Raw genomic sequence first — 55,556 nt, forward strand, 5'->3', positions numbered from 1 at the left:
AGTCGAAATCATTCTCCGGCCGGCCGTGTTTTGCGCTGTCTCGCCGAACGGTGGATTTTTTTCGTCCTGCCCGCCGCCAGCACCTCCGGGAGGAGGTCGGGATGCTGGTCGAGCAACTTCAACAGCAGGACGGTCGATTTGGCCGGTTGCCTGACGCCGCGCTCGTATTCGGAAAAGGCATTGACCCCGCCGCCAATCATTTCGAAATGTGGACCTGCAGCTTCATACCACAGGCCTCGGCGTATTTCCGTAGCGTGGCAATGGATGGAGAGTGTTTGGCACTCGACACCCCGGAGAGCATGCGCGACAACGCCGGTGGCTTGGTTCCCATGCGTCGGGCAATCTCGGCCTGTGACAAGCCGGAGGCCTCGCGAGCGCGGAGAAGTTCATCAAGCAGCAAAAATTCCGGCTCAAGTTGATCATACTCTTTTTTTACTTCCGGATCGGAAAGGAGTTTTTTCTTAAAATCTTCATGGCTTAACATGGCACACCTCTTTCATTCGACGCTCGGCGACGGCAAGTTCCGCACTCGGCGTTCGGTTGGTCTTTTTGACAAAACTATGCAATATGACAACGCGATGTCCCGCTGCTGTACAGTAAAAAACTCTTGCTATTCCCTCTGCGCCCATAAGGCGCAGTTCAAACAAGCCGCCTTTCATGGCTCGGCTGTGTGGCATTCCCAAGTCAGGACCGAAGACCATCATTCGCTCGGCAAGTCTGAGGTAGCGGGCAACCAAGGTTTTCGGCATCTTGGCTATTTCTTCCTGTACCTTTTCGCTATAATATTCGATCTCGTATCCCATGCGCATACGTTAACAAATAAGTTAACGATTGTCAAATTCCCTTTACCCTTTGCCGGCGCCCATAACCGGAGATGATGTTCCGTTTTGAAAATTGAGAGATAATTCCCGGTAGGGTGAAGGCCATGATATTGCCCCCTCAGTCATTTTTTTTCTGTGATTTCGAGCTTTCCTGCTGTCATTTCGTTTTTTCCTTTGTCATTTCGAAGCGAAGCGAGAAATCTTATAATTCCCGTTAGGGCCAAGTCCACGCTCCCACCCCCGCAGTCATTCCGAGCGCAGCGAGAATTCTCACCCTTCCCGATAGGACAACGAGGAACCAAGCATCGGCGCTACCATCCGCCGGATCCGGGAACTGTACCCGGATTTCGAGATCCTGGTAGTCGACGACGGCTCGACCGACACCACCCTGCAGAAGGCGATGGAGGCCGGCGCCAATGTCTGGCCCCATCCCTACAATATCGGCAACGGGGCGGCGATCAAGTCGGGATTGCGGGCGGCCCAGGGCGAATGGGTGGTGATGATGGATGCCGATGGCCAGCACGCCCCGGAGGATATCGCCCGCCTCCTCGAGCAGAAGGACAGGTTCGACATGGTGGTGGGGGCGCGGAGCAGCACCTCCGAGACGGCGATGCACCGCGATATCGCCAACACCGTCTACAACTGGTTCGCCTCCTACGTGACAAAATTCAAGGCGGAGGACCTGACCTCGGGTTTCAGGCTGGTCCGGCTGTCGACGGCCCGCCAGTTCATTTCACTGCCTAAGTTCGTAGCAGCATGTATGAGTGGTTGATTTTCAACCACCAGATGGTTAATATCCAACCATGTTCCCAAGAAATATCACCCTGAAAATTATTGAAGCTCTTGCCGACACCCCTGTCGTCATGCTCAACGGAGCACGGCAGACCGGCAAGAGCACATTGGCCGAATCCTTGATAAGCGAAAGTCATATCGAACGATATGTCACTCTGGATGATGCCACTGTCCTTGCTGCGGCAAAACACGATCCTGTAGGATTCATTTCAGGCCTGGGTGGGTCAACGGTAATTGATGAGATTCAACGTGCTCCAGATCTTTTTTTAGCTATCAAGGCAGATGTGGATCGAAATCGCAAGCCAGGTCGCTATCTGCTTACCGGTTCTGCAAATGTACTTCTCCTGCCACGTCTTTCCGAGTCATTGGCAGGTAGAATGGAAATTTTCACATTATGGCCCCTCTCTCAAGGCGAGTTTGCCGGGACCAAGGAGCGATTCATTGAAATTCTATTCTCTGAAAATTTCTCTCCCAAGGCCACAACAACTGTTGACACTGGAAAAACCGTTCTAGAAAGAGCAATTAGGGGAGGATACCCGGAGGCTGCTGCAAGAGGTTCCGAATCAAGGCGTCGCGCCTGGTTCGGTTCGTATATCACCACTATTTTGCAGCGTGATGTGCGTGATATAGCCAATATTGATGGTCTTACTGCAATGCCCCGCCTCCTTTCCATGCTTGCCACCAGATCCCCATCGCTACTCAATTATTCGGAACTTTCCCGAACAACAGGCCTCCCCCAAAGTACCTTGAAGCGATACATGGCGCTTTTTGAGACGATATTTCTGATTGATCACCTCCCTGCCTGGTATTCAAACCTTGGGAAAAGGCTCGTCAAGACTGCCAAATTGGTGATGAATGATACCGGGCTAATGGCGACACTCCTTGCTGTTGATGCTGCACGGCTTGAAAATACGCCATTATGCGGCGCGGTTATTGAAAATTTTGTCATAACAGAGCTTAAAAAACAGATTTCCTGGAGCGATATTAAACCGGCCATGCTCCATTACCGGACGCAGACAGGCCAGGAGGTGGATGTGGTTTTGGAAGATACCGCCGGCCGGATAGTAGGAATTGAGATAAAATCGGCCAAAAGCGTTGGCGGGCAGGATTTTCGCGGGCTACAATCTCTTGCGGAGGCTTCGGGAAATAGTTTCAGCAAAGGTGTTGTTCTTTACGGAGGCAATGATATCGTCTCTTTTGGTAACAATCTCTTCGCGATGCCCATAGATTCTTTATGGAATCTGGACTATTCGGCATGGGCTCCAGAGACGGAGTCATCGACACCTACACCCTGATGGACAGAAACTCTTGCTGTTCCCGTTAGGGCCAAACCCATACTCCCACCCCCGCTGTCATTCCGAGCGAAGCGAGAAATCTCATCATTCCCGATAGGGCCAAGCCCACACTCCCGCCCCCACTGTCATTTCGAAGCGAAGCGAGAAATCTTGCTTTTCCCACCTCAAATTCCATCTCAACCACCGAAATCAAACAACACCCCAACATAAATTTTGCAAAAGCCTCCCCAATATGTTTATCCTTCGTGAATCGTTACAAAAGTTGTATAAGACCACAATCTCGGATACATTTCCCGGAGCACGCCAACCGGGAACAAAACGCAGTAAAGAAAATCCTGTAAGGAGAGGGAAAAAAGAGTGGACGAGAAGAAAAAGAAAGTCCCAGTCACCATCCTGCTACCTGCATACAACGAAGAACTCAGCATCGGCACCACCGTCCGCCGGATACGGGAACTATACCCAAATTTCGAGATCCTGGTAGTCGACGACGGCTCGACCGACACCACCCTGCAGAAGGCAATGGAGGCCGGCGCCAATGTCTGGCCCCATCCCTACAATATCGGCAACGGGGCGGCGATCAAGTCAGGCTTGCGGGCGGCCCAGGGCGAATGGGTGGTGATGATGGATGCCGATGGCCAGCACGCCCCGGAGGATATCGCCCGCCTCCTCGACCACAAAGACACCTTCGACATGGTAGTGGGGGCGCGGAGCAGCAACTCCGAGACGGCGATGCACCGCGATATCGCCAACACCGTCTACAACTGGTTCGCCTCCTATGTGACCAAATTCAAGGTGGAGGACCTGACCTCGGGATTCAGGCTGGTCCGGCTGTCCACGGCCCGGCAGTTCATCTACCTGCTGCCCAACACCTTTTCCTACCCGTCCACCCTGACGATGGCCTACCTGCGCAGCGGTCGCAGCGTCAAATACGTGCCGATCGAAACGAAATACCGCATCGGCAAGAGTAAAATAAAACTGTTCCAGGATGGCACCCGGTTTTTCCTCATCATCACCAAGATCGCGACCCTGTTCTCGCCGCTACGGGTGTTTCTGCCGATAAGTGCCGCTTTTTTTGCATTTGCACTCGCTTACTATTTATATACGTTTGTGACGATGGGAAGATTTACCAATATGTCGGCTATGCTGTTTAACAGTTCGATCATCATTTTCATGATTGGGTTGGTGGCGGAACAGATCAGCCAGATGCGGTATGACAGGGTGGAGTAAGAGTGAAAAGTGGTTTAAAGGTTAAACTCTAAAATCACTATGGGAAATGTTAGATGAATTGAAGCAGTATGCTATTTCTTCTGAAGATGGTTTTTTTCTAAATCAGGATGAGACGTTATGCAATAGGATGAGGTGGTTGTTTTCTCATTAATGCAAGAATCAATGCATTCAATGGAGTTAATTTTCTGTATCGGATGGAGCGAGTTAAAGCCCGCAATGGCAGGCTGATCGCTCGTCCTAAAAGCAGTATAACCCGATCCAAAGGTCCTCTAGCCAATTTGTGCGCCAACAGTATATGACCCCTGGCTACGTGATATTCATAGAATAGGCTCCCGTGACGAGATGTGGCGTTACCTGCATGTTCATATTTAACGTCGGAATTCAACAGCGCTACCCCAGATTGAGCTAGTCTCCAGGATAACTCTACATCTTCTCCATACATGAAGAAATCGGGATCAAAAAGGAATGGTTGTACTAAAGTTGTTGGCACTAAAAGACAAGCACCCGTCAAATATGGAAATGAACCTGGAATAGGTCGAGTGAGTAGTAAGGCGAATAAACGGTGATACCAGAGCATCGATGGCATTGCACCTTCAGTTGTTTCACGGGGTGCGATTAATGATGCTTTCCCATACTTGTTCATTTCTGAGACCATTTGATCAACCATTCCGGCGCTGGCTATCGCATCATTGTTTATGAGAAGTATCAACTTATGTTCGTCGTTTGATAAAGCATGATCTATCCCAACCTGTACGCCTTTGGCAAATCCTAGATTTTCCCCTGAATTAAGAATTTCCACATTAAATCCTTGTTGTACAGCAGGGAGGGTGGCTATATTTTCAGCAAGTACCTTGCTTTGGTTTTCGTCTTGCGAATTATCGACGACCCATATTCGTGTAACTTGATCAACCAAGCTTTCTATGCAGCGTGCGGTTAATTCTCCACGGCGATAATTAAGGATGATTGCTTCAATGTTTTTCTTATTTTCCATAGAAATAATTCTCTGGCATTTTTCCTAATTGATCCATTTCTCCGTCAAGGATGGCACGTTTTATCAAACAAAAACGTTTAAAACGGTTATATCGAATAGCGACTATCCAAGATGTTAATAAATACGCAGATCGATTTAAAAAATAGACGATGCGGTTCCCTGGAAAATAATGGCGTGCGATCCATGTCCGGTTTCGCACCTCATAATAAACTCTAAATGCTTCCAGATCACTTATGCGTCGGCGAAGATTAGACCCTTTACTTCCTGTCATATTCCAACTGGGAAAAAGATCGACAATTTCTGCATCAGGACAGGGGATGATCCGACCGCCACTAATTATAATCCTTCTGGTCCATTCGAGATCATCTCCATAAAGAAAAAAATCTGATCTTGGCAATCCGATCTGTCTGACAAGCAAAGTTGGTATCAAAAGACCCCCATAGACAGACCATGGTAGACATGTTGGCGAATTGTTATCTTTAATTATCCTTAATGAAATTAGGTTGAGTATATGAAAACCAATACAAGTTCCGTTTATCGGCAATCCTCCAACCCAACCATCGAGAGGGTCTTCGTGTTCTAGAAGTGTCTTTCTGCGTGTGGCGACTGCTGTGTTTGGATCGGAGGAATTGTTATGCCAACATTCTAATAATGTGTCCAGCGTTTCTTCATTTGGGCAATTGTCATCATCGAGAAGCCATAGAAGATCGCATTCAGTAAAATTGAGAGCTGATTCAATACCGATTGCATATCCCCCGGCTGATCCTACATTTATTGTTGAGAATACAATTGAATATTTACCGTTGAAGGTTGCAGTTCGACGTTCAATCTCATCTCTGACCCTTAAAGAAACAGCATTGCCGACGAGAATGATTCGTCCAGGGTTATTGTTTTCAATGGAATCAAGTGTCTTGATTAAACATTCTAGCCTGTCGCCATAACAAAGAACAACTACACTAACGTTGCTTTGGATTATATTTGTCATTTTGTTTTATTAGCGATCACTACCAAATCACTGCTTTGTCTTGGGTACATCCAAGACCAGAGTTCAAACAGAAAATTACGAAGCGGATGACGCATTAAGTTTTTATGGATTGCGATATTTTTTTGCCCAACATATCCATGCCGCAACGTATCTGATTCAGAGACTATGTGCGTTTCATAATAGCCTCTACTCAGAAGACTGCCGGTCAGGCCGTAGTCGCTCATAAGTCTCAATAAGGCTTTTGGCGATAATATTGTGAGATGTTGAGGCGGATGCAAGCCTATCCAATGTATCCCAAAAAATTTTCTAGACATACTGTTGATATTCGGGGTTCCTAACCAAAGACGGCCGTCAGGTTTTAGCCAAGATGCCAATTGTGCTATGAATGCATGGACATCGTGAACATGTTCGATAACTTGGTGGCATGTGATAACGTCGAATGAGTTTTTCCCAAATGGGTCGTTCCTATAATCACCAACCCATACATCAATTCCTTGTGAACTTGCCAATGAGGCTGCTTGCATATCGAACTCTAGGCCTTGGGCTTGCCAACCGAGTTGTCTCGCTCGGATTAGAAATGAACCATTACCGCATCCGACATCCAAGAGTTTGTTTCTATCTGCTAATGGGGCGGGCAGATGTCTTGCGTAATGATCCCATTCATAACGCAGTGGAGGCGGAAGCATATACATGGCAATATTCCCCCAAAACGCAGATGGTTCAAAACGGTAACCGTATTTATGATTCAGGTAGCTATTGCGCATTATGACTCGTATGCGCTTAATCATGTTAGCGTTATTTATATTTGTAAGCTTTTCCGGTTCGTGAGTAATGTAATTTTCATACGCCAGAGAAATTGTTTTTTCATTAGGCCGTGGATCAAGATAACCACTTTGACATCCTCTACAGCGATACATAGTCCATCGCCCTGGTGCGCCGAAAAGGCGGTCCGTGAGATTATCATAAAGAAGATCGCGACTTGTTTCTCCGCAAACAGGACAACAACCAAGGGTTTCGAGCCCGTCTTTGGGCCAATCATTTTGGGTCATAATATCGATTTTAATTGAAGTGAGTGTAGGTAGTGTTTGTTAAGATATTCTTTGTAATTATTTGTAATTCTAGCGTCTTTGAGCAAGATAAAGCAAAAACAAGGCCATCGCCATTTCGGCGGCGTAGGTCGAAATAATCGCCCCCCGCCAGTTCATCGATGGAATCAAGAGAAAATTGAGCATAATATTAAAAACTGATCCGGAGAATAGGATTACGACTACTGCGCGCTGAAGATTTCCTGTGATGAGTTTGGTTTGTAGAAAAAGGCGAGGTAAAGAAACAAGTGGCAGCCAGGCAAGCCATTGAATGGCGGAAACGGCTGATTCAAAACTATTTCCAAGAACGACAGGCAACAACTCCGCAGTAAAATAGAGAAATAGACCAACAAAAACAGTATAGCAAATTGGTGCTGGTAGCAGTTTCCATGGGATAAGAGAAGTTGTTTGCTCATCCTGTCCACTGCTTCGAAAAAAACGTGGCAGACTGGTGGTAAGGAGGGCAATGATGGGGATGGAAGCCATCTCCATTACCCTGTATGCGGCAGAATAAAGGCCCGCAGCCTCTAGGTTGGCAAGGCGTGCGAGCATGGTTTTATCAATATCGGCGTAAAGTTTGAGTGCAGCACCCCCAAAGGCAAAGATTAAGCCTTCGCGCAAGCCGATGAAAATCTTTTTTAAATCAGGCCATCGGGGCAAACCTAGATCGTGATTTACCCGGTAAATCGAATAAAAAGCGGCGAGAATGGATGTCAAAATGTAAAGCACTGCCCACGATTCTAAAGGAGGGGTTTGTGGTAACAGTCTTATGATTGCAATCAGTGCCGAGGCGCCTGCCAACTTGGAGAGAACTGGAGTCAGCACTAGCCATGCCGCATCCCCCATTTCTTCGTGGCCTTGATAGGCGTTGACCCCAGCCAGAGCCATTGGTGTAAAAACGATTTCGGCCAACCCGATACAGGTAACCACACCCCAGGATATGCCGGAAGGCAGGATCGCCCAGGTAGTCAACAGGTACAATCCTATCAATACAGGCGAACTAATGCATATAACCGCCAGGGTATGTCCCCATGCCGAAGCGAAACAGGCCGGGGCGCGGGAAACATCACGGAGCATTATGGTTTGAATGCCGAGCCCTCCGAAGCAACCTAGCGTTCCTGCCAGAGCCAGAACAGCGGTGTAAGCTCCGTAAGCTTCAACGCCAAGGATCCGGGCTACAATTATAAAAACAGCTGCTTGCCCTACCGTTCGAAGTCCAATGCCTAATGTCATCACCAAGGTGCCTCTGGCGAGTTTACCTGGCTGCCAGGAAAATAAAGCACGTATCTGTCGGCGGTGATCGGCGTTAATCATGTTGCGGAGGATATGCAGCATATTCCGCTTAAACACTCAGGTTTCGATATATCTGCATATATGTATTTATTGATTCGTCTTCGTTGAACTTAGATTGAACCTGCAGACTAGCAGCCTGGCACATTGAACGCCATAAGTTAATATTGTTGCTTAACTTTCGAGCCGCGTTTGCGAAAGCCTCAACGTCATCTTGCGGACAAAGCAGGCCGGTTACGCCATTTTGCACGACCTCAGGCAAGGATGACCCGTTGGTGGCAATCACCGGAATACCGCAAGATTGTGCTTCTAAAGCTACAAGCCCAAAACCCTCCAGCCTTGACGGAAACAGAAGGGCATCGCTTGTTCGATACGTGTCGGCAAGTTCTTGTACGGTGTCCATACGCCCTAAAGCGATGACATTGGGGATATGAGCAAGCCGGTGGGGGAGTGCTTTCCGGTCACAGACGCACCTGAGTTCGTAATCGGAACCAAGCGATATCATAATCTGGTCTAACAAATCAGATCCTTTCCTTGTATTCATGCTCCCGACGAACAAAAGACGGAATGGAGAATGAGGATGCTTTGATTCACGAGGAGAGAAAACGTTTGGATCAACCCAATTATAAATCGGGAGAATTTTTGGACAGGAAAAAGTAAACTCTGCCATTCGACTTGTGTAATGGCTTACAGTTGTTAGAACATCGGCACGGTGGATTGCCGTTGACTCGCATCTCCATACCCAAAATTTGTGGTAAAGTCTTTGCGCGGAGCTTTTGAATGTATTTAAGGCTGGGTCATGGATGCAATGGTGAATGGTCACGACCAATGGCATATGACTGGGAATAAATCGCTCCGGCATCCATGAGTTTATGTGAACTACTGTTGCCCATTCTGGTGGATTAGGGATCGGCACAATCCAAGGAAGATATTCGGCATGGTGCGGGAGCCATGTAATCTGAGTTCGGATTCCCCTCTCAGCGAGGGCCTCGGAAAGGCGTACCGTGAAAACATCAGATCCTGTAGAAGTCCGGATTGTCGGGAACCAGACGCCAATTCTATCATTTGACGATAACATGATTTCTTGCGGTATCGTCATTAAACCTTAGAAACCATTTTGGGTTTCATCAGGAATATGTGGGTTGGGATTAATCCGCGCATTTTATAAAGGATATTATCAGGTACTGCTGCAAACAGACAATTAAGCGCCGAATCTTTCGAGTATTCTAATTCCAGGGTTAAACGTAGTGCTTGAACGCCTTTGTTTTCAAAATCAAAACCTGACAGTGAAATCATACGTTGCAGTTCTTGAAGGGATAGAGGTGTGCAGTCATAATGTTTAATCCCGCGTCGCCATCGTAAATAGCTTGAGCGTATATTTGGAGGAAGCCAACTCAGTAGTAAGAGTTGATAATGAGGTTCTTTCAACATCCAACGATTTGGAGTGGCAAGGTAAACAACTCCATTCGGTTTCAAAACACGACGTAATTCAGATAGGTGGTGAATTTGTTCGATCTTATCACCGACATGCTCTATGACATGATTGCTTATAACAATATCGAAGCTGGCATCGGAAAATGGTAGGACACAATCTTGAACCAGGTGAAAATTAAAACCGTCATGGAGTTTGAGATTATCACAAACATCGACAGTATGAACTTCAAACTGCAGATAGTTGTGATGCGCAAAATAGTGTGAGATTCCATCACTTCCTGTTCCTACATCCAACAATCGGCCGCGAATAATGCCAATCTCGTCAAAACCAATCAATCGTTCAATTTTCTTCGCTTTAAGCTTACGAGTAACAATGTTTTTATCAGCATGCGAATGACGAGTTGTTGATTGATCCATAAGATCGTTCATTTTGCTGAATTGATAGCCTTGGCTGACAATAGCGATTTGATCATTCCGGCATATTGTGCAGAAACGTTATGCCAGGAAAATTTTTCACTTATTTGTTTTCTGATTTGCTCAGTCTTTACCTTTGCAAGTTGGTGGTTGTTTAATACCGATAGAACTGCTGATGCAAGTTGTTTCTTATCCCGAGCAGCAACAACCCATCCAGAATCAGGAGAGAGCAGGTCGTGAACTGCTGGCACATCGCCTACGACAACAGGGCAACAGCATCCTAGGGCCTCAACAACTACCAAGCCCAACCCCTCGACATCACCGCTTTGCGCGGGGACAAAAGGAGCGACCAGTACCGCAGCCCGTCGATAAAGAGCCGGCAGTTGTGCTTGTCCGACAGCACCGAGAAAGCAGACCTTGTCCTGGAGGTTCAATTTTTGAACCTGATTTTTCAATGTCGTTTCTTCAGGTCCAAATCCAGCGATATTGAGATATGTTGAGGGATGGGCAGAAAGGATTTCCGGCATAGCGTCCAGCAGATAAGTCAAACCTTTCTTTTCAACCAGTCGTCCGACAAATAAAATTTCGTCATTGGAGCGAAATGCCAAAGGATCAGGTATAAATCGTTTGTGCAGATCGACTCCCATTGGTTGCACCTGGATTTTTTTTTCATCGACTCCCAACCGAAGGAGTTCCTTGCTCATAGCCTGACTGACCACGGTAAGAGCGGCGGCCCGACGGACCACAAAGCGTTTTAAAATCTGGAAAGGAAATGCATGAAGTGCGAATAAATCAGCGCCATGTGAGGTGACCAGAAAGGGAGGGGTTCGATTATCGAGCAGACTTAACAGTGCTGCGATCAGACCTTGAGGTATCAACCAATGCGCATGAATTATGTCTGGTCGGAACCTGCGAATCAGTTTCCTGGTTTCCCAGAATTGAGCCAAAAGAAAACCTGGCAAGAGTAACCATTTCCAAGGATTTTTTCGGAGATTGGTTGTAATGCCGCCATGGTTAACGAGTGTTTCCAGTAACTGAGGGGCATAGTGATAACGCAATATCTGCACTCCATCAAACGATTCTTTTTTTAATGCTCCTGGGGCATGTGGGCAAAGAACTGTGACATCAAATACATCTGCCAGTCGTTTTGACAATTCATGGACAAAGCCTGGTTCAGGATCACATTCCCAACGTGGATAGGTCGAGGCTAATACCAGAAGTTTTATACGCTTCACAGGCAGTGTCGTTAATCCCGAGGGGTTAGACTGGTTAAACACGATATAGCGAGAACGATTATTTCTATCGTAATTAATTGTTTTTGTATCAGATCCGAAAGAGTGTGTGCCCTTTTAGTTTGAACATCGGTTGTGTTAAATTTTGAAAAATGGGGGAAATGAATGTTTTTTGCTGCGGTGTCAATAGATTAAACCACGTACCGGTTAAATCATCGCGCAACAGTATGTGAGTTATGCCTTTTTTTGATATTAATTTCAATATGTCCTTTTTTTGATCATTCAGTCTGAGAAAAGTTGAGAATATGCCGGATGAATCATACGGCTGCTCGAAAACAGGTTGGAAATTCATGTAATATCCTCTGTTTCCCAAGTAGATGCAGAGTACCTTGGCATCGGGCGGAAGCAACGAATTGGCATACTGGATGGCCGGATATTCAGGCCGATAGGCGGTGATATATTGTTCCCTGGTAATTTCTCCCCGCAAGTAAGAAAGCGGTGCGACTGTAGCGAACTGCTTGAGGAGGTAATGCATGTTGTACCCCAACATCAGGCATGAGATGCCGGTCACTATCACCGCCGCAGTTGGTGTCTTTACGTTCTTCCCTCCTGTCCGCCTGCCGAGTACATCTTTCAATCCCCGCAACCCATACATTGACAGAATAACCAGGGGTGGGACAATCGGGACGATATAGCGTATGCGCAACGCTTGCTGGAAGAAGGTGAGGAAAAAGTAGAGCAGGGCGAAGGAAAGCAGGATTTTTTTCTCGAGGCCTTCCTGCGGTGATGACGGTCTGAACATAAAGGCCAAGATCGACAGGACAAGTAGAAACGGGGTCAGTTTGCCGTCAAAAAATCGCGGGTTGTCATCCTGGCCTTCGATGAAAAACCGCACCGGAAGCAAAAGTGCCTGCCACCATGTCTCATGGTAGAGAATTTTTCTCGAGGGAAACGCGCCGCTTCCTTCACCGGTTAGCTGCTGTAAGGTGTTTGGTGCCTCACCTGCGGTCGATTGGCTATCTGCCACTGTCGGCTTTTGGTCTTTCTGGAAAAGCGAATTGTGTAGCGGATAGATGGGGTTGCCGGTCCAGACATAATTTCTGATCAGCCATGGAGAAAAGGCAACGAAAGTAGCTACCGCAAAAACCAATCCGTAAAGCAGCGCCCTGCCGTTGCTTTGTCGATCTTTTCCGGTACTCCGTTGGAAGATAATGGGGACAAAGAGGGTGAGGACAAAGATGGAGATCAGGCCGTTGTATTTTGTCCCGGCGGCAAGGCCGCAGCACAGGCCGGCAAGAAGGAGATAGCGTAATCGAAAACCTTTTTCCGCCCAGTGCAGCATTAGGAGCAAGGATGCGGTGGTAAAGAACACCAGGCCGAGATCGACGTAGACGGTGATGGACAGTTTGACGATGATCGGGATCGAGAGAAAGAAGATCGCCCCGAGAAGCCCGTAAGCGGACCCGAGACGTTTATTGAGATAGCGGTGGATGAGCCATGCCGTCAGCAGGGCAAAAAGGTAGTGGATATATTTGGGAACGATATCGTTGCCGAAATAGAGCGGGATCGTATACAGCAGGTCGAGATTCATCGGGTAATACGAGAACGGGATCTCCGGGATCTCGTAGATGCCGCCATGCTGGAGCCAGAGTTTGGGGACGAACAGGTGGTGGGTCAGGGCGTCTCGATCGACGGGCGGCACAGAGGCGAGGAACACCGTTGCCGCCACCAGCAGTGCCAGGATGGCGATCAGTCCCCAGATGATGTATTTATCGGTAACGCCCGATGAACTTTTTCCCGAATCTGTCGGGTTCATTGCATGATCTTCCGTAAAATTTCACTGGGGATCGAGCCTGCATACACCTTGCCGTCGACCACATAGCTCGGGGTGCCGGTAATCCCGAGTTTCATTCCCTGGCGGATATCGTACGCCAGAAACTCCCGGATCTGTGGATGTCTGGTAGCGGCAGCCAACTCGCCGCCGGAAAATCCGGTTTTTTCTGCCAGCGTCCGGGTGTTGAACGGTTGTTTGTCCCGCCCCATCTGATACAGCGCATCGTTCATTTCCCAGAACTTCCCCTTCGACGCGGCATAAATCGCGATCATCGACATTTTCCCCGAACCCACATGAAAAGGTTCGGGGACAACAATGGTGTTGAATTCATGGTCCATCGGGTAGTGATGGTGGATCAGTTTGATCTTGCCGGGGTGTTCGGCGATCAGGCGGCGGAGGAGAAGATGCATTTTGCTGCACTGGAAGCATTGGTAGTCGGCATATTCATGAATGGTTATCTCCCCATCCTCTGCGCCGATCCAGGGGTTCCCCTCTGCGGTCAGGCCATGGGCGACCGTCGTCGATGGCGGTGGAAGGGTGTACTCCCAGTAGCGGGGAAGATTTGCCTTGAGAAAGAGGAGGATGGCGACAAGGCACAGGATGCTTCCGGTAAGGAACCAGGAACTGAAGAGGTAGGCCATACCTTTTTTGGTTCCGCGCAAGAGGGAATCTCCGCAGAATCGGCACCGGATGATCCAGGCATAGAAACACAGGGCAAAACTGATGCCGTAACTGGCAAGGCAGAGAAGACAGTAAGCCTTGACCTTCGTCGCCGACACATAGCCGAACCAGATCGAGGTGATGGTGTAGACCAGGCCCAGCAGGAAAAGGAGATGCCACAGCGTTTCCGCCCCTTTTCTCCGGCGCGAGGCAGCCAGAAAAATCATGAGGTAGAGCAAGTAGGAAAAAAGGCCCCAGATCGCCAGCGGGAGACCGAAAAGAATCGACCAGGGGCTCTGGGAGACGGTATCGCAATTGATCGCCTTGGTCAGGGCGCAAAAACTGCTGAACGATATATCGGTGTAGTTGCGGTAGTGCGAATAGATCAGGTAGCCGGTGTCGGCGAGGCCGAGAAGCAGCAGGGTGAAAACCGGGATGGCATAATAGCGGTATGGCATGGGCTTGTCGTTTCCCTGGTGACTTATTGGATTCATTGCGGAAAGTGTAGACGTGGAAGAGGTCTGAGCTTCGTTACTATAAACTGGTTCCCAGCCCTCTCATCAACGAAGAATGACGTTTTAGCCGTCATACAAACGGGTTGATGATTCGCAAGCGACCTTCGATCAACTGGCCGTTCTGCATGTCTTCCGAGTAGAGGGTATCGCAACCGGCTTCCAGTGCTGTGGCGACGATAAGGCTGTCATACCACGAGAAACCGTATCGCTCCAGGATATCGAGGGCGATATGGATGGTGAGCATCGAGATGATTTCAACCCGACACATCGATGCCAACGTGGTAATGAGCTTACGGATTTCCACCGCCGGAAGCGCCAGTCGTTTCGATGCGACATTGGAGGTTTCGGAAAGCACTTGCGTGGAGATGGATGGTGATCCGACAAACAGTGGGGCGGCGAGGTGCGCCTTGGCGGAGGTCTGACCGAGCGCGTAAATAATGATATTGGTATCGATAAAGCTCTTACCTGGCATTGGCGTCATCTCGGTTGAATCGATACCCTCTTGTGTCCACATCAAAGCTTCGGAAGAAGGTTTCGACTTCACCGGCAGTTTTGGGGTGAGTGGGGGCTGCCGCTATCTCGGTTTGTACCCGCCTCGTTTTCAGGAAAGCTATGAAATCCAAGATTTCAACCTGTTTGTCAACGGGCAGGGTTTCAGCTTCATGTGCAATGATATCGGAGTATCCCATGTGCGTGTCTCCTGTTGCTGTCGTGATTACAAGTCGGTCCTGTCTGTGGTCTTTTATCTGATTGCCACACCGATTCACCTGCTACATTACACCAGATATCCCTGAGGGCGAACTAAGTAGAGAATGTATTGTAAATATAACATCACATGGCCGAGAGTTCCAGTTTGGTGCAAAGATGCGGCCTGTGCGATTCATTCGGGCGGTGTTTTCCTGTCGAGATTGGTAACAGTCTCTTTCGCCGTTGCAATCATGATGGGTGATATCAGCGCAATATCGATCGGGACAGATGTATAATCGGTTGCAAGGTGCTGCAGATCGGCACGCACGGCGGTGATGCTGTGCCGATCGAGAATCTGGCGGGAATACTTCCTGGCGGAGTCGGCATCACCTGCCAGGAGTCGGTTTTCGGTGAGACTGTAGAGTATCTTCCGATCATCGGGGGTGCCCTTCAGGGCCTGGCGGAGAAACCACATCCCCTGGTCATAATGACCGGCACGGGTCAGTCCTACTCCGATATTGTAAAAGTATCTCTGCTTGTTGACCAATGTTTTGTGCAGCGCCAACTGGTTGGCGGCCACGGCCTCATCCGGCCGTCCCATCCACAATAGGATCATCCCTTTCAGGTTAAAAAACCGGCTCTGCTGGTCATTCTTGTCAATGACCACATTGATCTCTTTCAGAGCCTGCTCGAATTTCCTCTGTAACGCCAGGGTTTCTGCAAGATCCAATCTGGAGTTGATAAAATTGGGGTTCAGCTCCAACGACTTGTTGAAATAGACGACTGCCTCATCCAGCATGCCATAATTTCTGTACACCTTGCCGATATTGCCGACGATGGCCGGTTTGAACGAGGTGCGCGGGCTTTCTCTTTCCAGCGCCTTGTGCAGGAGGGCGACCGCGGTCTGCAGATTTTCCGGCGATTTCTCTTTCTGCCAGCCGTAGATTTCGCCGAGTTTGGCAAAGGGTCTGGCGTTATCGGGGGCCTTGGCCAAGGCATCGGCCCACAGGCTTTCTTCGGTTGCCCAGACGGCATTGCGACTGTACGTGCCCAGGCCGATCATGATCAGTAGGAGTGTCAGGGAGGTGATGGTGACACCGTACAAAAGGCGGCTGGATTGGCGGAAACGGTTGAGCAGGGTTTCTGCCCCTGCCGCCAGCGGCAGAAAGAGGAAAAACGAGGGCAGATAATTCCGGTGCTCAAAGATCATCTCCAGCGGGATGATGGTCGATTCCACCAGATGATTGACGAAGAAAAAGAGGATGGCAAAACTGAGAAGCGGCAGTTTTTTTCGTTGCCAGAGGGCAAAAACAATCACTGCCAGCACGGCAACAATGGCCGGCAAGGTCGTCCATGGGTGGAGCAGGGAGGTGGACAAGGTAAAGCTGTGGTCGATCGACAGCCGTTCAGGCGATGGATAGAGCAGTAGCGACAGGTAGAACAGGAGGATCGAAGGTTGGGTCAGCAGCCGTTCCATCAGGGAGAATGGCCGACTGCCGATAGGTGTAAAGAGCGACGCCAGGTAATTCTGGTCGAAAATATAATACAGGGCGGCGGCCAGAAGGCAGATATTGGCAAGGATCAGCGTCAAGCGCCATGGTCTGGCTGGCTGGCCCGTAGTGTTTGCGAGAAAAAATACCTCAACCAGCAACAGGCTGGGGATCAGGGTGACGGCATTTTCTTTGCAGCCAAGGGCGAGGAGAAAGAAGACGAGTGTCAGCAGATAGTGTGGCAAGCCCTGGCGGAAAGAACCGGCCTGGCGGGCGCGAATGTAGGTGTACGTGGCAAAAATAAAAAACATCGCCGCCATCGAGGCCATGCGCTGGACGATATAGGTGACCGCTTGGGTCTGGATCGGGTTGATGGCCCAGAGGATGGCACTAAAGACGGCAATAAAGAGAATGTCTCGATCAGTCCTGAGTCTTTCGGAGAAGGAATGTTGCAGCAGTAACAGGCTGGTCTTCAGCAGAAAGAATGCGGTCAGAATATGGATGACCAGGTTGACGAGGTGATAGCCGAAGGGGTTTTCCTGGACGAAATACCAGTTTAGGGCAAACGAGAGATTGGCGATTGGGCGGTAGAGTTGCCCTTCAGCAAAAGGTTTCGCGAAGAGAGTGGACCAGAGGGTTTCGGGGAGGAGGTTGTTTATCAGGAGGGGGTAATTTTCAGTGATATTGGGCGGGTCGTCGAGGTGCCAAGGAATGTTAAATGTATTGCAATAACAAAAAATAATCAGCAACGCATAAAATATAATTGTATTTTTTTTTGGAAATATCAATTGAAAAATTCAGATATTTTTCCACGTTGCGGTGAATGAGACATGCTCATTGGAAAGCATTCAATGAGCATGTCTCCCTAAATTAGTTTTTTAAAATATTTTTTTACTGTCTCATAATCTTATGATAAATATTAGATGTTCCAAGCCATCCGTCTTTATACGGAGCTATAGTTACCTTCTGATTTCCCAATTGATAGTCATCTGGACAACGATCTGATCCATCGGTTACTGATATGGTGATTCCAAGATTTGGATCTCCGGTACCAAGCTTACCTGTGTTTTGATCAGTCAATGTGACGTCTAGTTGTCCGGCACTAGTGCCTATAACCGGAGTGTTTTTATGACCTGGAATTGCAAAATAATCGGCAACTGCTGCTGCAATAGCATTCGCATCAGATTCCGCGGCCGAACAATATGATTTATTCCTGTAGGCAATAAAGTTCGGGATGGCGATCGCAGCCAAAATACCAATGATGGCGATAACGATCATGAGCTCGATCAGGGTGAAACCTTTCTGGTTCCGGTTCAGTTTCTTCAATGTCATGTTCTTTCCTCCTGTAAGGATTTATAAGGTACTGCTGATGTTAGCCAACTTCCTTGCAAACTCAGGGGGTATATAGCAATGTTGATGCCAAAAGCCAAGGACCAATTCATTTTGTTGAGTTATATTTGATTTATCATGGTTTATATAGTTTGCAGGTGGTCCTGGATGGTTCTTTTCACTGGTGAAAGCAACGGCAGGGTTATCGTATATATTACTTCTGATTTCATAAATAATGTAAATTCAATAAGATGAACTGTTTTGTTGATGATTTCTCTGCGAGCACGTTGCGGAAAACCATATCGTTACCTCACCGCTTTCATTGATTCTCAGGCGTTTCTTTTGATTCATCCAAGTGCAGAAAGTGTGTGTGCTGGTTGTGTGTCGGTGACGAATTTTGTACAATGGTGACATAAAATGTCACTTCGTGGGGTGGTTGGATGATATCCGGCCACTCAAGTTCCTGCTTGAAAATAGTTCCTTCCGTCTAACCTCCTGATTTATCTTGTCCGAAGACATCCATCTATGCCACAATGAGCCTTGATTTTCGTGCAAGGGAGTGGTTTCTGGCGGGGAAAAGCAAGATTTCTCGCTTTGCTTCGAAATGACAAAGGGGGGGGCGGAATGACGGCGGGGGTGGGTGTCTTGGCCTTTGCCCTACCGGGGACGATGAGATTTCTCGCTTCGCTTCGAAATGACAGCGGGGGAGGGCGTCTTGGCTCTTGCCCTATCGGGGACAATGAGATTTCTCGCTGGCGCTTCGAAATGACAGCGGGGGGGGCGGAATGACAGCGGGGGTGGGTTCATGGCCTTTGCCCTGCCGGGAACAACGAGATTTCTCGCTTCGCTTCGAAATGACAAAAGGGGGCTCGGAATGACAGCGGGGGAGGGCGTCTTGGCCTTTGCCCTGCCGGGGACAACGAGATTTCTCGCTTCGCTTCGAAATGACAGCGGGGGTGGGGGGCTTGGCCTTTGCCCTACCGGGAATAATGAGATTTCTCGCTTCGCTTCGAAATGACAGAGGGGAAGGACGAGATTTCTCACATGATTTATAGCTCACGGTGATCCGGATGCGTTCCTCGGGGCTCAAACTCAATATATCCGCGACGATGTTCCTGTTGCTGGCATGCGCAACGGTACTCGGCGATATCGTCATCGTCCTGTTGTGGCAGCGGCAGATCGTCACCGCCGAGGTCCGCCATGCCCAGGTCGTTATCGGCCAATGGGAGAGCCTGGTCGCCGGGGGGAAAGCGCCGGTGGCGATCGAGGCGGCAGATCTGCAGCAGCTGTGCCGCGCCGTCGGTCCCTCCTGTCGCGAGGCGGCCTATGTTGGCGATCGTACGGTCGTCTACGCCGGGATGACGGCGGCACCGCCGCAACTGGCGGAGGTCATCGGCGAGGTGGTGCAGGCCAACCGCCATATCGTCCGCTTTGCCGGTGCCACCGTCGGCGGCATCTTTTTCGGTAACAAGCAGCTGCTGATCGCCTCCCCGGTGAAGGCGCAGGGGGCAGCGGCCGCGGGGCTGGGGCTGATCATCGATATCACCACCGCCTCCCACCTCGTCTTCCAGCACGGCAAGATCATCTTCGCCTGGATCCTGATCAATGTGCTGTTGCTGACGATCATCGGCCTGTCCCGGCTCGACCGTCTCATCGTCCGTCCGCTCGAGCGCCTGGTCAAGACCTCGGAATCCTATGATTATGGTGATGGCGTATCGTTCATCGGCGGCGAGGCCGGGAGTGAGTTCGGGCAGCTGTCGTTTGCCCTGAACCGGATGCTGGCCCGGATCGAAGAGGATCGGAAGAAGTTGCGCTATTCCGTGCAATCCCTGGAACAGGCCAATCTGCAGCTGGTCGGAACCCAGAAGGAGATGCTCCGGGCCGAAAAACTGGCGGCGGTTGGCCGGTTGTCGGCGGGTCTGGCGCACGAGATCGGCAATCCCATCGGCATCGTCCAGGGTTATCTGGAATTGCTTGAAAACGCCGACCTGTCGCCGGAAGATCGGCTGCAGTTCTCCCGGCGGGCGATCGCCGAGCTGCAGCGCATCGATACCCTTATCCATCAGTTGCTCGATTTTTCCCGTTCCTCGACACAGGCCCCCGAGCCGGTGGCGGTCCAGATCGTCCTCGCCGAGGTGATCGAGATGTTCGTGTCCCAGAAACGGGTCCCGGAGGTACGTTTTGTGCAGCAATGCCCCGACCGCGGCGATGTGGTCGTCGCCAATGCCGCCGACCTGCGGCAGGTGTTTCTCAACTGTCTGCTGAATGCCGCCGACAGCATCGAGGAGATGGGTGAGGGGCATCGGGGGCGGATCGTCGTCAGCTGTCGCTGCGGCCAAGGAGACAGGGCCGTGGTTCAGGTGGTGTTCGCCGATAACGGCCGGGGGATTGCCGCCGACCACCTCGAGACGGTCTTCGACCCGTTCTTTACCACCAAGGCGCCCGGGAAGGGGACGGGCCTCGGGTTGTCGGTGTCGTACTCGATCGTCGAGGCCGTCGGCGGCAGGATCTGGGCCGAAAGCTCTGGGGATGGGGCGGAGATTCATATCGAGCTGCCCGCTGAACGATAGACGATGGCTGGGAAAGCCGGCTGCTCGAAGCAAAAATGGGCATCCTCGGCAACATGAGATTTCTCGCTTCGCTTCGAAATGACAAGGAGAGAAAACGAAATGACAGCGGGGAGGGGGCTTGACCTTTGCCCTATGGGGAACAATGAGATTTCTCGCTTCGCTTCGAAATGACAGGGTTGGAGGGCTCGAAATATGACAAACGCCTGCCACATACTCAGATCGATACCCTTGACTGACTGTATTTTATAAATTACATTAATGCTCTATTCGAGATTATTCAAAGTGCCACATTTGCACGATGGTTGGGTGATCTGAAAGACCAAAAGGCCCGAATGCGCATCCATGCGAGGCTCGATCGTCTGGTTTTAGGCAATTATGGCGATGTGCATCCAATTGGAGAAGGGCTCTCTGAGTTGCGAATCCATTACGGGCCGGGTTATCGGTTATATTGCATGCAGCGTGGCATGCGGATTGTCGTAATGCTGTGCGGTGGCGATAAATCCTCACAGGAACGCGATATTGAACAGGCGAAAATCATTGCCAAAGACTGGAGAGATTAAGATATGACTGAAAAATTCACCAGATATGATACCGCCGAATATTTGAAAACCGACTCGGATATGGCGGCATATCTTGATGCCTGCCTGGAAGAAGCGGGGGACGACCCGGCTTTTATCGCCCATGCATTGGGAGTGATTGCCCGCGCCCGCGGGATGTCGCAACTGGCACGCGATGCCGGCCTGGCACGGGAGAATTTGTACAAGGCGCTTTCATCGGATGGGAACCCCGAATTCGGAACGATTCTGAAGGTGATCAAAGCTCTTGGCTTGAAACTCCACGTTCAATCGGCATAAAATATCACACTCCAGTCGTATCTGTCTGACCCGGCACAAGAACGAGCCGGTCCTGGCTTTACAGGACGCCGCCTCCAGTTCGAGGTTGACCACGGTGTGCCTGAATTTTCCGGCATATTCACCACGCAGATTGTCAGCGGGCACAGAAGGCGACATCATCTGGCACCTTGCCGGGTTCGTCGATGAGTCCCCCCTCGACCTATTCCCGCTGTCATCTCGACCTGCCCCCGCTGTCATCTCGACCTGCCCCCGCTGTCATCTCGACCGCCAGGGAGAGATCTTCTCAGGGCCGGATCTCAATGGAAAGACAAGATTTCTCGCTGCGCTTCGAAATGACAGCGGGGGCGGGAAGTGTCGGCCTGTGCCCTACCGGGAACAACGAGATTTCTCATTGTCGCTTGAATATGACAAACGCCTGTCACATACATATGTCGAGATCGACATCGGAAAAGGCGGAAAGGGAATAAACGAAATGACAGGAGGGAAAATGCAGGCCGGCAGCTGATCCGGATTGACCGGCTGCATCCGGGCCGCCTTTCCCCTTAGACAGAATGGTTTGTTTTCTCTATATACCGTACGTTTTCAAGGCCCTTGAAATGAGCATCCTGGGTCCTGACAAGAGCCCCGTGGGCTCGCGCCGTGGCCAGTATGACACTGTCGGCGAGAGGGCTATCGGCAAAGTATTCGAGCCAGCCACAGGAATCGACGAGGTTCATACCCGGTCTGACTCCCTGTCCACGCTGGTATCGATCCCCTTGAGGAACCCGCGAAAATGCTGTGGTTTTTTGAGCGGGATGAGTTCGATCCGGTCTGCATAGCGGAGCACCTGAATCCTGGCTCCGGGTTGAATGTCCATGGCCTCCCTCAGGTTACGCGGGATAACGATCTGGAACTTGGGAGAAACAGTGACTTCGTTCATGGCAGCCTCCTTCGATAAGGGTTCTATCTTATTATAGCGCAATCGATCCGACCGGACAAGGGGAGGGGCCGCTGTCATCTCGACCAGCCCCCACTGTCATCTCGACCGACAGGGAGAGATCCCTTGCCATGAAAGACGAGATTTCTCGCTGTCGTTTCGAAATGACAGGGGGGCTGGATATGACAGCCGAAGAAGTCGTTGATATTTCTCTCGGATGTTCATACAATGTAATTACAATATCCATTCGATCATGATCCGGGAGGTCAACATGAAAGCATCGATAATTCGAATCGGCAATTCACAGGGATTGCGGATACCAAAATCAATACTTGACCAGTGCGGATTTGAAGGCGAGGTTGAACTGATCGTCAAAGATCATGATCTCATAGTCAGGTCAACAAAGACACCACGCGCTGGTTGGGATGAAGCATTCAAAAAAATGGCTGAAAAGGGCGATGATGAACTGTTCAACACAGATTCACTGGTTTCGACCAATTGGGATGAGGAAGAATGGGAATGGAAGTAACACGTTTCGATGTGTTCTTGCTCAACCTTGACCCAACCATAGGCCACGAAATAAAAAAATCACGTCCATGTGTGGTGATCTCTCCGGACCAGATGAATCACCATATTTCAACTGTCATCGTTGCCCCGATGACAACCACGATCCGTAATTACCCTACCAGGGTGAACTGTGACTTTCAGAATACGAAAGGACAGGTTGTCCTGGATCAAATCAGAACCGTTGACAAAACTCGGCTGATGAAAAAATTAGGACAAGTTCAAAAGCGGACTCAGGAAAACATACTTTCCATCCTGCGGGAAATGTTTGCAGCTTAGTCCATGGCCTCCCTCGGGTTACGCGGGATCACGATCTGGACCTTGCTTCAGGCGAAAATAAAACCTATAATAAGTATACAATTGTGGTCTAGATAAAACACATGGGAGTGGTGATGGAATCGATATTGGCGAATTTCTCGGTAAGCATCTCGGAATTAAAGAAAAACCCTTCTGCCCTGATTGAACAGTCCGGCGGTGATCCCATTGCCATCCTCAATCATAACCGGCCGACGGCGTATCTGGTCCCGGCGGAGACCTACGAAGCGTTGCTTGAACAAATCGAGAATTATCAATTAGGGGTTATTGTCAACGAGCGTCAGCATGAGAAAGATTCGGCCATAGAAGTATCTTTGGATGAGCTATAAATTAAAGTTTCTGCCGACGGCGCTGAAGGAATGGAACAAGCTGGACAAGGCTATCCAGTCTCAATTCAAGAAAAAATTGCGGGAACGGCTGGAGTTTCCACATGTGCCCGGCAGTCAGCTTTCAGGTTTTAAAAACCATTACAAGATCAAGCTCAGGGCGAGCGGGTACCGGCTCGTTTATGAAGTCATCGATGAAGAAATCTATGTCCTGGTGATTGCAATCGGCAAAAGAGACAAAAACATGGTGTATAAAAAGGCCGATGACAGGAAGTAGTGTGGGGTAAAATGCCGCTAAAAAATGATCATTATACGTATCGAGTTACCTGGTCGGCCGAAGACGATGAATATGTCGGATTATGTGCCGAATTTTCGAGCTTGAGCTGGCTTGCGGAAACACCGGAATCGGCCTTGGAAGGTATACGAGAGCTCGTTGCCGATGTAATAAAGGATATGCAAGACAATGGAGAAGAAGTTCCCCAAGCCATAGCCGGTAAAAAGTACAGCGGCAAATTTGTGGTCAGGGTTCCACCTGAAGTCCACCGGAATTTAGCAATCCAGGCTGCCGAGGCAGGGGTCAGCATAAACCGCCTGGTCAGTTCTCGTCTCAGCCAATAGAATATCATCTCGACCTTCCCCCGCTGACTTCACGCAGCCGATCCCTCGCCTCCTGCATACCGGCAAAGATCGATGAAGATATTCCCTCAGGAAATCCTGGCGGAAGATCCCCGCAGACCTGATCGATCGCCCCTTCCAGCCGATCACAACATTCGGTTATTATGCGGTCCATTTCCTCGGCAGGGAAATGACATTTTCGGGCATTCTCCAGCCAATGCCTGCGGCTGATCATATCCCACCTATAGTGGCGGTTTTTGCCATGGACGGCCATCGCCATTGAAACCCGTTGCCGGTCTATTGCAGAGCGCCGACACAATCGCGCCCGATCCTGGCAAGCAGGTCAAAACATCGGCCTGAATCGGCGCCGACCCTCGCTTGCAACCGATTGCGAATAGGTTGGCTGTCCGGCAGAAGGTTGTCGAAATAATTTTCGACAACCAGCCCCGAATACGTACGACCGGCCAATGGCATCGAGAGAGAAATCGCTCTTCTGCCCGTAAAGTCGAGCCATGACCGGTCGTACTGGAAACCGAGGACACCCTGGGCGGAATTGCGCAGCCAGCCGACTAAACGGCCGTTCATCAACACCCGCAGTACAGATCGCCTGGAATGCATTACCAGTCATCCTTGTCGGCAGGCTGCAACTCAACCTTCGGCTGAACAACCACACCGACACCCAGAGCCGACAACAACCGGAACAAACTGTCGATTCGGCAGTTCGAATTGCCATTCTCCAGAAGCGATACCTTTTTCTGGTCGAGCCCGACCCTTCTGCCGAGTTCTGCCTGGGTCAACCCCTGCTGCCTGCGTAGATCCCGCAGAACAGCCCCCAAATCATTCGATGAAACGAGCAGTGTCTGCATGCCACCTCTCCATGTCGATGTGGACATAATAGTAAGTTATGTCGAAAACGCAATGAAACAATTATATGTCGAAGTCAACATTGGAAATGGCTGAGGGGGAAGAAACGAAATGACAGGAGGGAAACGCAGGCCGGCAGCTGACCCGGATTGACCGGCTGCATCCGGGCCGCCAGTCCCCCGCTGTCAACTCGACCTGCCCCCGCTGTCATTTCGACCTGCCCCCATTGTCATTTCGACCTGCCCCCATTGTCATCTCGACCGCCAGGGAGAGATCTTAAACCGGCCATGGTTGAGGGCTCACCGCCATGAAAAGACAAGATTTCTCGCTTCGCTTCGAAATGACAGGGAGAAAAAACGAAATGACAGCGGGGGGGGGTGAAACCATGCTTTTCGCCCTGCCGGGAACGTTGACAAATCCCGCCATTATCGCGACGTTCCCCCGTTGGCGCCTTGACCTTCCCCCGCTGTGCGCAACAACCGGTATTCAATCCGGCAAAAATATCTATCTATGAATTTCTACAATATTGATTTACAATGCATTAAACAAAATGAGCATCCGGCAAAATCGAATCAGGGATGAGCATGGCATACCGACAAACCATAACCTCCATGGAGCCGATGTTGCCGCCGGAAACCGAGCGGCGACTGGAGGATCTTGCCTTTGATCTGGCCACCAAGGCCAGCTCTCTGGCAAGCCAGGTTCCTCGGCAGGTCCGCCAGGGGGTCGGGGATCTGGTCCGCTCGATGAACTGCTATTACTCCAATCTGATCGAAGGCCATGACACGCACCCGCGCGACATCGACCGGGCCCTGACGCATGCCGATTACTCGCCCGACTCGGAGAAAAGGGCTCTGCAGCACGAGGCGATCGCCCATATCGAGGTGCAGCGGCTTATCGATTATCAGCACGATCTGCAGGATGAAGCAACAGGCACCGAGTATCTCCTCTGGCTGCATCGGGAGTTCTGTCAACGGATGCCGGAGGAACTGCTGTGGGTCGCGAATCCCGAGACCGGCGAACGGCAACGAGTCGTTCCCGGCCAATTGCGCCAGGGCTGGGTGCAGGTGGGCCGACACATCCCGCCGGCCGCCGAGGCCCTTCCTCTTTTTCTGAAGCGGTTCGCCGAGGTGTATACATCCCGGCGATTGTCACGGGTGCGGCAGGTGGTCGCACTGGGCGCGGCCCATCATCGGCTGCTGTGGATCCATCCTTTTTATGACGGCAACGGCCGGGTGGCTCGTCTGATGTCGCATGCCACTCTGATCCGCTGTGGAGTCGGGAGCAGCCTGTGGTCGGTGGCCAGGGGGCTGGCTCGCAACGTCCAGCAGTACAAGGGCCTGCTCATGGCTGCCGATGCGCCACGGCGTGGCGATCTCGATGGCCGCGGAGCGTTGTCGATGCAGGCCCTGGTTGAATTTTGTGATTTCTTTCTGACCATTTGCATCGATCAGGTCGAATACATGGCGGCGCTGCTTCGTCCGGATGAGCTGCTCCGGCGCATGGAACTGCACATCAAGGAAGAGGTGGCCGGCGGACGCCTGCCGAAAGGTACATTTCCGCTGCTTCGCGAAGCGCTGCTGGCGGGGGAGGTGCCGCGAGGGAGGGCAGCGGAGATTACCAGCTACGGGGAACGGATGGCCAGGAGCGTCGTTGCCGAGCTGATCCGCAAAGGCTATCTGCAATCCGAGAGCAGCCGCAAGCCGCTCATCCTGGCCTTTCCCATCGATGCAGTCGAAAGATGGTTCCCACGGTTATATCCGGCAGGGAAGGGGTGATCTAAGGTAACAGACCGAAAATGGCGGAAACCGCCGTACCCGGCGTACGCCTCTTCAAAGGGGTGGGATTGAAGATCCCAGCTCCCCGGATGACGGTGAGACATCGACATTGGGTCGAGGTTGCAAGTTGGACTTGCATTACCGTCCTTCCCGTGTGTGCCACAGGCGTAACACATAGATGGTCTCGTTCTGAATTTCATACCGTATTTCATACTGGCCCACGAGTATCCGCCGTACTTCTCTCGGCTCAAACTCGAATAATTGCTCACCGATGCGTGGATTGGCTGGCAATTGTGCCGGCGCCTTGGTCAGCGACTGCACCGTACAAGCGGCGGCCGTCTTGTTCAAAGGGGCCAGGTCGTATAACCGGGCAATGTCGGACAGCCCCTTGCCCGTCCACTTCAAATCCATCAGCGTGGTACCGGCAACGGTTCGTCACTACTCAGACTATCCGCCCAGGATTGCACGGTTTGATGGTCAATCATATGGCCTGCGTCGACATCTGCCAAGGCCTCTCGGGTCAACCGAGTGCGTTCTTCCTCCTGTTCAATCCAGGCTGACAATGCCTGCTTCATGATCCAGTTGCGTGAGCGCTCCAGTCGTGCAGCTATCTGGTCAACTTTTTCAGCCAACGAGACAGGCACGTGGGCGGTAAATACACGGGTATCGGTTTTTGCCATGGCTACATCTCCTTGCGATCAGGTCGCTGTCGATGCTGGGTTGCTGGTAATTGAATCATTTTTAATCATAGTGATTAACATTCTGAGCGTCAAGAAGATCGTCAATGTGGAGTAGATCCTGACCTTTCTCGACCTATCCCCGCTGTCATCTCGACCTACCCCCGCTGTCATCTCAACCTACCCCCGCTGTCTATCGACCTGCCCCCGCTGTCTATCGACCTGCCCCCGCTGTCTATCGACCTGCCCCCGCTGTCTATCGACCTGCCCCCGCTGTCTATCGACCTGCCCCCGCTGTCTATCGACCTGCCCCCGCTGTCTATCGACCTGCCCCCGCTGTCCTATCAACCTCCGCCACTGTCATCTTGGTCTACCCTCTCTCTGTCATCTCGACCTATCTCCGCTGTCATCTCGACCGCCAGGGAGAGATCTTAAACCGGCCATGGTTGAGGGCTCACCGCCATGAAAAGACAAGATTTCTCGCTTCGCTTCGAAATGACAGCGGGGGCGGGATGGCGGCCTTCGCCCTACCGGGAAAGACAAGATTTCTCGCTTCGCTTCGAAATGACAGCGGGGGCGGAATGGCGGCCTTCGCCCTACCGGGAAAGACAAGATTTCTCGCTTCGCTTCGAAATGACAGCGGGGACGGGATGGCGGCCTTCGCCCTACCGGGAAAGACAAGATTTCTCGCTTCGCTTCGAAATGACAGCTGGGGCGGAATCATGACCTTCGCCCTATCGGGAAGGATGAGCTTTATCGTCGGTGCTCGAAATCACAAGGCAAGTAGACGTTCATTTTCCAACAGGCCCTGATTATAATGAACTTTTGAGCAATTGAATGTGATAAGGTGAGTTACGTTAAGCTTGACAAGGTCGACTGTCTGCTCATGGATATGCACGCCACATGGGTGGAAGGATCAAAGTTGATCGCGAATTTGAAGGGAGATGCAATATGGAAACTCTGGTAGACGACAGTAAGTTGAAAGAATTACTGAAGCAGGCCATCATCGAGGTTACTGAGGAAAATAGGGAAGCGGTCCATGATATACTCATGGAAGTGATGGAAGATGCTGCCTTGATGCGTGCAATCCAGGAAGGCGAAAACTCGGGCGAAGCCGACAGAGAAGAAATTTTTGGGATACTCCGAGGGGACGAAGGTAATGCATGAACGTTGAATTTACCAAGAGTTTTGCCAAAGACCTGCGCAAGCATCGAAAATTACCGCTTCTTCCCTTGAAATGCAAACCATCGAATCCCCCCATACCCTCCTGATCATCGACGACGAGGAGAACATGCGCCACATGCTGCAGGCGATGGTCGGGCGCCATGGCTATGCCGTGGAAACGGCGGCTGACGGGGCCCAGGCCCTGGAGCTGCTGGCCGGGCGCCATTTCGATTTCATCCTCTGCGATGTGCGCATGCCGGTGATGGACGGGATCGCCTTTCTTGCCGCCGCCCGGGATTTCCTCGAGCGGACGACGGTCATCATGATGTCGGCCTACGGCAGCATCGACACCGCCATCGAGGCGATGAAGGCCGGCGCCTACGACTTCATCTCCAAGCCGTTCAAGGCCGACGAGGTCATCATGGCCCTGCGCAAGGCCGAGGAGCGCGAGGCCCTGCGCCAGGAGAATCTCCTGTTGCGGCAGGAGATCGAGGCGATGCGCGGGGCCGGAGGATTCTCCCGGATCATCACCAACAGCCCCGAGATGCAGGCCGTGCTGAAACTGGCGGCCAAGGCCGCCCGCTATGATTCGACCGTGCTGATCACCGGCGAATCGGGGACCGGCAAGGAACTGGTGGCCCGCGGCATCCATGCGGCCAGTCCGCGCCGGGATAAACCGTTCATCGCCCTCAACTGCGGCGGGATTCCCGAGAATCTGCTCGAAAGCGAGCTGTTCGGCTATCTCAAGGGGGCGTTTACCGGGGCCGATCGCAGCCGGCGGGGGCTGTTCGAGGAGGCCGAGGGGGGCACCCTGCTGCTCGATGAGATCGGCGAGCTGCCGCTCCCGCTCCAGGTCAAGCTGCTGCGCGTCCTCCAGGAACGGGAGATCCGGCCGTTGGGGTCGGGCGCCTGCCGGAAGATCGATGTCCGTATCCTCGCGGCGACGGCAAGAGACCTGGCGAGCGAGGTTCAGACCGGAAGGTTCCGGGAGGATCTCTATTTCCGCCTCAACGTCATCCATATTCTGATCCCGCCCCTGCGCCGGCGGCGGATGGATATCCCGCTGCTCTGCCGCCATTTTCTGGAAAAAGTGCGGAAGGAAATGGGGATCGAGATCAAAAGGGTCATGCCGGAGGTGATGGAGCTGTTTGATTGCTATGGTTGGCCGGGCAATGTCCGGGAACTGGAAAACATCATTCACCGGGGAGCGGTGATTGCCGAGGACCAGGCAATCAGGGTCGAACATCTGCCCCAGTATATGAAGGACAGGCGGGCGGCGGCGAGATGCCTGGACGATTTCAACGGCCTGTCGTTGAAACAGGCACAGGAAATCATGGAGGAGGAGCTGATCGTCAAGGCGCTGGACGAGACCAACGGCAACCGCGTCCAGGCCTCGAAACTGCTGGAGATCAGCTATCCGTCGCTGCTGTCGAAGATCAAGAAGTATGGGATAGAGTTGGGGTAGGGACCGCTTGCCGAACGAGAGTTGCCTGATGAATATATGTCTTAATCTCCACTCCGCAAGGCTCGAATTATCATATCTTCAACGGAACGACTTGCTTTTACGAAATAAATCTGTATGTCAGGATGTTGATTTTTAAAGACTCTGAAAACTTCGTCAGCAAAGGCTTGGCCAATTTGATCAACATTTTCAAAATCGAATATAACAATTTTAAATCTATCTATTCTCGCCAGCAGTCTCTTTGCCTGCGAGCGCGAGACAAGGCTTTCGTTCCCATATCCAGCCAAAGAAACTGGGACAACTGTTTTGTCAAAGCCATAATCATTGCCACCGGCATATTCATCAAAAATAGTTTTACTTTTTCTGGAAGAGGTGTTGGACAACTTCATAAAAACAGTAGTCCCTTCGGTTGGAGATTTACTTTCCATTATCCAATCTTCCGGCTTGTTGTATTCATGGCTGAAATAGACTCCTCCAGAAAGAATAGCGTATTCATCAAACATTCTCGAAGAAAAGAATATTCCTTCTCCAGTATGATGGTCAGGGTCTGTCGTCAGCTTCCCTTTGGAAAGCTCAAGAACGGCATGCCTCTCATCATGTAAATTGAGTAGTTTTTGTATTCTCCTGAAAATTCCTACACCGTTGTCGGTTATGACTATTTCAGAAAACGAAGGATATTTTTTAATGTTTATTATGACGTGGCTCCCCTGAGAATGATCTATCGCATTGTTTAACATCTCGGTAAAGCCATAATTCCATATATCAATAATATTATCTGGAAGAGGAGCTAGTTTTGGTTTTACATCATCGCGCCAAACTCTGTCTTCCTCAAGACCGTTTATTTTGAAAATTATCGTATCTTCAATCAATGGATGGAGCTTATAGCTTATGTTTCTTGTCTTGCCATCGGTCGTAATCGATTTTTGAGATATCAGTTTTTTCAAATGGGCATTAACAGCTTGCCGTGATATGTTAAAATTTTCAGAAGTCAACGTCACAATATCATTCGGATGGCTGTCGACGTTTTCAATAATGAATTGCCGTATCATTTCCCCTCGATTCCTGACTCCTGGCATACCGCCCTCCTATTGTCAATATTATTTGATGATATTGTAAATGTTATAGGCTGTTTTGTCAATGATATTTTTGCAACTGACTAATATATCAATCATAATTACATGCGCCAAGCAGACTTAGCAACGGCGCCGGGGCACCGAGCAGGACGATTTCATGCTGCGACCAGCAACCGCAATGAAGGGAACCAGCCTCGGCAAGACGAGATTTCTCGTTTCGCTGCCGAAATGAAAGGACAGCAGGGGAGGCATCGCGACCTTTCCCCGCTGTCATCGCGACAGCGGAGAGATCTCAAACAGGCCTGGCAGTCATCTCCCGCAGGGAAAAATTTCGGTTCCTCCGGTTGAAGCGTACTTTTCAAAAAAAGCCACCGCCATCATCGCTCACTCCATCCCATACCAGGCAGGCATCGTATGTCAATCCAGATGATGCCGACGATCAGCGCCGGCCAGAGCAGATGTTTGATGGCCGACATCAGGGCGAGGAACCGGGTGTCAGCGCCGCCGCCTGGGGGAAATCGGCCAGACCCCACCGATAATCATCATCCGGGCAAGAAGAGTTGGGACCAGATCCTGAAAAGCCTGAACTTGAGCACGGCGATCTATGGATAGATTGTAAGTCGAATTGACAATCCATGCGTTTCTTGCTATCATCCTCCCATGATACCACGAAAACTCAGTGCCAAACTCCTTGAACTTGCCCGCTATTATCCCGTCGTTGCCGTCACCGGCCCCCGGCAGGCCGGGAAAACCACGTTATGCCGGGCCACCTTTCCGGATAAACCCTATGTCTCGCTGGAATCCCTCGATTTGCGGGAGTTTGCCGCCCACGACCCGCGGGGTTTTCTGTATGAATACCGGCAGGGGGCAATCCTCGATGAGATTCAACAGGCGCCGGAGTTGGTCAGCTATCTGCAGGCCGAAGTCGACGAACGACCGGAACCGGGGCGTTTCATTCTCACCGGCTCGCAGCATCCGGCAATATCTCAGACCATCTCCCAGTCGCTAGCCGGTCGCTGTGGCATGCTCACCCTGCTGCCCCCTGATATTGATGAACTGCGGGGCTTTCCCGAGATCCCGGACGAACTGTTTACGCTGCTCTGGCAGGGCAGCTATCCACGGATCTATGACCGGAATATTCCCGCCGCCCAGTGGCTTGCCGATTATATCGCCACCTTGATAATTGGGGTCAGAGTAATTTTAAATTAATTTTGTCCCCCGTTTTCGTCATCTCGACCTCCCCTCTCTGTCATCTCGACTTTTGCCCCCGCTGTCATCTCGACCGCAAGGGAGAGATCTCATGCAGCCATTATCCGCCCCAAGAAAGGTATCCTCGGTAACACGAGATTTCTCGCTTCGCTTCGAAATGACAGCGGGGGCGGGATCATGTCCTTCGCCCTACCGGGAACGTCAAGCACTTTCATCTCGACTTGCCCCCGCTGTCGTCTCGACTTACCCCCGCTGTCGTCTCGATTTACCCCCGCTGTCATCTCGACCGCAAGGGAGAGATCTCATGCAGCCATTATCCGCCCCAAGAAAGGTATCCTCGGTAACACGAGATTTCTCGCTTCGCTTCGAAATGACAGCGGGGGGGGGATCATGTCCTTCGCCCTACCGGGAACGTCAAGCACTTTCATCTCGACTTGCCCCCGCTGTCGTCTCGACTTACCCCCGCTGTCTTACCCCCGCTGTCATCTCGACTTACCCCCGCTGTCATCTCGACCGCAAGGGAGAGATCTCATGCAGCCATTATCCGCCCCAAGAAAGGTATCCTCGGTAACACGAGATTTCTCGCTTCGCTTCGAAATGACAGCGGGGGCGGGATCATGTCCTTCGCCCTACCGGGAACGTCAAGCACTTTCATCTCGACTTGCCCCCGCTGTCGTTTCGACTTGCCCCCGCTGTCGTCTCGATTTACCCCCGCTGTCATCTCGACCGCAAGGGAGAGATCTCATGCAGCCATTATCCGCCCCAAGAAAGGTATCCTCGGTAACACGAGATTTCTCGCTTCGCTTCGAAATGACAGCGGGGGCGGGATCATGTCCTTCGCCCTACCGGGAACGTCAAGCACTTTCATCTCGACTTGCCCCCGCTGTCGTCTCGACTTACCCCCGCTGTCATCTCGACCGCAAGGGAGAGATCTCATGCAGCCATTATCCGCCCCAAGAAAGGTATCCTCGGTAACACGAGATTTCTCGCTTCGCTTCGAAATGACAGCGGGGGCGGGATCATGTCCTTCGCCCTACCGGGAACGTCAAGCACTTTCATCTCGACTTGCCCCCGCTGTCGTCTCGACTTGCCCCCGCTGTCGTCTCGACTTACCCCCGCTGTCATCTCGACTTACCCCCGCTGTCATCTCGACCGCAAGGGAGAGATCTCATGCAGCCATTATCCGCCCCAAGAAAGGTATCCTCGGTAACACGAGATTTCTCGCTTCGCTTCGAAATGACAGCGGGGGCGGGATCATGTCCTTCGCCCTACCGGGAACGTCAAGCACTTTCATCTCGACTTGCCCTCTCTGTCGTCTCGACTTGCCCCCGCTGTCGTCTCGACTTACCCCCGCTGTCATCTCGACCGCAAGGGAGAGATCTCATGCAGCCATTATCCGCCCCAAGAAAGGTATCCTCGGTAACACGAGATTTCTCGCTTCGCTTCGAAATGACAGCGGGGGCGGGATCATGTCCTTCGCCCTACCGGGAACGTCAAGCACTTTCATCTCGACTTGCCCCCGCTGTCATCTCGACTTACCCCCGCTGTCGTCTCGACTTACCCTCGCTGTCATCTCGACTTACCCCCGCTGTCGTCTCGACCTTCCCCCGCTGTCATCTCGACCAAAGGGAGAGAACTCCTGCCAGGAACAACGAGCTTTCCTGGCGGTGCTCGAAATCACAAGGTATGCAACTGGTTTCCACGATTGACTACGGATCTCACACCTGTCGTGGATGGAGCGAGCCGGCAAGTATATCGGCAATCCATTTGTTAATACTTTTCCCGGATTTAAGAGCCTCGGCCACTATCCTGCTATGAAGTTCAGGATCAAGCCGGACAAGAAACTTTCCTGAGCATGGCTTGTTCGGTTCCCGTCCCGCCTTTGCACAACTCTCCAGATAAAAATCAACCGCCTCGCCGAACGCCTTCTTCAATTCCGTCACCGATTCTCCGTGAAAACCAACGGTGTCACGGATGCCGATGATATTCCCGAAGAAGATATTGTCGTCCGGATCGAATTCGATCTTTGCGGTATATCCCTTGTAACTCATTGTGTTCATGGTTGTACTCCTGCTCTGCTCAAAAATTCCATGGCATGGCGCACCTGATACCGCTTGGCCTCTTTGCCCGGATGCGGCCGGTGGAAGTCGGCTTTTTCGTCATTTATGATAAACGAGACACGTAATCCGTGACCCTCAATCATTTCTGCGCCAAGGGCCAAAAACAAGGCTTCTATCCTGCGCTATTCAATATTCCCCGGAACAGGCAGCGAAAAGATAGCTTCCAACGTCTTCCTGTGTCCACTGTTCATGGTTAAATAGTATCAATTTGTAGTATCATCGTCAACGATCGGAATTTTGTTCCTGCATTGCCACAAACGCGCGTAGACAGTTGAACGGCAACATCTTTTTGAGTTTCCCAGCCAGCCTTTGGTAGCGAATGTTGGAGTTACGTGTTCCAAAGATGGATAAGAATACAATCGAATCTCCCTACACCCTGCTGATGGTCAAGGCCCTGCACGAGACCGGCGGCAACCGCGTCCAGGCCTCGAAACCGCCGGAGATCAGCTACCCGTCCCTGCTGTCGAAGATTAAAAAGGATGGGATAGAGCTGGGGCAGGGGCCGCTTGCCGAACGAGAACTGCCTGGTGAACGACTGTCGGCATATCGTGTCTTTCTGGCTGGGAGACATCTCCTGCAGAAAAAACGAGATTCCCCGCTATCGCTCGAAATGGTAGTAAAAAATGTTGGTCGGATGCAAAAGCAGGGCGGTCCGAACAAGTCGGAGCGTGAGGTTACTCGTCATCGCCGAAAGTATTTTCCAGATCACGAGCCCCATGGAGGACACGGACAACCTCTATGCCATCTTGGACGGGTTGATAATAGATGACGTATCGACCGACAGGAAAGCTCCTGATATTCGCCCCTAATTCCCCACGAAACCTGCCGATATTTTCTGTACTTCCGCAAGAATGGCGAATTTACGGCTGATGCTGTCAATCAAAGCATCAGCCCGGGTTTCACTATCATTCGCGATATAATCCCAGATTTCGACAAGATCGGCTTTGGCACGAGGGCGCTTGAGGATGACAGCCATTTATACCTCGGGGCTGGAAGCCTGCCGTGCCTTGCGTCTCGCTCTCCCCTCGCGTTTGATCTCTTCAGGGTTCCATGGCGTGGCATCGCCACTGCTCATTCCATCATCTATATCTTGCCGTAATTGTTCGAGCTTGATTGCTCTCACGCGATCTCGTTGCTCCATAAGACGCAAAGCCTCTCTCACGACCTCGCTCGCTGAATTATAGAGACCGGAGTCCACTTTCTGTTTAATCAACGATTCAAGCTGGGGTGTTAAATTGACGTTCATATCAATGGTATCCTCCTTTTTAAAAAGCATAGGGCCATTGTCAATGATTGTCAACCATTGACATTAACAGGCTCCAGCGCCATTTTACGTGCGACCAATAATGCCACATTGTCTCAAAGATACAGTTGTCCAAGGGGCTCCGTCGTTTCGACCGCGGGAAGAAATCGGGCGGTGCTTCGAGTCGGCAATTTCCCACTACCTCCGCTGTCATCGCGACCTTTCCCCGCTGTCATCGCGACCTTTTTCCGCTGTCATCGCGACCTTTCCCCGCTGTCATCTCGACCTACTTCTTTGTCATCGCGACCTTTTTCCGCTGTCATCTCGACCGCAAGGGAGAGATCTCAAACAGGCCTGGTAGTCATCCCCCGCAGTGGAACAACAAGATCTCTCGCACTGACGCTCGAAATAACAATAGGGGCGGGATTATGACCTTCGCCCTGCCGGGAACCACCAGATTTCTCGCTGGCGATCGATATCTCCTGTAAGGTATCGGGCCTCCGCAAGCAGACGATTGCGGAGCGAGGATACGTAATCGTCCCGCTCCAAGCCCCCGATACGCAAATTGCCGTAGAGCTTCCCCGGGTTGGTAAAGACAATCCGGCTGCGTTGTATTTCTAAGTCTTGTTTGCTATAATTATATCTGCTCTGAATCAAGCAATTACAGTCGGATTTCCCGACAAACCCAATATTGGCCGACACTTCAGCAAAAAACCTGGTACTAGTGATTTCCAGCAACTATGAATAGCAAGGTTACATATTGGGTCGATTTATCGGAATATGATATTGCTACAGCCGAAGCAATGCTGGAAAGCAAGCGATACCTTTAAGTCGGATTTATGGCCCATCAATCGATCGAAAAAATTCTCAAGGTATATTTCGTCCAAATATCAGGAGAAACAGCTCCATACACGCATAGTCTTTCATTTTTAGCCAAAAGGTCTGACCTCTACCAATATTTTTCAAAGAGCAAGATTTTATCGATCTGCTCGAACCGATGAATATCGAGGCTCGCTACCCGATTAATAAAAAGAAACTGCTGGATGGCTTAACAGAAGAAAGATGTGCCTCAATTCTGAATAAAGCAAAGGAGCTACGAGAGTGGATATTGCTGAAGTTATAGAAAAACTTGGGAGATACAAGCAACTCCTCAGTAAGCAAATCAAATTTGATCAACTTATTTTATTTGGCTCTTATGCAAAAGGCACTGCCCATGCGGATAGCGACATGGATGTGGCCGTAATAGTAGATGAACTTAAAACGGACTATTTCATCACCCGTCCTCTGTTATGGAAAATCCGGAGAGAGATCGATGACAGAATCGAGCCCATACTCCTGGAGAAAAACTCCGATGACAGCGGTTTTATCACGGAGATTATCAAGCATGGAATAATTATCTGATCTACATCCCGTCCATTGATCCGCGCTCAGCCCGTCAGATAGCACTTGCAATTCTTTTTTCAGATGCTTTAGACTGTTATATAAATGGTTTGCATCATTTTTTCAACCAGACTGCAAGGTGCGAAAATGTCACTTAAAAAGGCTCTGAAACTGCGCCGCGGTGAGATTATCAATATCGCCGATCGTTACGGAGTTCACAATATTCGTATATTCGGCTCTGTTGAAAAGGAAACAGAGAGGCCCGATAGTGATGTCGACCTCCTGGTTGATCTCGACAAAGGAAGAAGTTTGCTGGATATTGGAGGAATGGCCATTGATCTCCAACAGCTACTGGGAAGAAAAGTTGATATTGTGACGGAGAAAGGGCTTCATTGGTATATAAAAGAGACAATATTGAATGAAGCAAAACCGTTATGAAAGGTGATACTCTCTACACAATCCACATCCGTGAATGTATTGCATGGAATAATTATCTGATCTACCTTCGGCCGTCAGCCATCCACCTTCTTTTTTGCCCCTTCAGCCTTCTTCCTACCCTTTCCTTAAAAAACAGGTTGAAGGTGGTAGACAAAAAAACAGACCCGTAACACCTCAGAGGCCTGATAGAGAAGATTTTGCCATCTATCCCCCCGTTTCCGTCATCTCGACCCTTCTCCGCTGTCATCTCGACCTTCCCCCGCTGTCATCTCGACCTTCCCCCGCTGTCATCTCGACCGCAAGGGAGAGATCTCAAACAGACCTGGTAGTCATCCCCCGCAGGGAAAAATTTGATCCTCTGCGATGTGCGCCTGCCGGAAGATCGATGTCCGTATCCTCGCGGCGACGGCAAGAGACCTGGCGAGCGAGGTTCAGACCGGAAGGTTCCGGGAGGATCTCTATTTCCGCCTCAACGTCATCCATATCCTGATCCCGCCCCTGCGCCGGCGGCGGATGGATATCCCGCTGCTCTGCCGCCATTTTCTGGAAAAGGTGCGGAAGGAAATGGGAATCGAGATCAAAAGGGTCATGCCGGAGGTGATGGAGTTGTTTGATTGCTATGGCTGGCCGGGCAATGTCCGGGAACTGGAAAACATCATCCATCGGGGAGCGGTGATTGCCGAGGACCAGGCAATCAGGGTCGAACATCTGCCCCAGTATATGAAGGACAAACGGACTCCGGCAAAAGGTCTGGACGATTTTCAGGGCCTGTCCTTGAAGCAGGCGCAGGAAAGCATGGAGGAAAGGATCATCCTCAAGGCCTTGAACGAGACCGGCGGCAACCGCCTGCAGGCCTCGAAACTGCTGGAGATCAGTTATCCATCGCTGCTGTCGAAGATAAAAAAATATGCGATATCGGAGCCTTTTGCAAAATGACGAGTTTACACGGTACCCCCTCTCGCATCCTGGAAGGCTGAGGTGATAAGCACTCAGTACGCCCTCTCGCATCCTGGAAGGCTGAGGTAATTTATGTTGTCATTTCGAGCGATAGCGAGAAATCTCGGCTTTCAATCTCGATGAGATTTCCCCCTCCGGTCGAAATGACGGAACCTGCCACCGTGCATTTCGCAAGAGGTTCACCGATGTAACAATGACCGATCATGCGGCTTGCGGAGGCAGCGCATATAAAAATTGTTTATACATATAAAATATTATTATAGCCCATCCTGGCGGCCGGATTTCTGAAAAATAATGGTATGGGTAGTGTCCTGAAATAAAAAATGATTGTTTACAGTGAGATATGATTTTGTAGCGGATTTGTCGAAATTGGCGTGAAAATTGATAGAGAAAAATGGTGTTGTAGAGAACCTATTGCAAAATGACAAAATCACATAGTCGTCCCCCGCGCATTTCGGTTGGCTGAGATAATGCATGTTGTCATTTCGAGCGATAGCGAGAAATCTCGGTTTTCAAGACGATGAGGTTTCTCCCTTTGATCGAAATGACAGGATCTGCAACTGTGCATTATGCAAGAGGCTCTGGAGTGTGATTCAAGTCAAGGGGTGGATAGCAGGCTTAAAAATGCAGATTGATTGAGGGAAGGGGTTCAATGGCATCAATAAGAAACAGTAATGGATTCTCGCTGGTCGAAGCTATGGTGGTTATCGCGATTGTGGCCATCATGGGTGTTTTTGCCGTTCCGTCAATGATTTCGTGGCTCAACAATAAGGGCCTGCAGAATGCGGCAAGAGACATGTATTCCAATCTCCGCAAGGCACAGTCTATTGCAGTCAAAAATAACAGGAACTGTGCCATCAGTTTCAATGGGACGACCGGCTATACCGTATATGTTGATCTGGACAAGGATTACGAGCGTGATGCTGGTGAGGAGATCATCGCTCAGGCGTCATGGTCGCAATACAGGAATGTGGTATTGGATGGAGCTGTGAATTTTGCCGACAATGCATCGTCGCAGCCGACTGTGGCCTTCAGGCCCAATCTCATCCCATTGGAGGCAGGAGGGACAGCCGGCAATGGGACTATCTCATTGAAGAATGATAAGTCGAGGAAAGCGGACATCACAATCAGCGTCAGTGGTAATATCTCTATGAAATGGTTATAAAATATAAAAATTGCGTGAACGACATGAGAAAAAACGAGAGCGGTTTCACCCTTATCGAGTTGATGATAGGTATAGCCATGGCCGGTATTGTCGGGGGAGTCATCTACTCTGCCTACAATGTACAGACCAGGATCTACACCGAGCAGGATAAGACTGCCGAGATGCAGCAGAATATCCGGGCGGGGATGTCCTATCTGCAGCGTGAGATCCGTATGGCCGGGTATAATTCCAAGGACACAACCGACGTAACATGCGATGCCACAAAAAAGAAACCCGGAATTCATACAGCAACTGCGACAACCCTGGGTATCTCAATGGATCTCGACAGGGACGGCAAATGTGATGATCCTGACGAAAATGTGACCTACTCGATTTATACGGCGGACAACATCAAGAAACTTGGACGCAAAGCTCCTGCTCAGAATGAACCGGTGGCCGAAAATATCGTCGAGATCGATTTCGTCTATCTTCTGGATAAGAACGGTACCAAGTCTCAGACCCGGACTCCCGCTGGCCTCGAGGACATAGTGGCCGTCCAGGTATCGCTGCTGGCGCAATCACGGACGAAAGACCGTGATGAAAAAGCCACATCGACTTTTAACCTGGCCATTCCTGTTTGGGGAGCTACCCCGGTTGCCGCCAAGAAATGGGAATTCACCGACAGCAATCGCTATCGTCTGCTGACGACGACGGTCAATTGTCGCAATATGGGGTTGCTATAATGAAAAATCTACAGAACACCGATGGTTTTACGCTATTGGAAGTCATTATCGCCTTGGCGATCTTTACCATCAGTATCATTGCCTTGTACACGATCCAGACCGGGACGATCAATCAGAACTCCCGGGCGAGCAGAATAACGACGGCCGACAGCTGGGCCTCCGAGAAGATCGAGGATATCATTTCCGCGGAGTATGATGATGTCGAAGATAAAGACGATGACGGCAAGGCCGGGCTCCCGCACAGTACCACCGCCACCGCCGATGGCAGCGAGGTATCTCCGGATGGAGTCTACACGTTGCTGTGGAATGTGGCCGAGAACCATCCGTTGCCCAATACCAAGACTGTCCACGTAATCGTGACCAACCGCAAGGGCGGTGTCGGCAGTCTTGTGGACCTGGAATACATCAAACATAAAGGTTGATCCGGTAACATCATGAAGCACATTCGAACGACCATGGAAAATGATCGCGGCTATGTCCTGGTAGTCGCCCTGCTGATTATGGCGATTCTTTCCCTCATTGGTGTTGCCGGCATGAACACCTCGATTTTCGAGACACAAGTCGCCGGCAATGAATGGAACGCCAAGCGGACCCTGTACCGGGCGGATGGTGGGGTTACCCTCGGGGCAGAACTGGTCGAACAGAATCTCGGCTGTGAAGGCATCGGGTTCAAATCAACCCTGATCAATGATACAGTCATGATCAGCAACAAACTGCTGTCTTTCAACGGTTTAGCAACTGATGACGACATTGTCACGAAAATCAACGCCCCTGCGACAAGTTACGATGCGGCGTTTTCGGCCACCGGGAAACTGACGAAAGATGATATCGGCTATCTCTTCTTTGGCGGAGAAACCACACCGCTGGTTGGTTCCGGGATGGAATTCGGCACCGCCATCCTTGGGGTTTCAGCCTCGCAGGGGGGGTATGGCAAACTGTACGAGATTCATTCGCAGTACCTCGGGACGAAGAACAGCGAGTCGATCATCGAGTCCGGGTGGATTCACATTGTCGGTAAGGAAGGAAGCTGTATTTTTTGATCGGTTTTTATTTGGTCTTATTCAGGGGGAGCAGAATAACGGGTGTGCCTTGAAGGCAACGCGGTTTTCCCATTTTCAGAGGTGGATGGTATGCAGCGGAAGAAAATAACATTGATGAATTACAATGTGTTGATTGCAATATTCGCGGTCCTGGCCTGTTTGCCCAGGCCTGCCCTGGCGGTTGACGGAGTGTGCGGAGCCGGAACAGGGGTGCCGCCATTCCTCTCTTCCGGTCTCGACCCCAACCTGCTATTGGTCCTCGATAACTCGGGCAGCATGCTCGATTCGGCATACACCGACACCACGTATAGCGGGCCGGCAAAAACAAATTCACCGGCAAATGACGGCGCCTGTGTCGACAATGATTTTGATCCGGCCAAGACCTATGCCGGTTATTTCGATCCCGAAAAATGGTACGAATGGCGGGAAGGCGTGCAGCAATGGCAGAGTGGGAAACCGTACACTGCCGGTATGCTGGTCTACACAGAAGGGGTTTTTTACCGGGCTGAATCCTCCGGTACCTCCAACAGCGCGGAAATCCTGACGGACACCAATGTTACCTGGAAGAGGATCCATAAAATTCCTACCTGGACGAACGGTCAGGAGTATGATCCAAACACCTTTGTCCAGTTTCAAAATCTGCTCTACTTTACAGCCGCCGGCGGGACTGCCGCGGATAACGTTCCATCCGACGGGATTTCACTCAGCGGCGACACAGGCATCACCGACTGGGACCTTGTTGAATCGAATTCGACCTGGCGCTCCGGTGTGACCTATGTCGCCGGGGATGTCGTCAGCGACAACGGGATGTTGTTTCAGGCAACTAAAACAACAAGCTCAACGGTCAGCGCCGGAGTTGATGATGGTTCATGGGTGAGACTCGATGAAGGGCATTTCGTCGAAGCCGCATATTCCACCGTAAGCACCGCCGCCACCGCGTTGTCAGGCAAGGCAGGCACGGCCTACCAGCAGAATGATCTGTATGTCAAGATTGTGGCGGTAACCAATACCAGCACAGGTTTGAGCACGAATTCGGGAGTGACCGCCTTTGCCGCCAGCGGCGATTTCCTGAACTGGCTGAGTTCCTCGAAGCTCGACATCCAGAAAAAGATCCTCACCGGGGGAAAATACAACGAAGAGTATAATCTGCTGGTCAGTGAGGGCCGGGGCTGTTCGTCCCGTGGATTTATCAAGGAGGTTCCGGTCAACTCGACCAAGGTCATGACCTTCTCAGTCCGGGGATTCCAGGAGAGTGACTGGATCGACCCGATGGACAGCACTACCCGGATAGGTATTCTGGGGGTGAGCGAAGACGGTTTTATCGGTGATGCGCGGCAACTCGCCTGCCAGACAGCCATAGAGGAGATTTCCCTGGGCGATCAGGGCAGCCTCGGAACGATTCAGACCAACATCAACACCTGTCTTTCCTATGATCTGACGAGCAACAACGTTCTGGCCGCCTCGAACGCGGCCTACAACCATTCCGTCTTCACCTGCTGGTCGATTGTTCAGAAGGGCTACACCGAGCCCAGCCAGATCGGTAATGTCAGCGAACTGGAAAATGCCTGTGGAGGCGTTTACGCCACCGGTATATCTCCTGCCACGATCTATTCTTCCGACAGCGGATATGCCTGTTCGGGCATCTACAACCAGACCATCTCGCATGCCTCGCGGCAGGGGTATATAGGGAGATGCTGGGAGCCCGGACAGATTCCTGCCGGATGCCAACCGGTTCTCTGTTCATCGACAGACTACGAGTATAATACAGGGGATCCACGCTGTTTTCCTGATAAATATGTTTACGAATGTTCCGGGAATTACAACGAGGCGCAGGGCACCTGCAACAAGGCCTGGACGTTGAGGCTGGAGGATATTGCCGGAGACGAACTGACCTGCGCCCCGACGGCAACTGGCTCAATAGGCAAGTGGACTGATGATCCTTCACCCCAAGATGCTGAGCAATGCATCCAGCAGGGTATCTGGGATTACTGCCAGTCGCTGAAAATTCCGGAGGTCATCGACCCGACCGATCAGATCTTCAATAGTGGCGAGACCTGGGGGATGACCGGCTCTCTGATCGATTCCGGTGTAGCCGCCAAGTTCGGCTCCAGCCGACCGCTGATCGTCATGAAGGGATATGTCACGCCGCCGGTAGATAAGGATAATGAAACGGTGATTCCCCAAGGTATCATCCACGAGAACAAGGATGACCTGCGCATGGGCGCCATGGCATTCAACAACAACGGCGCCGGCACCGAGTGTCAGACAGCCAATGTCAACGACACGATTGTCCAGTATTGTCCTGACGGCACGCTGGACGGGGCCAAAGTCATCGCCCCGATCAAGAACAGCGATGCAACGACTGAGGGAGTAGATCATCTCGATTATCTGACCAAACAGATCAACGCAATCCGCGCCGATGCATGGACACCCTTGGGTGAGGCGATATACAACGGCCTTGGTTATTATGGCCAGAACGCGGGTTGGAGAATCAATGATGCCGATTTAACCAATAAGGCCGATTTCCCTATCTCGATTGAGGACGATCCGGTGCAGGCCTGGTGCCAGGCCAACAATATCCTGGTGATTACCGAAGGCGCCTCCACCGCCGATATCAACGCAAAGGTGAAGGCCAAAATTACTGCCCTGGCGGGAACTGTGCAGGACACGACGGTCCCTGCTGCCGAAGAGGGCGAGTGTACAGTTGACGCCCAGCACTACCTGTACGGCTCAACCTATCTCGATGACCTTACGTTCTTCGGCCAGAATGCCATTAAATCCAAAATATATTCAGTTGAGCAGATGGAGAGCGACAATGGCGAGAAAATGAATAAACAGAACATCCGGACGTATATCGTCAGCACCGGCAATGCCGGCGGTGATGGAACGACGGGCGAGTGCAACCCGGCCGTCTTGATGGAGAATGCCGCCGAGAATGGCGGTACGACGTTGTTGCCCGGCGAAAATGCCCAGCAGCTCGAGGAAAGCCTCAGGGCCGCCCTGGCCGATATCATGACCCGGGCCTCGGCCGGATCGGCGGCTTCGGTTATTTCCTCCGCCCGAAGCGGTGAAGGCGCCATCTACCAGGCCATTTTCTGGCCGGAAATGGTGAGCAGTTTCGGCCAGGACGAATACCGCGTCAACTGGGTCGGGGACGTCCACGGGCTGCTGATCGACGATCAGGGGCATGTCTACGAGGACAGCAACCATAACCGGTCCTTGGACCTGGATTCGGAGAATGGCACGATCGACAAGCGGGTGATCGTCTATTTTGATCAGTCGGAAAACAAATCGAAAGGATGCTATGGCCAGACGACCGTGGTCGATGGCGGGGTGACCTGCACCGATTCGGTCAACCTGGAAGATGTCAATTTCCTCTGGTCGGCACACAAATCGCTGGCCGACCTCACTGATGTGCAGAGCAACAGAAGCCTGACCGGGGCCAATTTCAACTTTGCCGGTGCGGAAGGCAGGAAGAGGTACATTTTTACCTGGAATGATGCCGATCATGACGGGGCTGTGGGTACGGGAGAGGTTGTCGGGCTGACAAAGGCGGCCAATCCTACTGCTGCCACATGGACTACGCTGGCGAAGAATTTTATCGTCGACGGTGTTTTTACGGACAATGATGATTACACGGCCCTGGAACAATACGGTTATGAATTGAACAACATTATCGGCTGGCTGCGGGGTGATGACTGGCTCATCGATGAAGACCTCGACAACGACGGTCTATGGGACCCCGGAGTCGATCCCGACCTCGATGGAGTCTTCGAGGATGCCGAGGTTGACACCGTCGCGGGTGATGGGCCGCCCCGGGAGCCCTTGCGCAGCAGAAAGAGCGCCCACAACAATACACTGTTCACCTGGAGGCTGGGGGATGTCATCAACTCCACCCCGATAACGGTTACCTCGCCGAACACCGGATATCATCTGATCTATAACGACGGGTCGTACGCCAAATTCGTGGCCCAATACAAGAAACGTCGGCACGTGGTCTACTTCGGCGGCAATGACGGCATGCTCCACGCCGTCAATGCCGGGTTCTACAGTGATGTACAGAAGAAGTTCTGCCTGGAGAAAACTACTGATACTGGCAATTGCCAGGATGACGACGGCACACAAACGCTCGAAGGGGTGGTGACGGATACCGCGCCGGCCCTGGGAATGGAATTGTGGGCCTACGTCCCCTATAACCTGCAGCCCCATCTCAAATGTCTGTCCGATCCGGCCTATGCCCATAAATATTTTGTTGATCTCGAACCCAGTGTGTTCGATGCCCAGATTTTCCCCGCTGATGCCGATCATCCCGAAGGCTGGGGGACGATCCTGGTGGGTGGTCTGCGCTTCGGCGGGGCCCCGATCGATGGAAAATATATCGACAGCGGCGGAGCGGAGAAAACCCAGCACTACATTTCCTCGTTTTTTATCCTCGATATCACCAACCCGGAGAAACCGCCGGTGCTGCTGGGGGAAACAACCCAGGATGTAGGCCAAACGTTTGTAGATCTCGGTTATTCAACGGTGAAGCCTTCGATCGTCGCCAAAAAGACAAGCTCGACATCTCTTTGGTATCTGGTTTTCGGCAGTGGGCCTCATGGTCCAAACGCCCTGAAAGGAGTGAGTGACCAGCAGGCCAAGATGAGCGTCCTGCCCTTGAACGAACTCGCTGCAAAAAACATTTCGATGCGAATCCCAAAAGGCAAACCGACAGCCGCGACGAGCGGTACGTTTTTCCTCCCCGGCGGAGTGGAATACACATCCGCTGAATTAAGCAGTACAACTGCAGTGAAGGGCTTTGTCTCCGATACATCCAGTCTCGATCTTGATCTCACCCCGAGCGGCAACGGTGTCTATGATTCGGATGTGGTCTACTTCGGGACGATTGAAGGCAGTTTCGATTATACATCTCTTCCCAAATGGAACGGAGGAGGGCAGATGTTCCGCCTGGTCATGAACGGAGATGGGCACACGATAGGGGTGGATGATTATCAGACGCCGGGCAACTGGGCGCTCAGGCCACTTCTTGACCTGGGCGGAACCGAGCTCAACAACCTGAATCGGAAACAACCGATCAGCGCGGCTCCTACGGTAGGCTGGGATGGGGACCGCTACTGGGTCTATTTCGGGACCGGGCGATTCTTCGACAAGGACGATAAGACTGATGTCAAGCAGCAGAGCTTTTACGGCATTAAGGAGCCGATATCAAAATCAATCACCACGCCTGTTGCCACTAAGCTTACCTGGGATGAAGTCGAATTGGACGGAGTCGACAGCGCATTGCCTGGAGGGAAGGGACTGCTGCAGGTCGACGAGATCATGGTCAAGCAAAGCAAAGACAATCTTGCCCCACTGGCGTGCCGGGATAACACGACCGGAGGAGTCTCTGTCGGGGATTACACGTGTCTGCCCTCCGGAATGAACAGTGCCGACAGCGCATTTTTCGGGCGGCTTGAAACCTATATCGCCGGTACCGGAAACTGTGATACGGCAAGTCCTGGCGATAACTGTGTCGATGGATGGTACCGGGATTTCTATCCCTACCTCAACCGGGAAAGAAATCTCGGCCAGGCGACCTTGCTCTCAGGTCTGGTCACCTATACCACCTACCAACCATTCAGCGATGCCTGCAAGGCGGAGGGAGATTCGTATCTCTACGCGGTGTATTTCAGGACCGGGACCTCCTGGTACGAAAATATCTTCGGTGAATATGGTCTGGAAGAAGTTGTGTATGTCAAAAGCAAACTTGAACTTGGACGCGGACTGACCACTACGCCGAACCTGTTTACCGGTAGCGGCCAGGAGGGAGTGAAAGTTTTCGTCCAGACAAGTACAGGTGAGATCAAAGAACTCCTGCAGGAGAATTTGCCGCTGGGAGAGCCTAAGTCAGGGCGGGCGAGCTGGAAGGAATTTATGCGTTGAGATGAACCGGTTCAGCGCAGTGGTCTCGCTGTTTTTGGCGCCATGCGCTGAACAGCGGGACCGGAGCCTGACTCCGGATGCCCCTGAACAACGGCAGGGAGCGTAACAGGCAACTGGGGCCAGCTATCTGGCAAAGCAGAACGCCGATCGTCAACAGGGACATTGTTGACGATCGGCGTTCTACTTTTATGTCGATCGTGTGGGTCTGTCTATTGCAGTTCGTAGGGCTGTTGATCAAATAACTTCAAATCCGATCCTGCTGATCGCCGTCTTCACCGCCTCGATGGCAATTTCCCCATCATAGTTCGCCTCTCCTTTCCCCAGGTCCACCTTGACATTGGAAACGCCGGGTAATTCGGACAACGCTTTCGTGACTGAGGCCACGCAGTGGTGGCAGCTCATCCCCTTTATTTTGATTGTCGCCATTGTTGATCTCCCAGTGTTGAATTAAATTCTTAAGTGCCTTGAAGGGATAATAGGGCTTGGTTGGATGGAAATCAAGATGGTTGGTGGGGGATTGGTGGTGGGAAGAAGGAGATTTCTCGCTTCGCTCTGACAGGGGGCGGGGGCGTGGCCTTTGCGCTACCGGGGACACTTGGATTTCTTGCTGACTCTCGAAAATGAGGGAAGGTCGAGAAGGCAGATGCTTGAAAGGATAAGATTTCTCGCTCCGCTTCGAAATGACAGCGGGGGGGAAGATTATGACGTTGGCCCTACCGGGAAAAACGGGATTCCTCGCTGCGCTCGGAATGACAGCGGGGGAAGGTCGAAAGGCAGGGGTAGGCATGGAATGGCAGGGGGAAAGTGCGGAAAGGAATGACGAATATGGCGAATCAAAAAGAACATAAAAATATCGCAGTCAAAGGCATGCACTGTGCCGCCTGTTCGACCCGGATCGAAAAGGTCGTCGGTGGAATGCCGGGGGTGTCCAGCGCCGCCGTCAACCTGGCGGCGGAGACGATGGACCTGGCCTGGGATGAGGCGACGGTGCCGCTTGTCGACATCGCGGCACGGGTGCATGACCTCGGGTTCGAGTTGATCACCCCGGTCGAAGGTGACGAGATCACCCAGACCTTTGCCATCGGCGGCATGCACTGCGCCTCCTGCTCGGCCCGCATCACCAAGGTCGTCGGCGATTTGCCCGGGGTCGTCACCGCCGAGGTCAACCTGGCGACGGAAACGGCGAGGATCGTCTACCGCAGAAACGAGTGCTCGCCGCGGAAAATTCGCGAAGCGATCGCGGCCCTCGGTTTCGAGGCCAGTGTGACCGACAGCCGGTTGAGCGACTTCGAGACGCGACAGCAGGAAAAAAAGGCGCAGTTGGCCGCCATGAAACAACGGCTGGTCCTGGCCTTCGGTTTCACGATCCCGCTGCTCTACGTGGCGATGGGGGAAATGGCGGGGCTGCCGCTGCCGGCGCTCCTCAATCCGCATCACCATCCCCTGGCCTTCGCCGTGGTGCAATTGCTCCTCGTCCTGCCGGTGATGTGGCTGGGGCGAAGTTTCTATCTCATCGGTTTTCCGGCCCTGGCCCGCCGCAGTCCCAACATGGATTCCCTGATCGCCGTCGGCACCGGGGCCGCCTTCGTCTATTCGCTGTGGAGCCTGATCGAGATCGCCCTCGGCATCGATCCCCACGTCCGGGCGATGGACCTGTACTTCGAGTCGACCGGGGTCCTGCTGGCCCTGGTCTCGCTGGGCAAGTACATGGAGGCGCGGGCCAAATCGCATACCTCCGACGCCATCATCAAACTGATGGCGCTGACCCCCGATACCGCCATTGTGCTCAAGGATGGGGCCCAGGCGACCATGCCGACGGCCGAGATCGAGGCCGGCGACCTGTTGCTGGTCCGGCCCGGCGACCGGATTCCGGTCGACGGCGTGATCGAATACGGGCATTCCGCCGTCGACGAGGCGATGCTCAGCGGCGAAAGCATGCCGATCGACAAGAACGCCGGGGACAGGGTCTTCGGCGGCACGGTCAACAGCCATGGCGCACTCCATGTCCGGGCGCAGCAGACCGGCGAGAACACGGTCCTGGCCCGGATCGTGCGGATGGTGCAGGAGGCCCAGGGCTCGAAGGCGCCGATCGCCAATCTGGCCGACACCATCAGCCTCTACTTCGTCCCGGCGGTCATCGTCCTGGCGATCGCCACCGGGCTGGTCTGGTACCTGGTCGGTGCCGCCACCTTCACCGCCAGTCTCCGCTACTTCATCGCCGTGCTGGTCATCGCCTGCCCATGCGCGATGGGGCTGGCCACCCCGACCTCGATCATGGTCGGGACCGGGCGGGGGGCCCAGCTCGGGGTGCTGGTCAAGAACGGCACCGCCCTCGAAACCGCGGAAAAGGTCGATACCATCGTTTTCGACAAGACCGGGACGCTGACCGTCGGCCGCCCGGCGGTGACCGATATCGTTCCCCTGGTGGATGGGCTCGCCGCCACCGACATCCTGCGGCTTGTCGCCTCGCTCGAGCAGTCCTCGGCCCATCCGCTGGCCGAGGCCATCGTCCGCCAGGCGCAGGAACAGGGCATCGCCCTCATTCTGCCCGAGTCGTTTACGTCGCTGGCCGGCCTGGGGGTCGAGGCGCAGGTGGAGGGCAGAACCGTGTGTCTCGGCAATCGGGAGCTGCTGGAGTCACGCGGGATTGCCCTCGAACCGGCGATGGACAGGGCCATGAAACTGGCCGGAGCGGGGAAGACCGTGCTCTACTGTGCCGTCGACGGCCGCTTCTCGGCCATCCTGGCCATCGCCGATGCCCTGAAGCCGGAGGCCGGGGAGGTGGTCGCGGCGCTGCGGGCCATGGGGCGGCGAGTCATCATGCTGACCGGCGATCACCCGGTCACCGCCGAGAGTATCGCCGCCCAGGCCGGGGTCGACGAGGTCCATGCCCGGGTGCTGCCCGAGAACAAGGCGGAGCGGGTCGTGGCGCTGCAGCGGCAGGGCCTGGTGGTGGCAATGGTCGGCGACGGCATCAACGACGCCCCGGCCCTGGCCCGGGCCGATATCGGCATCGCGATGGGCACCGGCGTCGACATCGCGATGGAATCCGGCGATATGGTGCTGATGCACGGCAAGCTGCAAAGCGTCCTCACCGCGTTGCGCCTGTCGCGCACCGTGATGCGCAACATCCGCCAGAACCTGTTCTGGGCCTTCGCCTTCAACGTCATCGGCATTCCGGTGGCGGCCGGCATTCTGGTGCCGTTCGGCGGTCCGGCCCTCAACCCCATGCTGGCCGGCGCGGCCATGGCGCTGAGCTCGGTGACGGTGGTCAGCAATGCCCTGCGGCTCAGGTTCTTCCAGGGATGACGGAATAGTTCCGACGGCTGTACGGGCCTGACGTTTTCCCTTGACTTTTCCCTCGTATTTTTTATAAATAGTACCTTGTGACTGAATGTCGATTCATTATGTTGTCGGGCGCGGATGGCTGTGTCCGGCGTATGATTTAACCATTTAAAGAAAGAGGAAATCTATGTCAAAACTGGTTGCACCTCACGGTGGAAAAGGCTTGGTATGTGCTTTGCTTTCCGGCAGCGCTCGTGATGCAGAGCTGAAGAAGGCCGCTGGTCTGAAACAGATCGAGATCTCGGCTCGCGCCAAAGGCGATCTGATCATGATGGGCATCGGCGGTTTCAGCCCCCTCTCCGGTTTCATGACCAAGGCTGACTGGAAGGGCGTGTGTGAGAAATTCCAGATGGCCGACGGTACCTTCTGGCCCGTTCCGATCACTCTGGATATCTCTGCCGCCGATGCAGCGGCCATCAAGGAAGGCGACGAGATCGCCCTCGTACGCAAAGGCGAGACCTTTGCCACCATGAAGGTCGCCGAGAAGTTCGCGATGACCGATGCCGACAAGAAATTCGAGTGCGAGAAGGTCTTCAAGGGCATGGGCGACGACTCTGCCGATGACAAGTTCTGGAAGGTCGCGATGGAAGATCATCCCGGTGTCCAGATGGTTATGGCTCAGAAGGAATTCAATATCGCCGGTCCGGTCAAGGTTCTGTCCGAGGGCGAGTATCCGGCCGAGTATCCGGGCGTCTACCTGACCCCGGCACAGACCCGTGCCATGTTCGACGAGCGTGGCTGGGCCAACGTCGCCGCTCTCCAGCTGCGTAACCCGATGCATCGCTCCCATGAGTATCTGGCCAAGATCGCAGTCGAGGTATGTGACGGCGTTCTGATCCACTCCCTGATCGGCAACCTGAAACCGGGTGACATTCCGGCTCCGGTTCGTATCAAGGCGATCGACATCCTGATCAACAACTACTTCGTCAAAGAGAACGTCATCAGCGCCGGCTATCCGCTCGACATGCGTTATGCCGGACCGCGCGAAGGCCTGCTCCATGCCACCTTCCGTCAGAACTACGGCGTCAACGCCATGCTGATCGGCCGCGATCACGCCGGTGTCGGTGATTTCTACGGCCTGTTCGAGGCTCAGGACATCTTCGACCGCGTCCCGGTAACCGGTGATGCCGGCAAGGATCTGCTGTGCAAGCCGATGAAGATCGACTGGACCTTCTATTGCTACAAGTGCGACGGCATGGCTTCACTCCGTACCTGTAACCATGGCAAGGAAGACCGCGTCATCCTCTCCGGAACCAAGCTCCGCAAGGCTCTGTCCGAGGGTGCCGAGGTTGTTGACCACTTCGGTCGCGACGAGGTTCTTACCCACCTCCGTGCGTACTATGAGGGGCTGACCGAGAAGGTTGAGGTCAAGATGCAGGGTGCTGCCTCCGGCTCCAAGATGTAATCGATCGTTTTAAGCAGGTCTGCAAGGAGATACTTCCTTTATTGGAGGTATCTCCTTTTTTTTTAATAAATCCAGTTGGTTTTGTACAGGGATCACTATGGCCGAAATTCAGGTTGGGCTCGGTGAGCGGGGTTATCCGATCCATATTGAGCAGGGGTGTCTGGCGCGGGTTGGCGAGCAGTTGGCAAGCAGGAAATTCGCCAAACGCTATGCCGTCATCACCGATGACAGGGTGGAGGTTCTCTATGGCCGGCAACTGATGCGGCAACTTGCTGTCGCCGGGATCGAGGCCGATCTGTTCGCCTTCCCCTGCGGTGAGGCGAGCAAGAACCTGGCGACGATCGGCGCCCTTGCCAGTCGGCTGGCCTCCGCCGGTTTTGACCGCAAGGATGGCCTGATTGCCCTCGGTGGCGGGGTGGTCGGCGACATCACCGGCTTTCTCGCCGCCATCTACATGCGCGGGATTCCGTTCGTCCAGGTGCCGACCACCCTCCTGGCCCAGGTTGACAGTTCGGTCGGCGGCAAGACCGGTGTCGATATCCCGGAAGGGAAAAACCTGATCGGTGCCTTTTATCAGCCGAAGGCCGTCCACATCGACCCGGAGATCCTGGCGACCCTTCCTCGCGCCGAACTGCTCGGGGGACTGGCGGAGGTAATCAAGTACGGCGTCATCCGTGATCGCGCCTTCTTTACCTTCCTCGAGGAGAGGCGGGAGCAGATTCTGGCCCTCGAGGCCGCCGCGATGAACCACACCATCCTGACCTGCTGCAGGATCAAGGCCGAGGTGATCGAGCAGGACGAGCGCGAGGGCGGGCTGCGGCGCATCCTCAATTTCGGCCACACCATCGGCCATGCCGTCGAGGCCGCATCTTCGTTTGCCATCAGTCATGGCCACGCCGTGGCGATCGGGATGGTCGCCGCAGCCCGGATTGCCGTCGCCAAGGAGATGCTGTCGAGGGATGCGGAGCAGCGCATAACCGCCCTGATTGCCGCCTACGGCCTGCCGGTCGCCATCCCTGCCGACCTTGACAGAGAGCTGATCAGGATATATCTGAAAACAGACAAGAAAGTGGTGGCCGGCAAGGTCTTCTATATCCTGCCGACAGCCATTGGCGCCACCTGCATTACCGATGAAGTCTCCGATCGGCAGCTCAACCAGGTGCTCTGACCTGCCGGATTCAACCGCCGAGGGGATGCAGGATGAAATACGCTGAACAAGGATGGTGAACAGATGCCGATTTACGAATTTTTCTGTGACAGATGCAATGTGATCTTCAACTTTTTTTCCCGCCGGATCGACACCACCACCGCCCCGTCGTGCCCTCGATGCGGCAGGGAAAACCTGGCCCGGCAGATGTCCACCTTCGCCACGATCGGCAAGGCCGCCGGCGGAGGCGATGAGGATCCCCTGAACGGGCTCGATGAATCGAAGATGGAGCAGGCCTTCGGCCGCTTGATGAAGGAGGCGGAAGGGATGAACGAGGACGATCCGCGGCGGATGGCGTCGCTGATGCGCCGGTTCAGCCACGAGACCGGGATCAACCTCGGCGGCAATATGGAGGAAGCCCTGTCCCGCATGGAGGCGGGGGAGGATCCGGAGCAGATTGAAAAGGAGATGGGGGATGTGCTCGGAGACGACGATATCTCCTTCGAAACTCTGAAAAAGAAGACCATCGGCGGCGTCAGACGACCTTCCCGTGACGAAACGCTGTACGATCTCCACTCTTCCTGAAAATTGTCCGGCAGGCGGTCAACCGACTCTTGCCGCGTCGAACGCCGCAACAAGGGCCGGTTGTCCCGGAATTCAGTGTACCGTGTCCGAACCGCCGGTGATCAGGTGCTGCATCTGGTGCTCGCTCTCCTTCCGACGGATGATTTCCTGCGCCTCTTCTTCACTCAACCCCAAGGCGCGAGCCAGGACGGCGACGTCATAATACGGTTTCCCCTCGGGATCGCGATAGATCGGCTGCAACTCGGGGAAATAGGTCTCGGTGGCGATGCCCGATGCCCTGAACAGGATCTCCTTGATCTCCGGTGGTCCGAAGAGCATGAGCCATTCCACCGCCTCGGCCCAGACCTGCGAGTCGACGGTCTGATGCTGCAGTATTTTCAGGGCGGTTTCAAGGTTCCATTGATCTTTGAATTTCATGCGTCACTCTCCAAAGGCGTTCTTGTTTTTCAGGTTCGGACAGTGATATTATAGTTTCTTTGCTGGCCACTGCATAGTGCCGGCTGCAATAAATCGACATCTCGATCGCAAGAGATATTCGGCAGCAAAGGACGAGATTTCTCGCTTCGCTTCGAAATGACAGCGGGGGCGGCATCGCGCTCTTTGCCCTATCGGGAACAACGAGATTTCTCGCTGGCGCTCGAAATGACAGAAATAAACGAAATGACAGAAATAAACGAAAAGACAGAAATAAACGAAAAGACAGAAAAAGCCAAAAATGACAGAAAAAACCAAAATGACGAGCAGCAACCGGAATGAAGGGCAGCGACTGAAATGACAGCAGCAACCGGAATGAAGGGCAGCAACCGAAATGAAGGGCAGCAACCGGAATGAAGGGCAGCAACCGGAATGAAGGGCAGCAACCGGAATGAAGGGCAGCAACCGAAATGAAGGGCAGCAACCGAAATGAAGGGCAGCAACCGAAATGAAGATCGATAACGGTTCTTTCGTATCGCCGACCGGTAATCTCGTTATTTTGTAATTGGCTTATATTATAAAATATATCAATACATTCAGGGATGGGCATGCGATGAACAGGTTTGACGGTGGGCTGTTTCTGGAAAATATCGAGTGGTTTGACGAGAGCGGTAAGGAACTGGTCCATCGTCTGCCGGAGGAAGGATCGGGCGAGATCAAGTACGGGGCCCAGCTGACGGTGCGCGACAGCCAGGCGGCAGTCCTGTTCTACCAGGGCAAGGCCTGCGATGCCTTCGGGCCCGGCCGCCATACCCTGAAGACGGCCAACCTGCCGATTCTGACCAAGTTGCTCTCCTTCCCCTGGCGCGGCGACAGTCCGCTCCGGGCCGAGGTCTATATGGTCAGCCTGAAATACTTCACCGACCTCAAGTGGGGGACGATGGATCCCGTCGCCTTCAGGGATACCGAACTCGGCTTGATCCGGCTCCGCGCCCATGGGGTGTACAGCCTGCAGATCGTTCAACCGGTGCTGTTCATCAACGCCCTCGTCGGCACCATGGGCAGTTTTGCCACCGATGACATCGCCGCCTATCTGAAGAAGATCATCGTCTCGCGGTTCAACGACTATCTGGGGGAAAAACTCGATACCATCTTCAATCTTCCCGGGCAGTTCGAGGCGTTTTCGGTGGATCTGCAGAAACGGC

Annotated in this window: 60 protein-coding genes and 2 pseudogenes (1 of these 62 running past the window's edge); 31 read left to right on the forward strand and 31 right to left on the reverse strand. The window is 52.5% G+C overall.

Annotated elements, in window-relative coordinates; all coding sequences use genetic code 11:
* Positions 1 to 8: 8 nt before the first annotated feature.
* The 3 genes from ACWGKN_RS03980 to ACWGKN_RS03990 are packed head-to-tail and all read right to left on the reverse strand — an operon-like array spanning position 9 to position 803.
* On the reverse strand, positions 9 to 200 hold the full coding sequence (locus ACWGKN_RS03980) for a type II toxin-antitoxin system MqsA family antitoxin (protein WP_452094722.1): 192 nt from the start codon (positions 198 to 200) through the stop codon (positions 9 to 11).
* Entirely contained in the window at positions 197 to 484 is a 288-nt protein-coding gene (locus tag ACWGKN_RS03985) for a helix-turn-helix domain-containing protein (protein ID WP_035232872.1), read from the reverse strand. Before ACWGKN_RS03985 ends, ACWGKN_RS03980 begins: the two co-directional genes overlap by 4 nt.
* Positions 471 to 803: a type II toxin-antitoxin system RelE/ParE family toxin gene (locus ACWGKN_RS03990; protein ID WP_035232900.1), complete on the reverse strand. Its 333-nt coding sequence runs from the start codon at positions 801 to 803 to the stop codon at positions 471 to 473. Before ACWGKN_RS03990 ends, ACWGKN_RS03985 begins: the two co-directional genes overlap by 14 nt.
* A 319-nt stretch (positions 804 to 1,122) precedes the next feature.
* Between ACWGKN_RS03990 and ACWGKN_RS03995 the strand changes: the two are divergent.
* The 3 genes and pseudogenes from ACWGKN_RS03995 to ACWGKN_RS04005 all read left to right on the forward strand — a co-directional run.
* Positions 1,123 to 1,593, forward strand: a pseudogene (locus tag ACWGKN_RS03995) (glycosyltransferase family 2 protein); the annotation flags it as partial.
* A gap of 31 nt (positions 1,594 to 1,624) precedes the next feature.
* A complete protein-coding gene (locus ACWGKN_RS04000) occupies positions 1,625 to 2,908 on the forward strand; it encodes an ATP-binding protein (RefSeq protein WP_452094723.1) in 1,284 nt (427 codons plus the stop codon).
* Positions 2,909 to 3,265: 357 nt separating this feature from the next.
* Positions 3,266 to 4,135 carry a glycosyltransferase family 2 protein gene (locus tag ACWGKN_RS04005; RefSeq protein WP_452094724.1) on the forward strand — a complete coding sequence of 290 codons (870 nt, stop codon included), beginning with the start codon at positions 3,266 to 3,268 and terminating at the stop codon, positions 4,133 to 4,135.
* A gap of 115 nt (positions 4,136 to 4,250) precedes the next feature.
* Here the strand turns inward: ACWGKN_RS04005 and ACWGKN_RS04010 are convergent, their stop codons facing one another.
* The 13 genes from ACWGKN_RS04010 to ACWGKN_RS04070 form a co-directional block, all read right to left on the reverse strand.
* Positions 4,251 to 5,126: a glycosyltransferase family 2 protein gene (locus tag ACWGKN_RS04010; protein ID WP_452094725.1), complete on the reverse strand. Its 876-nt coding sequence runs from the start codon at positions 5,124 to 5,126 to the stop codon at positions 4,251 to 4,253.
* On the reverse strand, positions 5,116 to 6,111 hold the full coding sequence (locus ACWGKN_RS04015) for a glycosyltransferase (protein WP_452094726.1): 996 nt from the start codon (positions 6,109 to 6,111) through the stop codon (positions 5,116 to 5,118). The genes ACWGKN_RS04010 and ACWGKN_RS04015 overlap by 11 nt, the downstream gene beginning before the upstream one ends.
* Positions 6,108 to 7,160, reverse strand: a complete 1,053-nt coding sequence (locus ACWGKN_RS04020) for a class I SAM-dependent methyltransferase (protein WP_452094727.1) — start codon at positions 7,158 to 7,160, stop codon at positions 6,108 to 6,110. The genes ACWGKN_RS04015 and ACWGKN_RS04020 overlap by 4 nt, the downstream gene beginning before the upstream one ends.
* A 69-nt stretch (positions 7,161 to 7,229) precedes the next feature.
* A complete protein-coding gene (locus ACWGKN_RS04025; RefSeq protein WP_452094728.1) occupies positions 7,230 to 8,531 on the reverse strand; it encodes an oligosaccharide flippase family protein in 1,302 nt (433 codons plus the stop codon).
* A gap of 7 nt (positions 8,532 to 8,538) precedes the next feature.
* Positions 8,539 to 9,585, reverse strand: coding sequence for a glycosyltransferase family 4 protein (locus tag ACWGKN_RS04030; RefSeq protein ID WP_452094729.1), 1,047 nt, complete (start codon positions 9,583 to 9,585; stop codon positions 8,539 to 8,541).
* The gene (locus ACWGKN_RS04035) at positions 9,585 to 10,337 is read right to left on the reverse strand and encodes a methyltransferase domain-containing protein (protein WP_452094730.1); all 753 of its coding nucleotides are present in this window, start codon (positions 10,335 to 10,337) and stop codon (positions 9,585 to 9,587) included. The genes ACWGKN_RS04030 and ACWGKN_RS04035 overlap by 1 nt, the downstream gene beginning before the upstream one ends.
* 8 nt (positions 10,338 to 10,345) lie before the next feature.
* The gene (locus ACWGKN_RS04040) at positions 10,346 to 11,569 is read right to left on the reverse strand and encodes a glycosyltransferase (RefSeq protein ID WP_452094731.1); all 1,224 of its coding nucleotides are present in this window, start codon (positions 11,567 to 11,569) and stop codon (positions 10,346 to 10,348) included.
* A gap of 88 nt (positions 11,570 to 11,657) precedes the next feature.
* Complete coding sequence (locus tag ACWGKN_RS04045; RefSeq protein WP_452094732.1) at positions 11,658 to 13,382, reverse strand: ArnT family glycosyltransferase; 1,725 nt, start codon at positions 13,380 to 13,382, stop codon at positions 11,658 to 11,660.
* Complete coding sequence (locus tag ACWGKN_RS04050) at positions 13,379 to 14,518, reverse strand: vitamin K epoxide reductase/DsbA family protein (RefSeq protein WP_452094733.1); 1,140 nt, start codon at positions 14,516 to 14,518, stop codon at positions 13,379 to 13,381. The genes ACWGKN_RS04045 and ACWGKN_RS04050 overlap by 4 nt, the downstream gene beginning before the upstream one ends.
* A gap of 127 nt (positions 14,519 to 14,645) precedes the next feature.
* The gene (locus ACWGKN_RS04055) at positions 14,646 to 15,047 is read right to left on the reverse strand and encodes a PIN domain-containing protein (RefSeq protein WP_452094734.1); all 402 of its coding nucleotides are present in this window, start codon (positions 15,045 to 15,047) and stop codon (positions 14,646 to 14,648) included.
* The gene (locus ACWGKN_RS04060) at positions 15,037 to 15,264 is read right to left on the reverse strand and encodes a hypothetical protein (RefSeq protein WP_452094735.1); all 228 of its coding nucleotides are present in this window, start codon (positions 15,262 to 15,264) and stop codon (positions 15,037 to 15,039) included. Before ACWGKN_RS04060 ends, ACWGKN_RS04055 begins: the two co-directional genes overlap by 11 nt.
* A gap of 191 nt (positions 15,265 to 15,455) precedes the next feature.
* The gene (locus tag ACWGKN_RS04065; protein ID WP_452094736.1) at positions 15,456 to 17,501 is read right to left on the reverse strand and encodes a tetratricopeptide repeat protein; all 2,046 of its coding nucleotides are present in this window, start codon (positions 17,499 to 17,501) and stop codon (positions 15,456 to 15,458) included.
* 142 nt (positions 17,502 to 17,643) lie between these two features.
* A complete protein-coding gene (locus ACWGKN_RS04070) occupies positions 17,644 to 18,084 on the reverse strand; it encodes a type II secretion system protein (RefSeq protein WP_452094737.1) in 441 nt (146 codons plus the stop codon).
* Positions 18,085 to 19,151: 1,067 nt separating this feature from the next.
* On the opposite strand from ACWGKN_RS04070, the gene ACWGKN_RS04075 reads away from it, so the two are divergent.
* The 3 genes from ACWGKN_RS04075 to ACWGKN_RS04085 all read left to right on the forward strand — a co-directional run bounded on the left by ACWGKN_RS04075 (position 19,152) and on the right by ACWGKN_RS04085 (position 21,505).
* Entirely contained in the window at positions 19,152 to 20,651 is a 1,500-nt protein-coding gene (locus ACWGKN_RS04075; protein WP_452094738.1) for a sensor histidine kinase, read from the forward strand.
* Between the two features lie 254 nt (positions 20,652 to 20,905).
* Positions 20,906 to 21,211: a type II toxin-antitoxin system RelE/ParE family toxin gene (locus ACWGKN_RS04080; protein ID WP_452095314.1), complete on the forward strand. Its 306-nt coding sequence runs from the start codon at positions 20,906 to 20,908 to the stop codon at positions 21,209 to 21,211.
* Positions 21,212 to 21,214: 3 nt separating this feature from the next.
* Positions 21,215 to 21,505 carry an addiction module antidote protein gene (locus ACWGKN_RS04085; protein ID WP_424254303.1) on the forward strand — a complete coding sequence of 97 codons (291 nt, stop codon included), beginning with the start codon at positions 21,215 to 21,217 and terminating at the stop codon, positions 21,503 to 21,505.
* A 542-nt stretch (positions 21,506 to 22,047) separates the two neighbouring features.
* Here the strand turns inward: ACWGKN_RS04085 and ACWGKN_RS04090 are convergent.
* Positions 22,048 to 22,173, reverse strand: a pseudogene (locus tag ACWGKN_RS04090) (VapC toxin family PIN domain ribonuclease); the annotation flags it as partial.
* A gap of 44 nt (positions 22,174 to 22,217) precedes the next feature.
* Complete coding sequence (locus tag ACWGKN_RS04095) at positions 22,218 to 22,424, reverse strand: AbrB/MazE/SpoVT family DNA-binding domain-containing protein (protein ID WP_035234669.1); 207 nt, start codon at positions 22,422 to 22,424, stop codon at positions 22,218 to 22,220.
* A 268-nt stretch (positions 22,425 to 22,692) separates the two neighbouring features.
* On the opposite strand from ACWGKN_RS04095, the gene ACWGKN_RS04100 reads away from it, so the two are divergent.
* The 5 genes from ACWGKN_RS04100 (at position 22,693) to ACWGKN_RS04120 (ending at position 24,244) form a co-directional block, all read left to right on the forward strand.
* Positions 22,693 to 22,950, forward strand: coding sequence for an AbrB/MazE/SpoVT family DNA-binding domain-containing protein (locus ACWGKN_RS04100; protein WP_452094739.1), 258 nt, complete (start codon positions 22,693 to 22,695; stop codon positions 22,948 to 22,950).
* The gene (locus tag ACWGKN_RS04105) at positions 22,935 to 23,264 is read left to right on the forward strand and encodes a type II toxin-antitoxin system PemK/MazF family toxin (protein ID WP_452094740.1); all 330 of its coding nucleotides are present in this window, start codon (positions 22,935 to 22,937) and stop codon (positions 23,262 to 23,264) included. The genes ACWGKN_RS04100 and ACWGKN_RS04105 overlap by 16 nt, the downstream gene beginning before the upstream one ends.
* A 113-nt stretch (positions 23,265 to 23,377) precedes the next feature.
* The gene (locus ACWGKN_RS04110; RefSeq protein ID WP_183347915.1) at positions 23,378 to 23,629 is read left to right on the forward strand and encodes a type II toxin-antitoxin system Phd/YefM family antitoxin; all 252 of its coding nucleotides are present in this window, start codon (positions 23,378 to 23,380) and stop codon (positions 23,627 to 23,629) included.
* A complete protein-coding gene (locus ACWGKN_RS04115) occupies positions 23,619 to 23,903 on the forward strand; it encodes a type II toxin-antitoxin system RelE family toxin (RefSeq protein WP_452094741.1) in 285 nt (94 codons plus the stop codon). The genes ACWGKN_RS04110 and ACWGKN_RS04115 overlap by 11 nt, the downstream gene beginning before the upstream one ends.
* 11 nt (positions 23,904 to 23,914) lie before the next feature.
* Positions 23,915 to 24,244, forward strand: a complete 330-nt coding sequence (locus tag ACWGKN_RS04120) for a type II toxin-antitoxin system HicB family antitoxin (RefSeq protein WP_035233691.1) — start codon at positions 23,915 to 23,917, stop codon at positions 24,242 to 24,244.
* A 294-nt stretch (positions 24,245 to 24,538) separates the two neighbouring features.
* Here ACWGKN_RS04120 and ACWGKN_RS04125 read toward each other — a convergent pair whose 3' ends face one another.
* Together ACWGKN_RS04125 and ACWGKN_RS04130 are read right to left on the reverse strand one after the other, a co-directional pair.
* The gene (locus ACWGKN_RS04125) at positions 24,539 to 24,859 is read right to left on the reverse strand and encodes a HipA N-terminal domain-containing protein (protein WP_035233693.1); all 321 of its coding nucleotides are present in this window, start codon (positions 24,857 to 24,859) and stop codon (positions 24,539 to 24,541) included.
* Positions 24,859 to 25,107 carry a helix-turn-helix domain-containing protein gene (locus tag ACWGKN_RS04130; RefSeq protein WP_035233685.1) on the reverse strand — a complete coding sequence of 83 codons (249 nt, stop codon included), beginning with the start codon at positions 25,105 to 25,107 and terminating at the stop codon, positions 24,859 to 24,861. Before ACWGKN_RS04130 ends, ACWGKN_RS04125 begins: the two co-directional genes overlap by 1 nt.
* Positions 25,108 to 25,412: 305 nt before the next feature.
* Here ACWGKN_RS04130 and ACWGKN_RS04135 point away from each other — a divergent pair, with 305 nt between their 5' ends.
* Both ACWGKN_RS04135 and ACWGKN_RS04140 read left to right on the forward strand, forming a co-directional pair.
* Positions 25,413 to 25,619 (forward strand): hypothetical protein, encoded by a 207-nt coding sequence (locus tag ACWGKN_RS04135; RefSeq protein ID WP_452094742.1) that lies wholly within the window; start codon positions 25,413 to 25,415, stop codon positions 25,617 to 25,619.
* A 70-nt stretch (positions 25,620 to 25,689) separates the two neighbouring features.
* Positions 25,690 to 26,883, forward strand: coding sequence for a Fic family protein (locus ACWGKN_RS04140; RefSeq protein WP_424254295.1), 1,194 nt, complete (start codon positions 25,690 to 25,692; stop codon positions 26,881 to 26,883).
* 138 nt (positions 26,884 to 27,021) lie between these two features.
* Here ACWGKN_RS04140 and ACWGKN_RS04145 read toward each other — a convergent pair whose 3' ends face one another.
* On the reverse strand, positions 27,022 to 27,294 hold the full coding sequence (locus ACWGKN_RS04145; protein WP_035233687.1) for a type II toxin-antitoxin system RelE/ParE family toxin: 273 nt from the start codon (positions 27,292 to 27,294) through the stop codon (positions 27,022 to 27,024).
* Positions 27,294 to 27,563 (reverse strand): CopG family ribbon-helix-helix protein, encoded by a 270-nt coding sequence (locus ACWGKN_RS04150; RefSeq protein WP_035233689.1) that lies wholly within the window; start codon positions 27,561 to 27,563, stop codon positions 27,294 to 27,296. Before ACWGKN_RS04150 ends, ACWGKN_RS04145 begins: the two co-directional genes overlap by 1 nt.
* Before the next feature lie 948 nt (positions 27,564 to 28,511).
* Between ACWGKN_RS04150 and ACWGKN_RS04155 the strand changes: the two genes are divergently transcribed.
* Together ACWGKN_RS04155 and ACWGKN_RS04160 are read left to right on the forward strand one after the other, a co-directional pair.
* Entirely contained in the window at positions 28,512 to 28,727 is a 216-nt protein-coding gene (locus ACWGKN_RS04155; RefSeq protein WP_452094743.1) for a hypothetical protein, read from the forward strand.
* Between the two features lie 70 nt (positions 28,728 to 28,797).
* A complete protein-coding gene (locus tag ACWGKN_RS04160; RefSeq protein ID WP_452094744.1) occupies positions 28,798 to 30,189 on the forward strand; it encodes a sigma-54-dependent transcriptional regulator in 1,392 nt (463 codons plus the stop codon).
* A 41-nt stretch (positions 30,190 to 30,230) separates the two neighbouring features.
* Here the strand turns inward: ACWGKN_RS04160 and ACWGKN_RS04165 are convergent, their stop codons facing one another.
* A complete protein-coding gene (locus ACWGKN_RS04165; RefSeq protein WP_035233878.1) occupies positions 30,231 to 31,262 on the reverse strand; it encodes an STAS-like domain-containing protein in 1,032 nt (343 codons plus the stop codon).
* 657 nt (positions 31,263 to 31,919) lie between these two features.
* Here ACWGKN_RS04165 and ACWGKN_RS04170 point away from each other — a divergent pair.
* Positions 31,920 to 32,468 carry an ATP-binding protein gene (locus ACWGKN_RS04170; RefSeq protein ID WP_452094745.1) on the forward strand — a complete coding sequence of 183 codons (549 nt, stop codon included), beginning with the start codon at positions 31,920 to 31,922 and terminating at the stop codon, positions 32,466 to 32,468.
* A gap of 1,718 nt (positions 32,469 to 34,186) precedes the next feature.
* Here the strand turns inward: ACWGKN_RS04170 and ACWGKN_RS04175 are convergent.
* The 6 genes from ACWGKN_RS04175 to ACWGKN_RS04200 form a co-directional block, all read right to left on the reverse strand.
* Positions 34,187 to 34,528, reverse strand: a complete 342-nt coding sequence (locus ACWGKN_RS04175) for a type II toxin-antitoxin system HicB family antitoxin (protein ID WP_035234903.1) — start codon at positions 34,526 to 34,528, stop codon at positions 34,187 to 34,189.
* Positions 34,525 to 34,704, reverse strand: a complete 180-nt coding sequence (locus tag ACWGKN_RS04180) for a type II toxin-antitoxin system HicA family toxin (protein WP_424255933.1) — start codon at positions 34,702 to 34,704, stop codon at positions 34,525 to 34,527. The genes ACWGKN_RS04175 and ACWGKN_RS04180 overlap by 4 nt, the downstream gene beginning before the upstream one ends.
* A gap of 558 nt (positions 34,705 to 35,262) precedes the next feature.
* Positions 35,263 to 35,448 (reverse strand): type II toxin-antitoxin system RelE/ParE family toxin, encoded by a 186-nt coding sequence (locus ACWGKN_RS04185; RefSeq protein ID WP_424255935.1) that lies wholly within the window; start codon positions 35,446 to 35,448, stop codon positions 35,263 to 35,265.
* Positions 35,394 to 35,564 (reverse strand): type II toxin-antitoxin system RelE/ParE family toxin, encoded by a 171-nt coding sequence (locus ACWGKN_RS04190; protein WP_424255925.1) that lies wholly within the window; start codon positions 35,562 to 35,564, stop codon positions 35,394 to 35,396. The genes ACWGKN_RS04185 and ACWGKN_RS04190 overlap by 55 nt, the downstream gene beginning before the upstream one ends.
* Positions 35,565 to 35,834 carry a type II toxin-antitoxin system ParD family antitoxin gene (locus tag ACWGKN_RS04195; protein ID WP_035234905.1) on the reverse strand — a complete coding sequence of 90 codons (270 nt, stop codon included), beginning with the start codon at positions 35,832 to 35,834 and terminating at the stop codon, positions 35,565 to 35,567.
* 423 nt (positions 35,835 to 36,257) lie between these two features.
* The gene (locus ACWGKN_RS04200; RefSeq protein ID WP_424255937.1) at positions 36,258 to 36,533 is read right to left on the reverse strand and encodes an ATP-binding protein; all 276 of its coding nucleotides are present in this window, start codon (positions 36,531 to 36,533) and stop codon (positions 36,258 to 36,260) included.
* Between the two features lie 137 nt (positions 36,534 to 36,670).
* Between ACWGKN_RS04200 and ACWGKN_RS04205 the strand changes: the two genes are divergently transcribed.
* The 10 genes from ACWGKN_RS04205 (at position 36,671) to ACWGKN_RS04250 (ending at position 47,455) form a co-directional block, all read left to right on the forward strand.
* The gene (locus ACWGKN_RS04205; RefSeq protein WP_424255927.1) at positions 36,671 to 36,832 is read left to right on the forward strand and encodes a HEPN domain-containing protein; all 162 of its coding nucleotides are present in this window, start codon (positions 36,671 to 36,673) and stop codon (positions 36,830 to 36,832) included.
* A complete protein-coding gene (locus ACWGKN_RS04210; RefSeq protein ID WP_424255929.1) occupies positions 36,829 to 36,954 on the forward strand; it encodes a hypothetical protein in 126 nt (41 codons plus the stop codon). Before ACWGKN_RS04205 ends, ACWGKN_RS04210 begins: the two co-directional genes overlap by 4 nt.
* Positions 36,933 to 37,232: a nucleotidyltransferase domain-containing protein gene (locus tag ACWGKN_RS04215; protein WP_424255931.1), complete on the forward strand. Its 300-nt coding sequence runs from the start codon at positions 36,933 to 36,935 to the stop codon at positions 37,230 to 37,232. The genes ACWGKN_RS04210 and ACWGKN_RS04215 overlap by 22 nt, the downstream gene beginning before the upstream one ends.
* Before the next feature lie 126 nt (positions 37,233 to 37,358).
* The gene (locus ACWGKN_RS04220; RefSeq protein ID WP_452094746.1) at positions 37,359 to 37,649 is read left to right on the forward strand and encodes a nucleotidyltransferase family protein; all 291 of its coding nucleotides are present in this window, start codon (positions 37,359 to 37,361) and stop codon (positions 37,647 to 37,649) included.
* 363 nt (positions 37,650 to 38,012) lie between these two features.
* Positions 38,013 to 38,585 (forward strand): sigma 54-interacting transcriptional regulator, encoded by a 573-nt coding sequence (locus tag ACWGKN_RS04225; protein ID WP_452094747.1) that lies wholly within the window; start codon positions 38,013 to 38,015, stop codon positions 38,583 to 38,585.
* A 673-nt stretch (positions 38,586 to 39,258) separates the two neighbouring features.
* Positions 39,259 to 39,771 carry a GspH/FimT family pseudopilin gene (locus tag ACWGKN_RS04230; protein ID WP_452094748.1) on the forward strand — a complete coding sequence of 171 codons (513 nt, stop codon included), beginning with the start codon at positions 39,259 to 39,261 and terminating at the stop codon, positions 39,769 to 39,771.
* 23 nt (positions 39,772 to 39,794) lie between these two features.
* Entirely contained in the window at positions 39,795 to 40,493 is a 699-nt protein-coding gene (locus ACWGKN_RS04235) for a PilW family protein (protein ID WP_452094749.1), read from the forward strand.
* Positions 40,493 to 40,915: a type IV pilus modification PilV family protein gene (locus ACWGKN_RS04240; RefSeq protein WP_452094750.1), complete on the forward strand. Its 423-nt coding sequence runs from the start codon at positions 40,493 to 40,495 to the stop codon at positions 40,913 to 40,915. Before ACWGKN_RS04235 ends, ACWGKN_RS04240 begins: the two co-directional genes overlap by 1 nt.
* 12 nt (positions 40,916 to 40,927) lie before the next feature.
* A complete protein-coding gene (locus ACWGKN_RS04245) occupies positions 40,928 to 41,533 on the forward strand; it encodes a pilus assembly PilX family protein (RefSeq protein WP_452094751.1) in 606 nt (201 codons plus the stop codon).
* Between the two features lie 42 nt (positions 41,534 to 41,575).
* Positions 41,576 to 47,455: a pilus assembly protein gene (locus ACWGKN_RS04250; RefSeq protein ID WP_452094752.1), complete on the forward strand. Its 5,880-nt coding sequence runs from the start codon at positions 41,576 to 41,578 to the stop codon at positions 47,453 to 47,455.
* 234 nt (positions 47,456 to 47,689) lie between these two features.
* Here the strand turns inward: ACWGKN_RS04250 and ACWGKN_RS04255 are convergent, their stop codons facing one another.
* Positions 47,690 to 47,881, reverse strand: a complete 192-nt coding sequence (locus ACWGKN_RS04255; RefSeq protein WP_452094753.1) for a heavy-metal-associated domain-containing protein — start codon at positions 47,879 to 47,881, stop codon at positions 47,690 to 47,692.
* Between the two features lie 399 nt (positions 47,882 to 48,280).
* Between ACWGKN_RS04255 and ACWGKN_RS04260 the strand changes: the two genes are divergently transcribed.
* The 4 genes from ACWGKN_RS04260 (at position 48,281) to ACWGKN_RS04275 (ending at position 53,937) form a co-directional block, all read left to right on the forward strand.
* Positions 48,281 to 50,764, forward strand: a complete 2,484-nt coding sequence (locus ACWGKN_RS04260) for a heavy metal translocating P-type ATPase (RefSeq protein ID WP_452094754.1) — start codon at positions 48,281 to 48,283, stop codon at positions 50,762 to 50,764.
* Positions 50,765 to 50,927: 163 nt separating this feature from the next.
* On the forward strand, positions 50,928 to 52,205 hold the full coding sequence (gene sat, locus ACWGKN_RS04265) for a sulfate adenylyltransferase (protein ID WP_452094755.1): 1,278 nt from the start codon (positions 50,928 to 50,930) through the stop codon (positions 52,203 to 52,205).
* A 97-nt stretch (positions 52,206 to 52,302) separates the two neighbouring features.
* On the forward strand, positions 52,303 to 53,373 hold the full coding sequence (gene aroB, locus ACWGKN_RS04270; RefSeq protein ID WP_035233865.1) for a 3-dehydroquinate synthase: 1,071 nt from the start codon (positions 52,303 to 52,305) through the stop codon (positions 53,371 to 53,373).
* Between the two features lie 63 nt (positions 53,374 to 53,436).
* Positions 53,437 to 53,937: an FmdB family zinc ribbon protein gene (locus tag ACWGKN_RS04275; protein WP_035233866.1), complete on the forward strand. Its 501-nt coding sequence runs from the start codon at positions 53,437 to 53,439 to the stop codon at positions 53,935 to 53,937.
* A gap of 72 nt (positions 53,938 to 54,009) precedes the next feature.
* Here ACWGKN_RS04275 and ACWGKN_RS04280 read toward each other — a convergent pair whose 3' ends face one another.
* Entirely contained in the window at positions 54,010 to 54,354 is a 345-nt protein-coding gene (locus tag ACWGKN_RS04280; protein ID WP_035233867.1) for a hypothetical protein, read from the reverse strand.
* Between the two features lie 610 nt (positions 54,355 to 54,964).
* On the opposite strand from ACWGKN_RS04280, the gene ACWGKN_RS04285 reads away from it, so the two are divergent.
* Positions 54,965 to 55,556, forward strand: partial view of an SPFH domain-containing protein gene (locus ACWGKN_RS04285; protein ID WP_035233868.1) — the 5' portion only. 536 nt of this gene lie beyond the right edge of the window; only the first 592 of its 1,128 coding nucleotides appear in the window; the start codon lies at positions 54,965 to 54,967; its stop codon lies beyond the right edge, outside the window.

Source organism: Desulfoprunum sp. (genome assembly GCF_053613775.1).

Coding starts and splice junctions, on each gene's coding strand:
- ACWGKN_RS04000 (WP_452094723.1), top strand. CDS start 1,625: ATGTTCCCAAGAAATATCACCCTGAAAATTATTGAAGCTCTTGCCGAC.
- ACWGKN_RS04075 (WP_452094738.1), top strand. CDS start 19,152: ATGCGTTCCTCGGGGCTCAAACTCAATATATCCGCGACGATGTTCCTG.
- ACWGKN_RS04095 (WP_035234669.1), bottom strand. CDS start 22,424: ATGAACGAAGTCACTGTTTCTCCCAAGTTCCAGATCGTTATCCCGCGT.
- ACWGKN_RS03980 (WP_452094722.1), bottom strand. CDS start 200: ATGATTGGCGGCGGGGTCAATGCCTTTTCCGAATACGAGCGCGGCGTC.
- ACWGKN_RS04025 (WP_452094728.1), bottom strand. CDS start 8,531: ATGCTGCATATCCTCCGCAACATGATTAACGCCGATCACCGCCGACAG.
- ACWGKN_RS04070 (WP_452094737.1), bottom strand. CDS start 18,084: ATGACATTGAAGAAACTGAACCGGAACCAGAAAGGTTTCACCCTGATC.
- ACWGKN_RS04220 (WP_452094746.1), top strand. CDS start 37,359: ATGTCACTTAAAAAGGCTCTGAAACTGCGCCGCGGTGAGATTATCAAT.
- ACWGKN_RS04280 (WP_035233867.1), bottom strand. CDS start 54,354: ATGAAATTCAAAGATCAATGGAACCTTGAAACCGCCCTGAAAATACTG.
- ACWGKN_RS04010 (WP_452094725.1), bottom strand. CDS start 5,126: ATGGAAAATAAGAAAAACATTGAAGCAATCATCCTTAATTATCGCCGT.
- sat (WP_452094755.1), top strand. CDS start 50,928: ATGTCAAAACTGGTTGCACCTCACGGTGGAAAAGGCTTGGTATGTGCT.
- ACWGKN_RS04100 (WP_452094739.1), top strand. CDS start 22,693: ATGAAAGCATCGATAATTCGAATCGGCAATTCACAGGGATTGCGGATA.
- ACWGKN_RS04210 (WP_424255929.1), top strand. CDS start 36,829: ATGAATATCGAGGCTCGCTACCCGATTAATAAAAAGAAACTGCTGGAT.
- ACWGKN_RS04150 (WP_035233689.1), bottom strand. CDS start 27,563: ATGGCAAAAACCGATACCCGTGTATTTACCGCCCACGTGCCTGTCTCG.
- ACWGKN_RS04165 (WP_035233878.1), bottom strand. CDS start 31,262: ATGCCAGGAGTCAGGAATCGAGGGGAAATGATACGGCAATTCATTATT.
- ACWGKN_RS04230 (WP_452094748.1), top strand. CDS start 39,259: ATGGCATCAATAAGAAACAGTAATGGATTCTCGCTGGTCGAAGCTATG.
- ACWGKN_RS04240 (WP_452094750.1), top strand. CDS start 40,493: ATGAAAAATCTACAGAACACCGATGGTTTTACGCTATTGGAAGTCATT.
- ACWGKN_RS04050 (WP_452094733.1), bottom strand. CDS start 14,518: ATGCCATACCGCTATTATGCCATCCCGGTTTTCACCCTGCTGCTTCTC.
- ACWGKN_RS04055 (WP_452094734.1), bottom strand. CDS start 15,047: ATGCCAGGTAAGAGCTTTATCGATACCAATATCATTATTTACGCGCTC.
- ACWGKN_RS04110 (WP_183347915.1), top strand. CDS start 23,378: ATGGAATCGATATTGGCGAATTTCTCGGTAAGCATCTCGGAATTAAAG.
- ACWGKN_RS04115 (WP_452094741.1), top strand. CDS start 23,619: ATGAGCTATAAATTAAAGTTTCTGCCGACGGCGCTGAAGGAATGGAAC.
- ACWGKN_RS04140 (WP_424254295.1), top strand. CDS start 25,690: ATGGCATACCGACAAACCATAACCTCCATGGAGCCGATGTTGCCGCCG.
- ACWGKN_RS04225 (WP_452094747.1), top strand. CDS start 38,013: ATGTGCGCCTGCCGGAAGATCGATGTCCGTATCCTCGCGGCGACGGCA.
- ACWGKN_RS04160 (WP_452094744.1), top strand. CDS start 28,798: ATGCAAACCATCGAATCCCCCCATACCCTCCTGATCATCGACGACGAG.
- ACWGKN_RS04085 (WP_424254303.1), top strand. CDS start 21,215: ATGACTGAAAAATTCACCAGATATGATACCGCCGAATATTTGAAAACC.
- ACWGKN_RS04030 (WP_452094729.1), bottom strand. CDS start 9,585: ATGACGATACCGCAAGAAATCATGTTATCGTCAAATGATAGAATTGGC.
- ACWGKN_RS04170 (WP_452094745.1), top strand. CDS start 31,920: ATGATACCACGAAAACTCAGTGCCAAACTCCTTGAACTTGCCCGCTAT.
- ACWGKN_RS04125 (WP_035233693.1), bottom strand. CDS start 24,859: ATGCATTCCAGGCGATCTGTACTGCGGGTGTTGATGAACGGCCGTTTA.
- ACWGKN_RS04105 (WP_452094740.1), top strand. CDS start 22,935: ATGGGAATGGAAGTAACACGTTTCGATGTGTTCTTGCTCAACCTTGAC.
- ACWGKN_RS04145 (WP_035233687.1), bottom strand. CDS start 27,294: ATGGATTTGAAGTGGACGGGCAAGGGGCTGTCCGACATTGCCCGGTTA.
- ACWGKN_RS04060 (WP_452094735.1), bottom strand. CDS start 15,264: ATGGGATACTCCGATATCATTGCACATGAAGCTGAAACCCTGCCCGTT.
- ACWGKN_RS04020 (WP_452094727.1), bottom strand. CDS start 7,160: ATGACCCAAAATGATTGGCCCAAAGACGGGCTCGAAACCCTTGGTTGT.
- aroB (WP_035233865.1), top strand. CDS start 52,303: ATGGCCGAAATTCAGGTTGGGCTCGGTGAGCGGGGTTATCCGATCCAT.
- ACWGKN_RS04190 (WP_424255925.1), bottom strand. CDS start 35,564: ATGGCTGTCATCCTCAAGCGCCCTCGTGCCAAAGCCGATCTTGTCGAA.
- ACWGKN_RS04155 (WP_452094743.1), top strand. CDS start 28,512: ATGGAAACTCTGGTAGACGACAGTAAGTTGAAAGAATTACTGAAGCAG.
- ACWGKN_RS04045 (WP_452094732.1), bottom strand. CDS start 13,382: ATGAACCCGACAGATTCGGGAAAAAGTTCATCGGGCGTTACCGATAAA.
- ACWGKN_RS04260 (WP_452094754.1), top strand. CDS start 48,281: ATGGCGAATCAAAAAGAACATAAAAATATCGCAGTCAAAGGCATGCAC.
- ACWGKN_RS03985 (WP_035232872.1), bottom strand. CDS start 484: ATGTTAAGCCATGAAGATTTTAAGAAAAAACTCCTTTCCGATCCGGAA.
- ACWGKN_RS04015 (WP_452094726.1), bottom strand. CDS start 6,111: ATGACAAATATAATCCAAAGCAACGTTAGTGTAGTTGTTCTTTGTTAT.
- ACWGKN_RS04235 (WP_452094749.1), top strand. CDS start 39,795: ATGAGAAAAAACGAGAGCGGTTTCACCCTTATCGAGTTGATGATAGGT.
- ACWGKN_RS03990 (WP_035232900.1), bottom strand. CDS start 803: ATGGGATACGAGATCGAATATTATAGCGAAAAGGTACAGGAAGAAATA.
- ACWGKN_RS04255 (WP_452094753.1), bottom strand. CDS start 47,881: ATGGCGACAATCAAAATAAAGGGGATGAGCTGCCACCACTGCGTGGCC.
- ACWGKN_RS04130 (WP_035233685.1), bottom strand. CDS start 25,107: ATGCAGACACTGCTCGTTTCATCGAATGATTTGGGGGCTGTTCTGCGG.
- ACWGKN_RS04035 (WP_452094730.1), bottom strand. CDS start 10,337: ATGGATCAATCAACAACTCGTCATTCGCATGCTGATAAAAACATTGTT.
- ACWGKN_RS04175 (WP_035234903.1), bottom strand. CDS start 34,528: ATGAACACAATGAGTTACAAGGGATATACCGCAAAGATCGAATTCGAT.
- ACWGKN_RS04205 (WP_424255927.1), top strand. CDS start 36,671: ATGGCCCATCAATCGATCGAAAAAATTCTCAAGGTATATTTCGTCCAA.
- ACWGKN_RS04135 (WP_452094742.1), top strand. CDS start 25,413: ATGAAAAGACAAGATTTCTCGCTTCGCTTCGAAATGACAGGGAGAAAA.
- ACWGKN_RS04120 (WP_035233691.1), top strand. CDS start 23,915: ATGCCGCTAAAAAATGATCATTATACGTATCGAGTTACCTGGTCGGCC.
- ACWGKN_RS04275 (WP_035233866.1), top strand. CDS start 53,437: ATGCCGATTTACGAATTTTTCTGTGACAGATGCAATGTGATCTTCAAC.
- ACWGKN_RS04195 (WP_035234905.1), bottom strand. CDS start 35,834: ATGAACGTCAATTTAACACCCCAGCTTGAATCGTTGATTAAACAGAAA.
- ACWGKN_RS04245 (WP_452094751.1), top strand. CDS start 40,928: ATGAAGCACATTCGAACGACCATGGAAAATGATCGCGGCTATGTCCTG.